Annotated in this window: 55 protein-coding genes (2 of these 55 running past the window's edge); 17 read left to right on the forward strand and 38 right to left on the reverse strand. The window is 68.0% G+C overall.

What is annotated here, in order from left to right; translation table 11 throughout:
* Both BEMPMBAN_RS28695 and BEMPMBAN_RS28700 read right to left on the reverse strand, forming a co-directional pair.
* A protein-coding gene (locus BEMPMBAN_RS28695) for an alpha-E domain-containing protein (RefSeq protein WP_159234872.1) crosses the window boundary here: on the reverse strand, positions 1-363 show its 5' portion. Its footprint begins 612 nt before the window's first position; only the first 363 of its 975 coding nucleotides appear in the window; its start codon is at positions 361-363; its stop codon lies off the left edge, out of view.
* On the reverse strand, positions 363-2,054 hold the full coding sequence (locus BEMPMBAN_RS28700; protein ID WP_159234873.1) for a circularly permuted type 2 ATP-grasp protein: 1,692 nt from the start codon (positions 2,052-2,054) through the stop codon (positions 363-365). Before BEMPMBAN_RS28700 ends, BEMPMBAN_RS28695 begins: the two co-directional genes overlap by 1 nt.
* Before the next feature lie 237 nt (positions 2,055-2,291).
* On the opposite strand from BEMPMBAN_RS28700, the gene rpsT reads away from it, so the two are divergent.
* Positions 2,292-2,552 carry a 30S ribosomal protein S20 gene (rpsT, locus tag BEMPMBAN_RS28705; RefSeq protein ID WP_159234874.1) on the forward strand — a complete coding sequence of 87 codons (261 nt, stop codon included), beginning with the start codon at positions 2,292-2,294 and terminating at the stop codon, positions 2,550-2,552.
* A 31-nt stretch (positions 2,553-2,583) separates the two neighbouring features.
* Here the strand turns inward: rpsT and holA are convergent, their stop codons facing one another.
* The 3 genes from holA to BEMPMBAN_RS28720 are packed head-to-tail and all read right to left on the reverse strand — an operon-like array spanning position 2,584 to position 5,887.
* Positions 2,584-3,558, reverse strand: coding sequence for a DNA polymerase III subunit delta (gene holA / locus BEMPMBAN_RS28710; protein WP_159234875.1), 975 nt, complete (start codon positions 3,556-3,558; stop codon positions 2,584-2,586).
* On the reverse strand, positions 3,555-5,066 hold the full coding sequence (locus BEMPMBAN_RS28715) for a ComEC/Rec2 family competence protein (protein ID WP_234897752.1): 1,512 nt from the start codon (positions 5,064-5,066) through the stop codon (positions 3,555-3,557). The genes holA and BEMPMBAN_RS28715 overlap by 4 nt, the downstream gene beginning before the upstream one ends.
* A complete protein-coding gene (locus BEMPMBAN_RS28720; protein WP_159234876.1) occupies positions 5,063-5,887 on the reverse strand; it encodes a ComEA family DNA-binding protein in 825 nt (274 codons plus the stop codon). The genes BEMPMBAN_RS28715 and BEMPMBAN_RS28720 overlap by 4 nt, the downstream gene beginning before the upstream one ends.
* Positions 5,888-5,999: 112 nt before the next feature.
* Between BEMPMBAN_RS28720 and BEMPMBAN_RS28725 the strand changes: the two genes are divergently transcribed.
* The 3 genes from BEMPMBAN_RS28725 to BEMPMBAN_RS28735 are packed head-to-tail and all read left to right on the forward strand — an operon-like array spanning position 6,000 to position 8,814.
* The gene (locus BEMPMBAN_RS28725; protein ID WP_159234988.1) at positions 6,000-6,653 is read left to right on the forward strand and encodes a hypothetical protein; all 654 of its coding nucleotides are present in this window, start codon (positions 6,000-6,002) and stop codon (positions 6,651-6,653) included.
* On the forward strand, positions 6,653-7,798 hold the full coding sequence (locus tag BEMPMBAN_RS28730) for an acyl-CoA dehydrogenase family protein (RefSeq protein WP_159234877.1): 1,146 nt from the start codon (positions 6,653-6,655) through the stop codon (positions 7,796-7,798). The genes BEMPMBAN_RS28725 and BEMPMBAN_RS28730 overlap by 1 nt, the downstream gene beginning before the upstream one ends.
* Positions 7,799-7,833: 35 nt before the next feature.
* Positions 7,834-8,814: an acyl-CoA dehydrogenase family protein gene (locus BEMPMBAN_RS28735; protein WP_159234989.1), complete on the forward strand. Its 981-nt coding sequence runs from the start codon at positions 7,834-7,836 to the stop codon at positions 8,812-8,814.
* Positions 8,815-8,816: 2 nt separating this feature from the next.
* Here BEMPMBAN_RS28735 and BEMPMBAN_RS28740 read toward each other — a convergent pair whose 3' ends face one another.
* Entirely contained in the window at positions 8,817-9,623 is an 807-nt protein-coding gene (locus BEMPMBAN_RS28740; protein ID WP_159234878.1) for an SDR family NAD(P)-dependent oxidoreductase, read from the reverse strand.
* 59 nt (positions 9,624-9,682) lie between these two features.
* On the opposite strand from BEMPMBAN_RS28740, the gene BEMPMBAN_RS28745 reads away from it, so the two are divergent.
* Positions 9,683-10,741, forward strand: a complete 1,059-nt coding sequence (locus tag BEMPMBAN_RS28745) for an NAD(P)H-dependent amine dehydrogenase family protein (protein ID WP_159234879.1) — start codon at positions 9,683-9,685, stop codon at positions 10,739-10,741.
* 224 nt (positions 10,742-10,965) lie between these two features.
* Positions 10,966-11,271, forward strand: coding sequence for a hypothetical protein (locus BEMPMBAN_RS28750; RefSeq protein ID WP_159234880.1), 306 nt, complete (start codon positions 10,966-10,968; stop codon positions 11,269-11,271).
* 73 nt (positions 11,272-11,344) lie between these two features.
* Here BEMPMBAN_RS28750 and BEMPMBAN_RS28755 read toward each other — a convergent pair whose 3' ends face one another.
* The 10 genes from BEMPMBAN_RS28755 to BEMPMBAN_RS28800 form a co-directional block, all read right to left on the reverse strand.
* Positions 11,345-12,184 carry a DegV family protein gene (locus BEMPMBAN_RS28755; RefSeq protein WP_159234881.1) on the reverse strand — a complete coding sequence of 280 codons (840 nt, stop codon included), beginning with the start codon at positions 12,182-12,184 and terminating at the stop codon, positions 11,345-11,347.
* A gap of 9 nt (positions 12,185-12,193) precedes the next feature.
* Complete coding sequence (gene octT, locus BEMPMBAN_RS28760; RefSeq protein WP_159234882.1) at positions 12,194-12,937, reverse strand: diglucosylglycerate octanoyltransferase; 744 nt, start codon at positions 12,935-12,937, stop codon at positions 12,194-12,196.
* Entirely contained in the window at positions 12,927-13,604 is a 678-nt protein-coding gene (gene gpgP / locus BEMPMBAN_RS28765; protein ID WP_159234883.1) for a glucosyl-3-phosphoglycerate phosphatase, read from the reverse strand. Before gpgP ends, octT begins: the two co-directional genes overlap by 11 nt.
* A complete protein-coding gene (gene rsfS / locus BEMPMBAN_RS28770) occupies positions 13,601-13,993 on the reverse strand; it encodes a ribosome silencing factor (protein WP_159234990.1) in 393 nt (130 codons plus the stop codon). Before rsfS ends, gpgP begins: the two co-directional genes overlap by 4 nt.
* Entirely contained in the window at positions 13,990-14,622 is a 633-nt protein-coding gene (nadD, locus tag BEMPMBAN_RS28775; RefSeq protein ID WP_272952260.1) for a nicotinate-nucleotide adenylyltransferase, read from the reverse strand. The genes rsfS and nadD overlap by 4 nt, the downstream gene beginning before the upstream one ends.
* A gap of 45 nt (positions 14,623-14,667) precedes the next feature.
* Positions 14,668-15,396: a GntR family transcriptional regulator gene (locus BEMPMBAN_RS28780; protein WP_159234885.1), complete on the reverse strand. Its 729-nt coding sequence runs from the start codon at positions 15,394-15,396 to the stop codon at positions 14,668-14,670.
* 70 nt (positions 15,397-15,466) lie between these two features.
* Positions 15,467-16,900, reverse strand: a complete 1,434-nt coding sequence (locus BEMPMBAN_RS28785) for a vWA domain-containing protein (protein ID WP_159234886.1) — start codon at positions 16,898-16,900, stop codon at positions 15,467-15,469.
* Positions 16,900-17,796 (reverse strand): AAA family ATPase, encoded by an 897-nt coding sequence (locus tag BEMPMBAN_RS28790; protein ID WP_159234887.1) that lies wholly within the window; start codon positions 17,794-17,796, stop codon positions 16,900-16,902. The genes BEMPMBAN_RS28785 and BEMPMBAN_RS28790 overlap by 1 nt, the downstream gene beginning before the upstream one ends.
* Before the next feature lie 18 nt (positions 17,797-17,814).
* Positions 17,815-19,062, reverse strand: a complete 1,248-nt coding sequence (locus BEMPMBAN_RS28795; RefSeq protein WP_159234888.1) for a glutamate-5-semialdehyde dehydrogenase — start codon at positions 19,060-19,062, stop codon at positions 17,815-17,817.
* Complete coding sequence (locus BEMPMBAN_RS28800) at positions 19,062-20,048, reverse strand: GlxA family transcriptional regulator (protein ID WP_159234889.1); 987 nt, start codon at positions 20,046-20,048, stop codon at positions 19,062-19,064. Before BEMPMBAN_RS28800 ends, BEMPMBAN_RS28795 begins: the two co-directional genes overlap by 1 nt.
* An 88-nt stretch (positions 20,049-20,136) precedes the next feature.
* On the opposite strand from BEMPMBAN_RS28800, the gene BEMPMBAN_RS28805 reads away from it, so the two are divergent.
* The 5 genes from BEMPMBAN_RS28805 to BEMPMBAN_RS28825 are packed head-to-tail and all read left to right on the forward strand — an operon-like array spanning position 20,137 to position 23,544.
* Positions 20,137-20,844: an HD domain-containing protein gene (locus BEMPMBAN_RS28805; protein WP_234897754.1), complete on the forward strand. Its 708-nt coding sequence runs from the start codon at positions 20,137-20,139 to the stop codon at positions 20,842-20,844.
* A 10-nt stretch (positions 20,845-20,854) separates the two neighbouring features.
* A complete protein-coding gene (locus BEMPMBAN_RS28810) occupies positions 20,855-21,721 on the forward strand; it encodes a PfkB family carbohydrate kinase (RefSeq protein WP_234897755.1) in 867 nt (288 codons plus the stop codon).
* Positions 21,718-22,539, forward strand: coding sequence for an enoyl-CoA hydratase/isomerase family protein (locus tag BEMPMBAN_RS28815; RefSeq protein ID WP_159234890.1), 822 nt, complete (start codon positions 21,718-21,720; stop codon positions 22,537-22,539). The genes BEMPMBAN_RS28810 and BEMPMBAN_RS28815 overlap by 4 nt, the downstream gene beginning before the upstream one ends.
* Positions 22,540-22,594: 55 nt before the next feature.
* A complete protein-coding gene (locus tag BEMPMBAN_RS28820; protein WP_159234891.1) occupies positions 22,595-22,924 on the forward strand; it encodes an ArsR/SmtB family transcription factor in 330 nt (109 codons plus the stop codon).
* Positions 22,924-23,544 (forward strand): cation efflux transmembrane domain-containing protein, encoded by a 621-nt coding sequence (locus BEMPMBAN_RS28825; RefSeq protein ID WP_159234892.1) that lies wholly within the window; start codon positions 22,924-22,926, stop codon positions 23,542-23,544. Before BEMPMBAN_RS28820 ends, BEMPMBAN_RS28825 begins: the two co-directional genes overlap by 1 nt.
* 79 nt (positions 23,545-23,623) lie before the next feature.
* Here the strand turns inward: BEMPMBAN_RS28825 and BEMPMBAN_RS28830 are convergent, their stop codons facing one another.
* Complete coding sequence (locus tag BEMPMBAN_RS28830) at positions 23,624-25,675, reverse strand: NAD(+) synthase (protein WP_159234893.1); 2,052 nt, start codon at positions 25,673-25,675, stop codon at positions 23,624-23,626.
* Positions 25,676-25,817: 142 nt separating this feature from the next.
* Between BEMPMBAN_RS28830 and BEMPMBAN_RS28835 the strand changes: the two genes are divergently transcribed.
* Positions 25,818-26,375: an Hsp20/alpha crystallin family protein gene (locus BEMPMBAN_RS28835; protein WP_159234894.1), complete on the forward strand. Its 558-nt coding sequence runs from the start codon at positions 25,818-25,820 to the stop codon at positions 26,373-26,375.
* 18 nt (positions 26,376-26,393) lie between these two features.
* Positions 26,394-27,281, forward strand: coding sequence for an NAD-dependent protein deacetylase (locus tag BEMPMBAN_RS28840; RefSeq protein ID WP_159234895.1), 888 nt, complete (start codon positions 26,394-26,396; stop codon positions 27,279-27,281).
* Here the strand turns inward: BEMPMBAN_RS28840 and proB are convergent.
* The 11 genes from proB to BEMPMBAN_RS28895 all read right to left on the reverse strand — a co-directional run bounded on the left by proB (position 27,225) and on the right by BEMPMBAN_RS28895 (position 42,326).
* Positions 27,225-28,364 (reverse strand): glutamate 5-kinase, encoded by a 1,140-nt coding sequence (proB, locus tag BEMPMBAN_RS28845; RefSeq protein ID WP_159234896.1) that lies wholly within the window; start codon positions 28,362-28,364, stop codon positions 27,225-27,227. The genes BEMPMBAN_RS28840 and proB overlap by 57 nt on opposite strands.
* Positions 28,357-29,802 (reverse strand): GTPase ObgE, encoded by a 1,446-nt coding sequence (gene obgE, locus BEMPMBAN_RS28850; RefSeq protein WP_159234897.1) that lies wholly within the window; start codon positions 29,800-29,802, stop codon positions 28,357-28,359. The genes proB and obgE overlap by 8 nt, the downstream gene beginning before the upstream one ends.
* A gap of 90 nt (positions 29,803-29,892) precedes the next feature.
* Positions 29,893-30,159, reverse strand: coding sequence for a 50S ribosomal protein L27 (gene rpmA, locus BEMPMBAN_RS28855; RefSeq protein ID WP_159234898.1), 267 nt, complete (start codon positions 30,157-30,159; stop codon positions 29,893-29,895).
* A gap of 17 nt (positions 30,160-30,176) precedes the next feature.
* Positions 30,177-30,500, reverse strand: coding sequence for a 50S ribosomal protein L21 (rplU, locus tag BEMPMBAN_RS28860; protein WP_159234899.1), 324 nt, complete (start codon positions 30,498-30,500; stop codon positions 30,177-30,179).
* Between the two features lie 189 nt (positions 30,501-30,689).
* A complete protein-coding gene (rne, locus tag BEMPMBAN_RS28865) occupies positions 30,690-33,647 on the reverse strand; it encodes a ribonuclease E (RefSeq protein WP_159234900.1) in 2,958 nt (985 codons plus the stop codon).
* A gap of 321 nt (positions 33,648-33,968) precedes the next feature.
* Positions 33,969-34,379, reverse strand: coding sequence for a nucleoside-diphosphate kinase (gene ndk / locus BEMPMBAN_RS28870; RefSeq protein WP_159234901.1), 411 nt, complete (start codon positions 34,377-34,379; stop codon positions 33,969-33,971).
* 60 nt (positions 34,380-34,439) lie between these two features.
* A complete protein-coding gene (locus BEMPMBAN_RS28875) occupies positions 34,440-34,784 on the reverse strand; it encodes a DUF4233 domain-containing protein (protein ID WP_159234993.1) in 345 nt (114 codons plus the stop codon).
* 80 nt (positions 34,785-34,864) lie between these two features.
* The gene (folC, locus tag BEMPMBAN_RS28880; RefSeq protein ID WP_159234902.1) at positions 34,865-36,295 is read right to left on the reverse strand and encodes a bifunctional tetrahydrofolate synthase/dihydrofolate synthase; all 1,431 of its coding nucleotides are present in this window, start codon (positions 36,293-36,295) and stop codon (positions 34,865-34,867) included.
* Positions 36,292-39,006 (reverse strand): valine--tRNA ligase, encoded by a 2,715-nt coding sequence (locus BEMPMBAN_RS28885; protein ID WP_234897756.1) that lies wholly within the window; start codon positions 39,004-39,006, stop codon positions 36,292-36,294. Before BEMPMBAN_RS28885 ends, folC begins: the two co-directional genes overlap by 4 nt.
* A 46-nt stretch (positions 39,007-39,052) precedes the next feature.
* On the reverse strand, positions 39,053-40,321 hold the full coding sequence (locus BEMPMBAN_RS28890; RefSeq protein WP_159234903.1) for a saccharopine dehydrogenase family protein: 1,269 nt from the start codon (positions 40,319-40,321) through the stop codon (positions 39,053-39,055).
* 10 nt (positions 40,322-40,331) lie between these two features.
* On the reverse strand, positions 40,332-42,326 hold the full coding sequence (locus BEMPMBAN_RS28895) for a S9 family peptidase (RefSeq protein ID WP_159234904.1): 1,995 nt from the start codon (positions 42,324-42,326) through the stop codon (positions 40,332-40,334).
* Between the two features lie 176 nt (positions 42,327-42,502).
* Here BEMPMBAN_RS28895 and BEMPMBAN_RS28900 point away from each other — a divergent pair, with 176 nt between their 5' ends.
* Positions 42,503-43,840 carry an ammonium transporter gene (locus BEMPMBAN_RS28900; RefSeq protein WP_159234905.1) on the forward strand — a complete coding sequence of 446 codons (1,338 nt, stop codon included), beginning with the start codon at positions 42,503-42,505 and terminating at the stop codon, positions 43,838-43,840.
* Positions 43,841-44,059 carry a hypothetical protein gene (locus BEMPMBAN_RS28905; RefSeq protein ID WP_159234906.1) on the forward strand — a complete coding sequence of 73 codons (219 nt, stop codon included), beginning with the start codon at positions 43,841-43,843 and terminating at the stop codon, positions 44,057-44,059.
* Between the two features lie 101 nt (positions 44,060-44,160).
* Here the strand turns inward: BEMPMBAN_RS28905 and BEMPMBAN_RS28910 are convergent, their stop codons facing one another.
* The 3 genes from BEMPMBAN_RS28910 to BEMPMBAN_RS28920 are packed head-to-tail and all read right to left on the reverse strand — an operon-like array spanning position 44,161 to position 46,665.
* Entirely contained in the window at positions 44,161-45,138 is a 978-nt protein-coding gene (locus BEMPMBAN_RS28910; protein WP_200846163.1) for a heme-dependent oxidative N-demethylase family protein, read from the reverse strand.
* Positions 45,139-45,166: 28 nt separating this feature from the next.
* Complete coding sequence (locus BEMPMBAN_RS28915) at positions 45,167-46,123, reverse strand: PDR/VanB family oxidoreductase (protein ID WP_159234908.1); 957 nt, start codon at positions 46,121-46,123, stop codon at positions 45,167-45,169.
* Positions 46,120-46,665 carry a dimethylamine monooxygenase subunit DmmA family protein gene (locus BEMPMBAN_RS28920; RefSeq protein ID WP_159234909.1) on the reverse strand — a complete coding sequence of 182 codons (546 nt, stop codon included), beginning with the start codon at positions 46,663-46,665 and terminating at the stop codon, positions 46,120-46,122. Before BEMPMBAN_RS28920 ends, BEMPMBAN_RS28915 begins: the two co-directional genes overlap by 4 nt.
* Before the next feature lie 139 nt (positions 46,666-46,804).
* Between BEMPMBAN_RS28920 and BEMPMBAN_RS28925 the strand changes: the two genes are divergently transcribed.
* Complete coding sequence (locus BEMPMBAN_RS28925) at positions 46,805-47,962, forward strand: FAD-dependent oxidoreductase (RefSeq protein ID WP_159234910.1); 1,158 nt, start codon at positions 46,805-46,807, stop codon at positions 47,960-47,962.
* A gap of 77 nt (positions 47,963-48,039) precedes the next feature.
* On the opposite strand, the gene BEMPMBAN_RS28930 is transcribed toward BEMPMBAN_RS28925, so the two are convergent.
* The 7 genes from BEMPMBAN_RS28930 to BEMPMBAN_RS28960 form a co-directional block, all read right to left on the reverse strand.
* Positions 48,040-48,555 carry a transglycosylase family protein gene (locus BEMPMBAN_RS28930; protein WP_159234911.1) on the reverse strand — a complete coding sequence of 172 codons (516 nt, stop codon included), beginning with the start codon at positions 48,553-48,555 and terminating at the stop codon, positions 48,040-48,042.
* A 219-nt stretch (positions 48,556-48,774) separates the two neighbouring features.
* Positions 48,775-49,098 carry a transglycosylase family protein gene (locus BEMPMBAN_RS28935; protein ID WP_159234912.1) on the reverse strand — a complete coding sequence of 108 codons (324 nt, stop codon included), beginning with the start codon at positions 49,096-49,098 and terminating at the stop codon, positions 48,775-48,777.
* A 948-nt stretch (positions 49,099-50,046) separates the two neighbouring features.
* Positions 50,047-50,649: a molybdenum cofactor guanylyltransferase gene (gene mobA, locus BEMPMBAN_RS28940; RefSeq protein ID WP_159234913.1), complete on the reverse strand. Its 603-nt coding sequence runs from the start codon at positions 50,647-50,649 to the stop codon at positions 50,047-50,049.
* A gap of 34 nt (positions 50,650-50,683) precedes the next feature.
* On the reverse strand, positions 50,684-51,766 hold the full coding sequence (locus tag BEMPMBAN_RS28945; protein WP_159234914.1) for a 2-oxoacid:ferredoxin oxidoreductase subunit beta: 1,083 nt from the start codon (positions 51,764-51,766) through the stop codon (positions 50,684-50,686).
* On the reverse strand, positions 51,763-53,745 hold the full coding sequence (locus BEMPMBAN_RS28950; RefSeq protein WP_159234915.1) for a 2-oxoacid:acceptor oxidoreductase subunit alpha: 1,983 nt from the start codon (positions 53,743-53,745) through the stop codon (positions 51,763-51,765). The genes BEMPMBAN_RS28945 and BEMPMBAN_RS28950 overlap by 4 nt, the downstream gene beginning before the upstream one ends.
* 316 nt (positions 53,746-54,061) lie before the next feature.
* The gene (locus BEMPMBAN_RS28955) at positions 54,062-54,886 is read right to left on the reverse strand and encodes a PfkB family carbohydrate kinase (protein WP_159234995.1); all 825 of its coding nucleotides are present in this window, start codon (positions 54,884-54,886) and stop codon (positions 54,062-54,064) included.
* Between the two features lie 115 nt (positions 54,887-55,001).
* A complete protein-coding gene (locus BEMPMBAN_RS28960) occupies positions 55,002-56,006 on the reverse strand; it encodes a LacI family DNA-binding transcriptional regulator (protein ID WP_159234916.1) in 1,005 nt (334 codons plus the stop codon).
* 168 nt (positions 56,007-56,174) lie between these two features.
* Between BEMPMBAN_RS28960 and BEMPMBAN_RS28965 the strand changes: the two genes are divergently transcribed.
* On the forward strand, positions 56,175-56,856 hold the 5' portion of the coding sequence (locus tag BEMPMBAN_RS28965; RefSeq protein ID WP_200846151.1) for a phytanoyl-CoA dioxygenase family protein. The gene runs 482 nt beyond the window's last position; the window shows 682 of its 1,164 coding nt (coding positions 1-682); its start codon is at positions 56,175-56,177; its stop codon lies off the right edge, out of view.

The raw sequence follows: 56,856 nt of genomic DNA on the forward strand, positions 1-56,856 counted from the left end.
GGCCCGCTCCTTCTCGGCCAGCGCGTTGTAGGTGGTGTTTAGGCACTCCCAGATCTCGGTGGACGTGACTTCGCGTGCGCCGCGGGCGTTTTCGCGGGCCGCCGAGATAGCCTCCACAATCGAGCAACCACCTTCGGTGTCCCGGCTGAACGCCACCAGATCGGTGAGCGACCACAGGTCCAGGGCGGTATCCGGCGGCTCGATGCCCAGCACCCGCAGCAGGGTCCGGGACGCGTGGTCGGGGTCGACGCTGGAATCCTCCAACAGTTGGTGCACGGTGACGTCGAGGATGCGGGCGGTGTCGTCGGCTCGCTCGACGTAGCGGCCGATCCAGTACAGCGATTCCGCATTGCGCGCCAACATCAGCGCACCACCGCCTGCTGCTTTTGCTGTTGCTGCTGCTGTTGCTGTTGCTCTTCCTGACGGTTGGCCTGCGACTGTTGCTGCTGGGTGGACGACCCGTCACCGTTCCTGTCGGCCTTTGTCCCCTTGCCCGACGCCTTCGGCAGCGACCGGACGACCTCGGCAGCGGCCAGTTCGCGGTCGGCCACCGACGCGCGCGAGGCCAACACCCAGGTGTCCTTGGAGCCGCCCCCTTGACTCGAGTTCACCACCAGCGATCCCTCCGGCAACGCCACGCGGGTCAGCCCGCCGGGCAACACCCAGACGTCGTCCCCGTCGTTGACGGCGAAAGGCCGCAGATCGACATGCCGGGGTGAGAGGGCGTCGTCGATCTGGGTCGGGACCGTGGACAGCTGCACCACCGGCTGGGCGATCCAGCCGCGCGGATCGGCGTTGATCTTCTTGGTGATCGCCGCCAGTTCCTTCTCCGAGGCGTCGGGACCGAACACGATGCCGTACCCGCCGGAGCCCTCGACTGGTTTGATCACCAACTCGTCGACGCGGTCCAGTACCTCCTCGCGCTCGGCATCGAGCCAGCACCGGAAGGTGTCGACGTTGGCGAGCAGCGGCTTCTCCCCGAGGTAATACTCGATGATCGTCGGGACGTAGGTGTAGACGAGCTTGTCGTCGCCGACGCCGTTGCCCACCGCGCTGGAGATGACGACGTTGCCGGCGCGGGCGGCGTTGAGGATTCCCGCGACACCGAGCACCGAGTCGGGCTTGAACTGCATCGGGTCCAGGAAGTCGTCATCGATGCGCCGGTAGACGACGTCGACCTGGCGTTCGCCCTCGGTGGTCCGCATGTACACCGTGTTGTCGCGGCAGAACAGGTCACGGCCCTCGACGAGTTCGACGCCCATCTGCCGTGCCAGCAGCGAATGCTCGAAGTAGGCGGAGTTGTACACGCCGGGGGTCAGCACGACGACCGTCGGATCGGCGACGTTGTTGGCCGCGGCGTTGCGCAGGGCGCGCAGCAGATGTGACGCATAGTCCCCGACGGCGCGTACCCGATGGGTGGCGAACAGGTTCGGGAACACGCGGGCCATGGTGCGACGGTTCTCCATCACGTAGGAGACACCGGACGGGGACCGCAGGTTATCCTCCAGAACCCGGAAGGTTCCCTGCCCGTCGCGGACCAGGTCGATGCCCGCGACGTGGATGCGCACCCCGTTGGGCGGCACGATCCCGACCGCCTCGCGGTGGAAGTGTTCGCAGGACGTGACCAGCCGGCGCGGTATGACACCGTCGCGCAGGATCTCTTGTTCGCCGTAGATGTCCTCGAGGTACATCTCCAGCGCCTTGACGCGCTGCCGGATCCCCCGCTCCAGTCGGGTCCACTCGGCCGCCGAGATCACCCGCGGCACGAGGTCGAGCGGGAACGGCCGTTCCTGTCCCGACAACGAGAACGTGATGCCCTGGTCGATGAACGCCCGGCCGAGGGCCTCGGCGCGCGCCTCGAGTTCGGCGACATCGGAGGGCGCGAGTTCGGCGTGAATGCCCTTGTAGGGACCCCGGACGTTGCCGTCACCGTCGAACATCTCGTCGAAGGCCTCGGAATACGCGCCGAGGTCGTTGTAGCCGCCGAAGACGCCGTCATGCCGTTTTGCCGTCTTGGAGTTGCTGCGCGAGGTCCGTACCGTCTCGGTGGCCAAGATGTCTTGTGCTCCTCACGTGGGCGGTGGTGCAGTTGGCGGTGCTGATCGGTTCCCGTGCGACGCGTTTCGCATACGCACGACTGCCATGCTGCAACATTTCCGCTGTTTCGGCAGGCCAGTGGGTCTCGCTTTGGGACATTTCTGGCCCCGCTGGTACCCTGAACACTCGCTGCCCACACCAGGGCGCCCCCATGACTCAAGCAACCCGACCAAGATTTACGAAGGAATACACGCGTGGCCAACATCAAGTCGCAGCAGAAGCGGATCCTCACCAACGAGCGCCGCAGGCTGCGCAACAAGTCGGTGAAGTCGTCGCTTCATACCGCGGTGCGTGGATTCCGTGCGGCCGTCGACGCCGGCGACAAGGAGAAGGCCGGCGAGCTGCTGGCCTCGACCACCCGTCAGCTGGACAAAGCGGCCACCAAAGGCGTGATCCACAAGAACCAGGCCGCCAACCGCAAGTCCGCGCTCGCGCAGGCCTTCAACAAGATCTGAGCTCCGCCCTTCACTGAGGCCTGAGCTCCGCTCAGTCCTCGGCGAGCTCCGCGACCCTGCGTACGGCGGTTTCCAGCGCGTAACCCGCATCCGCTGCCGCACCCTTGACGTCAGCGTTGAGCGTCGCCACCAGCCGCATCGCCTCGGCGACCGAGTCCCGCGACCACCGGCGTGACTGTTTCTGGGCTTTCTGCACGCGCCACGGCGGCATACCCAGTTCACCGGCCAGCCGGTACGGATCTCCGGACATCGGACCGACTCGGGCGATCGTGTGCACCGCCTCGGCCAGCGCATCGGCCAGGACCACGTGGGGTTCGCCGCCCATCATCGCCCAGCGCAGCGCCTCGGCCGCGCCTGCGACGTCACCGACGACGGCTTTGTCCGCGATGTCGAATCCCTTCACCTCGGCCTTGCCGGAGTGGTAGCGGCGCACCGCTGCCGCGCTGAGATCACCGCCGGTGTCGGCGACCAGCTGCGAACACGCCGAGGCCAGCTCGCGGATGTCGGAGCCGACCGCGTCGAGCACCGCGGTCACCGTGTCGTCACCCACCTTGACCCGCAGCGCCCGGAACTCCTTGCGGACGAAATCGGCCCGCTCCGATGCCTTGGTGATGCGCGCGCAGGGATGCACCTGGGCTCCCAGCTTCTTGAGCTGATCGGCGAGAGACTTGGCGCGGCCGCCGCCGGAGTGCGCCACCACGAGCATCATCCCGTCGGGCAGATCCGCCGCGGCGGTCTCGATGATCGCGGCCGCATCTTTGCCCGCTTCGGCGGCGGACTCGAGCACCACGACACGTTCGTCGGCGAACAGCGACGGGCTGAGCAACTCGACGAGCTCGCTGGTGCTGACCTCACCGGCGCGCAACCGGTCGACGGGGATGTCGGCAGGGGCGCCGCCGCTGCCGGCGGAGGCCCGCGCGTGCTTCAGCACCGCCGCGATGGCCCGTTCGACCAGCAGCTCTTCGTCACCCAGAATCAGGTGCAGGCCGGTTCTCTCTCGACTCACCGCACGATCGTGTCATGCCTCGACGACACCCGACCGCACACCCGCTGCCACGCCGCGGCGATGCCCAGCGCCGCGATCCCGATGGTCAGCACCCCGGCCGCTCCCGACGGGACCGGCACCGACGCGGCAGGAAGGCCCGCGGCCCAGTGCGCGACTCTGAGCAGCCACCACACCTCCGGACCGGTGAAGCGGATCAGCAGTTCGGCACCGGCAGGCCACAGCGGGCACAGTGCGGCGGCGGCGGTGCCGATGACGGTGATCGGCGGGATCACCGGCGCCACCACCAGGTTGGCGGCCACCGCGACCAGACTCACCGATCCCGAGATACCGGCCACCAACGGCGCGGTGACCAATTGTGCAGCCACCGCGACGCTGACGGCGTCGGCGAGCGGGCGGGGCCAGCCACGCCCGGCGAGGTGCCGCGACCACGCCGGGGCGATGAGCACCAGCGCGGCGGTGGCGGACACCGACAGCGCGAACCCGATGTCGACCGCGAGTTCCGGCACGGCGACGAGCAGTCCGATCACGCTGGCCGCCAATGCCGGCAGCGCCTGGCGGCGGCGGTGCGACAGCACTGCCAGCAGGGTGATCGCACCCATCACCGCCGCGCGCAGCACGCTGGCCGAAGGCTGCACCACCACCACGAAACCCAGCAGCGTGACCGCGGCCAGCACCACTGCCGCCCGCGGCCCGACCAGCACCGCGGTCAACAACACCGCACCGCAGACGATGGTCACGTTCGCCCCCGACACCGCGGTCAGGTGGGTCAGGCCCGAGGCGCGGAAGTCGGCGGTCGTCTGTGCCGGCACGGTGGAGGTGTCGCCGAGGACCAGCGCGGGCAGCATGGCCGCCTGGTCGGCAGGCAACGCCGCCCGCGAGGACTGTGCGAACCTGCTCCGGACCTCGTGGGCCGCACGGTGCACCGGAGCCGCCGCGCCGAGGGTGGGCGCACCCTTGGCCGCAAGCACCGCGACCGTGAGGACACGTCGCTTCGGTTCACTGATCTGAGCGCGAAACGCCACCGGCTGCCGGGCCATCACCCGCGAGTACTCGCCGCCCGAAGCGAAGACGACGACCCGGCCTGAGGATCGGGACCCGGCGAGTTCCAGCAGCGACCCGCGGAACATCGTCCGCCCGCCCGCCAGCACCCGGGGAGTCTCGGTCGGGGTGACGATGACGGTGGCGACCTCGCCGAAGTAGCCGGAGACCGCATGGTGGCGGACCTCGTCGACCCGCAACCACACCGCGACGGACATGCCGCCACCCAGCACCAACACCGCCGCCACGCCGGTCCCCAGCGCTCGGCGGTCCGCCGGTCGGCCCTCACCACGGCTGCCCCACCAGCCGACCGCGGCCGTGACCGTCACCGCCGCCGCCAGCGCGGTGAGCGAACCGGCCTGCGCCCACACGATCCCGGCGGCCGTGACCGCCCACGCGGTCAGCGCCGCGGGGACCAGCCTCAGGTCGGGGGCCGACACAGTGGGCGTTGCGGACACCACCGACGTCACACCCGGACATGATCGCGCAGTTTGTCCAACCGGGCCGGTCCGATGCCGTCGACGTCGGCGAGCTGATCCACTCTGTCGAACCGCCCATTGGCCTCGCGCCAGGCGACGATCGCCGCGGCCGTCACCGGCCCCACGCCGGGCAGCGTGTCGAGTTCTTCGACGGTTGCCGCGTTCAAGTCGACCAAGCCGGCCGTACCGGAGCCCTCGCCACCTGCTGACGGTGCCGCCGGGGACGCGGCGGGATCGGCCACCACCGAACTGCCCATCTGTACCGGTTGCCCCGGCGGTGCACCGATTCCGACGACGATCTGCTCTCCGTCGGTGACCCGCCTGGCCATGTTCAGACCCAACAGGTCGGCGCCGTCGAGGGGGCCACCCGCGGCGTCCAGGGCGTCGGCGATCCGGGCACCGGGGTCCAGCGTGACCAGACCGGGTGCGTTGACCAGACCCACGACGCTGACCACCACGGGGGGCGCCGGACCGGAGGTGGCCGCCCCGGCACTCGGAGCATCCGACGAAACCATCTCCACCGGCGGAAGTTTCGCGGAGACCACCGCGGGCGGTCGATCACCGAACAAACTCAACACCGTCACCAGCACGGCGACCGCGCCCACGACACCCAACGCGACCACCCCGGCCCGGCCCGGGTCAGCCCTGACCTTCGAGATCCAGCCGGCCGGGCCCGTCGACGTGGATTCCGGCAGCCATCGCGACAACGACGTGTCGGGCTGCTCGCCGACGTCCTCGCTGTCGGCGGCACCGATGACTTCGTCTGCGCCGAGGCGTCGACGCAGCCGCTCTGCGGGCAGTTCGGTTGACATGCGCCCGACGGTAGGCGCGCCGGCGGACGTCGGCGGGTCCCGGCGCGACGGCCGCCTCGTTCTGGGGATGAACACCGCACTGGGGATGACGGTGGCTACGATTGCTCCCGATATGAACCGTCGCGCCCCGATGATCGCAGGCCTGGCGTTCGCGGTGCTCTACGCGACGGCCCTGCTCGTGATCCCCGCGCTCGCCGGAGCCGACGAAGGCGCCGTCAGGGCGCAGGCGCTGCTCCTGGCGTTCGCCGTGCTCGCCCTGGTCGTCGTGCTGGCGTTCGCCCGGGAACGGTTGAGCGGGCCGGCGGCGCACGTCTTCACGATCGGGTCAGCCGTGCTGGTCGCCCAGTTGTGCCTCGGGATCTGGTTCACCGGTGGTCCTGCGTTGCGTCCCGGTCAGCTGGACACGGACGCGGCGCGGGTCGTCGGCGACGTCGGCGCGATGTGGCTGCCCGCTGCGACCGTCGCTCACATCCTGGTGGCCGTCCCGATCCTGTTGGCCGCCAACGAAGATCTGCTCCCGCGGTGGCTGGGCACCGGCGCTGCGGTGTTCACCGTCGAGCAGCTGGTCGAGACCATCACGATCATCGGGCCGCCCGGCAGCTTCATCTCCCCCGGCGGCCCGATGAACCACTATCTCGGCGGCACGCTCACGGCCGCGTTCTTCCTGGCGGTGGGGATCGCCCTGTCGCTGCCCGAGCGCACGGGGAACGGCACCGGCCCGACGGTGGCCGAAACCGCTCCGGCCGACGAGACCGCAGGGCAGTGATGGCTCTTTCCCGCTTGGTACCCCGGTCGGCGGCCGATCCGGCCGCCACCGAAGGGTTGCGGCATCAGGTCCGGCAATTCCTCGCCGAGCAACTCGCTGCCGGTGCGTTCACCCCGTCGGTCGACGCGTGGCTGTGCGGTTGGGACGAAGACTTCACCGCCGCGCTGGCAGCGCGCGGCTGGTTGGGCATGACGGTGCCCGTCGCCTATGGCGGACACGGGCGTTCATTCCTCGAGCGGTTCGTTGTGACCGAGGAACTCCTCGCCGCGGGCGCCCCCGTGGCCGCCCACTGGATCGCCGACCGGCAGATCGTGCCCTCCCTGCTCAAGTACGGCACCGAGGCCCAGAGGTCGGAGTTCCTTCCCAAGATCGTGCGCGGCGAGTGCTTCTTCGGCATCGGAATGAGCGAACCGGATTCGGGTTCCGATCTCGCCAGCGTGCGCACCCGAGCGGAGCGGGTGGCCGGCGGCTGGTCACTCACCGGCACCAAGGTCTGGACTTCCGGTGCTCACCTCGCCCATGCCTTCATCGCGCTCGTGCGGACCGACCCCGTCGACCCCGCTCATCGACACGCCGGCCTCAGCCAGTTCATCGTCGACCTTCGAGGACCGGGGGTCGAGGTTCGGCCCATCGTCTCGATGAACGGTGCACACCACTTCAACGAGGTGATCCTCGACGGCGCATTTGTTCCCGATTCCATGGTGTTCGGTGAGATCGGTCAGGGTTGGCAGCAGGTGACCTCGGAGCTCGCCTTCGAGCGCAGCGGACCGGAACGGTTCCTGTCCACCTTCGTGTTGCTCGACATGTGTGCGGAAATGATTGCTGGACAACAACTCCCGCGTGACAACGATATCGGCCGCCTGATCGCCCGGGTCGCTGGACTGCACCAGATGTCCTCGGCGATCGCGGGCGCCCTGGAACGCGGAGAGCCCGCCGACGTGCCCGCGGCGGTGGTCAAGGTCCTGGGCACCACGACCGAGGGTGACATCGCCGAATTCGCCCATCAGGCCGACGATCACAGAGCCGGCCAACACTTCACAGACACCGTGGCCTCGGCCATGGATCAGCGTCCGGGCTTCACCCTGCGCGGCGGAACCAACGAGGTACTGCGCGGTGTGATCGCCCGCGGTTTGGGTCTGCGGTGACGGCGCCGGAAGTCGAGCCGGCACTGGCCGACCTGATGGACACCGTCTTCGCCGACTACCGCCGATCGTCCGCATCGCCGGGCACCGGCCTCGACAGCGACTTCTGGCGTCGCCTCGACGAGCTGGGGTTGGTTCGCCTCACCGGTGCCGAACAGGCCGGTGGAAGCGGCGCCGGATGGTATGAGACGACCGAGCTGTTGACCGCGGCGGTTCGCCACGGTGTGCGAATCCCTCTGGCCGAGCATGACCTTCTGGCGTGTTGGGTGTTGGAGTCGGCGGGAGCCCAGGTCGACGAGGCGGTGCGCACGGTGTGCCTGCTCGATCAGGCCGGCGCGGCCTCCGGGGTGCCGTGGGCGTCGAGCGCCGATCGGATCGTCGTTATGTGGCAACGTGAGGGTGACTATCTCGCGGTCGACGCCGAACCCGGGAAGATCTCGATCTCGGCCGGCGCCAACATGATCGGTGAACCACGCGACACCGTCATCGCCGACCTCGGATCGTTGGCCGGCATCCCGGTCGCGGGCGACGTCGTCACCAAGCTGCGCTTGAAGTCCGCTCTGGTCCGGTCGATACAGGTGTGCGCTGCCCTGGACGAGGCGCTGGCGCTGTCGATCGATCACGTGAGCTCGCGTGAGCAGTTCGGCCGGCCGCTGTCGAAGTTCCAGGCCGTGCAGCACCTGATCGCCGACATCGCCGCCGAAGCCGCCCTCGCCCGGTCCGCCACCGAGGCCGCACTGTCCGCCGCAGTCCTCAGCGATTGGTCTGCTCCACATCTCGAATTCCTTGTCGCAGCGGCACGGTCGTGTGCCGGACACGCCGCCTCGGCTGTCGTGCGCGACGCCCACCAGCTGCATGGAGCGATCGGCACCACCCGTGAGCACCGACTGCACGAGTTCACCAGGGCCGCCCTGGCGTGGCGCTCGGAGTACGGGTCGATGCGGTACTGGGACGACCGGGTCACCGACATGGCACTGCAGGCGGGGCCCAACAAGCTGTGGAGTCTGATCAACCCGTGAGCTCAGCGCACGATCACCGAGCTAGGTTGCCGGGGGTGCCCCAACATGTCCCGATGTGAGGGCGGCCTGCGGCCTCCCTCGTCGGTGATCCCGTAGCGTTGCGCCAGTTCCGCGCCGATCACCGTGTGGCCGCTCAACTCACCCAGACCCGGATCGCGGTACAACGCATCGATGAGATGACCGGTGAATTCCGGGGTCTCGGCCTGCTCGGCGAACTCCGCCAGCGCGTCGGGATTGCTCTGGAAGGCCGAGCGCAGTTTGTCGGTCAGCAGGATGCCCATCCAGATCGACACCGTCGCCACGGCGGTACCGCGGAAGTCCACCGCCATGTCGGCGGCCATCTTGTCGACACCGGCCTTCTGCGCCCCGTAGGCAGGGCCGTGCATGTAGCAGACCGACCCCGGCGAGGAGGTGAAGACGATGAGTCCGCGGTCCGCGGCCAGCAGCAGCGGCGCGGCGTGCCACGCCGCGATGTAGGACGACCGCAGGCCGACGTCGAGCACGTCGGCCAGTTCGCGCGGTTTCTCCCAGAACGGTGCGGCGCCGATCAGATCGTCGGAAATGATTGCGGCGTTGTTCACCAAGACATCCAGCCGGCCGCACTCCTGACCCACCCGGGCGAACAGCCGCTCGACAGCGGCATCGTCGCGGTGGTCGAGCGGGACCGCGACGACGCCGTCGGGCGCGTCGCGCATGCTGCGTCCCGTCCCGTACACCCGCCATCGGTTGGCCGCCAGTGCAGTCGCGATGCCCCGCCCCGCTCCCCGGCTCGCGCCGGTCACGACGGCCACCGGCGCCGGGTCAGTCATGTGGCCAACCCTAGAGGCAGTAGCTTCATCTGTTGAACCATTCTCGACGAGGAGATGTCATGAGCAGAGCGCACCCCGACCGACCGCTTCGTGTCATCCAGTGGACTACCGGCAACATCGGGCGACGGTCGCTGCACGCCATCATCGGTCGCGACGACATGGAGCTGGTCGGCGTGTTCGCCCACGGCGCCGACAAGGTGGGGGTCGACGCAGCGGAGCTGTCCGGGTGGCCCGAACCCACCGGGGTGAAAGCGACCGATGACATCGAGGAACTGGTGGCGCTGAAGCCCGATGCCTGCTGCTACAACCCGTTGTGGCCCAGCATCGACGAGCTGGTCCGGCTGCTGGAGTCCGGCATCAACGTCTGCTCCAGTGCCGCCTGGATCACCGGCGGCAAGCAGACACCCGCGGATCTGGACCGCATCCGGAAGGCCTGCGAGACGGGCGGATCCACGATCTTCGGCAGCGGTGCGCACCCGGGGATGAGCAACCTGGTGGGAATGGTGCTCTCCGGGGCCTGCGAGCGTGTCGACGAGATCCGGATCACCGAATCGGTGGACTGCTCGACCTATGAGTCCGCCGGCACCCAGACCGCGATGGGCTTCTCCCAGGATCCGGAAACACCTGGGCTGGCGGAGAGCGTGCGCAAAGAGAGCGAGGTCTTCGCCGAGTCCGCCGCGATGATGGCCGACGCGATCGGGGCCAGGCTGGACAGGATCACGTTCGACGTGACATTCACCGCGGCCACCGGTGACAGCGACCTCGGCTTCATGCAGATCCCGAAGGGCACCGTCGCCGGCGTGCACGGCTACCACCGCGGCTGGGTCGGTGACCGCAACGTGGTCAGCGTCGGTTTCAACTGGATCATGGGTGATCAGGTCACCCCACCCAAACCGCTCGAGGACGGCCATGTCGTCCAGGTGTTCGGTCTGCCCAACATGCGCACGGTGGTGCACTGCCTGCCGCCCAGGGATTGGACCGAACCGGGCTTCATGGGGCTGGGCATGATCTACACCGCGATGCCGGTGACCAACGCCGTTCCGGCAGTCGTCGCCGCGGCGCCGGGCATCGTGACGCTGGCCGATCTGCCGCCCATCACCGGCCGCTCCGCGAAGTAACACCCGCCTACCGACACCCCGCCGGAATTGCATTCCAGCAGGGCCTCTCTCGACATCTCGCTGCTGGAATACAGTTCCGGCGGGGGGAGGCGACCGCTGTGTTTCTGCCAGCGGCCGTTCAATTACTGCCACCGGAATTAATCTCCTGACCTGCTGGTTTAAGCCATCAGAACCAACAAGATCAGCAAGATCAGCAAGATGTAGAACACATAGGGAGCAGGACAATGAAGAACCTCACCGCCGCAACCGCCGTCACCGCCATCGCCGCCGGATTCACCGCCGCCTTCGTCGGGCTGGCCGGCCCGGCCGCCGCCGCCCCCTCGGGAAGCAGCGCCACCGACACCATCGCCGCGCTGGAAGCCGACGGTAACCGCGTCATCGTCAACCGCCGGGGATCGACCGCACTCGACAACGCCGAGGTCGTCTCGGTCCGCCAGGGCCAGCCCATCCGCGAGTACGTCTGGGACGCCCAGGGCGACGACAAGGTCCTCGAAACCACCGGCAACGTGTACTTCGTCGACGTCAAGTAGTCACCCGAACCACAAAAGGGGTGCCCCTCCCCCCGGGGCACCCCTTTTGTCATTCCATCACCGCGTAGCGCGCCTACGGTGTCGCGACCTGCACGGCCACCCCGACTGCTCCTGCCCCCACGTGCACCGACAAGACCGGCCCCATGTCGGCGACGGTCAGCGACGACAGTTGCGGAAGGCGTTGCGTCAGTGCGGCGCCCAGAGCGTCGGCGGCGTCGTGGTTGTCGACGTGATGAACCACGACGTCGGCGGTGTTCTCACCCACCACCTCGGCGACCCGCTCCACCATCGCCGCGTGCGCCTTGGTGACCGTTCGGATGCGCTGGTCGAGCACCAGTCGCCCGTCGACGTCCAGACACAGCAGGGGCTTGAGCGCCAGCGCAGTGCCCAGCCACGACGCGGTCGTGCGGATCCGCCCGCTGCGCCGCAGGTTGTCCAACCGGTGCACCACGAGGAAGACATGCGTCCGGCCCAGTGGCGCCCGCGCCGCGCCCTCGACAGCATCGAGATCGGCACCCGAGGCCGCGCAACGCGCCGCAGCCATCGCCGCGAAGCCGACACCCATCGCCGCTGAGCGGGAGTTCACCACCCGCACCGACGGTCCGAATTCCCGCGCCGCGGTGACGGCCGCGCTGTAGGTGCTCGACAACGCCGCCGACAGGTGCACCGCCACCACGCCGTCGCCTCCGCTGTCGGCCAGAGCCTGGCGATAGGTCTCCACCAGCTCGGCCGGTGTGGCTCCCGCGGTCGTCACACCATTCCGGTCGTGGATGTCGTACGGGACGTCGTCCACACCGTCACGCAGATCCTTGCCGTCGACCAGCACGTGCAACGGGACCTCACGGATGTCCCAACGGCTGCGCTCGTCGAGCCGTAGGCGCGAGGACGAATCGCAGACCACCACCACGGACATGGCCGACCGCTAACCGCTCGAATCGCGCAGGTGCACACCGGCTTCGGCGAGTCCTTTGATCATCAGTTCCGCCACCGCCCGATGCGCCTCGAAATTCCAGTGGATGCCGTCCGGGTTGCCCCGACCGCTCATCACCTGCTCCCCCACCGCCGCTTTGAGATCCACCAGCGGCACCTCGTGCTCGGCTGCCCATCGGGTGATCGCCTCGACCGTCCCCGGTCTGCCGTGGTGCGCCATCCCGTAGGTGGGCGCCCTGTGCACCGACGGCAACGACGCCACCACCGGAATGCCTGGGCGGTTGAAGTCAATTGCCGCCCTGGTCATTTCGAGGTACTCCGCGGTCAGGTGAGGTGGCAACGCCGGCCGCGCCACCGGCGAGAACCGGGGCTGCGCCCAGCCGTAGCCGTCCCGCACCCAGCGGCGCAGCCATGGGGGCCGGACATACCGAATCATCTCACGCAGAGCGGTGGGCAACGGTGACGGCAGCGAATCCATCCCCGAGGTCGCGAAGATCACCGCACCGGCGCGCGGCAGCGCCGCCCACGACCGCGGGTCCTGCGTCGCCGCCCACCACACGTCGCGACTGGTCCAGCCGATCCGGCCGATCAGCTCGAGATCCCAACCTAGTTGGTCGGCAACGATCTTCGGCCAGATGCGAGGATCATCCGCCGGCAGCCCCCCGGTCGGACCGTAATAGGACAGCGAGTCGCAGAACAGCAGCAAGGTCCGGCGGGGTGACGGCTCAGAGGACATCGTTGGCGACCTGCGCCGAGGCGTTCCAGACGTCCAGACGCCACCGGATGTCGTCGAAAGAGTCACGCGCACCGTCGGAGCGGGTGTGTCCGGCCAACTGCACCCAGCTGGCGTTGCCCATGCCGCCCAGCACCGGCCAGTTGTCGACCGGCAGGCCCAGCAGCGCTCCGGTCAGGGCGGCGATCAGCCCGCCGTGCGCCACCAGCACCACCGGCCGGTCGGGTTCGTCGCCGCCCCACTCGGGCTGACCCGCCACCAGCTCCCGCATCAGCGGCATGCTGCGGGCCGCGACGTCGACGCGGCTCTCACCGCCGTGCGGAGCCCAGCGCGCATCGTCGCGCCAGGCCAGCCGGGCGCCCGGGGCCACCGCGTCGACCTCGAGGTGGGTCATCCCCTGCCAGTCACCGAGATGGGTCTCCCGCAGCCGGGTGTCGATGCTCACCGGCTGCCCGCTGCGGTCCCCGAGTGCGACGGCGGTGTCCAGCGCACGCCGCAGGTCCGACGACACGATCAGCAGCGGCTGGCGCTTGGCGAGCACCTCGGCCGCGGCGACGGCCTGTTCGCGCCCGAGTTCGCTGAGATCGGTGTCCAACTGGCCCTGCATCCGGCTGCCGGCGTTGTATTCGGTCTGCCCGTGCCGCAGCATGACCAGTCGACGGATCGTCATTCGGTCGGCTCCCCCGCCGTGTCCTCAGGACTGTCCAGGTCGACGGGCACCGTCGGGCAGTCCCGCCACAGCCGGTCCAGCGCGTAGAAGTTGCGCTCGTCCTGATGCTGGATGTGCACGACGATGTCGACGTAGTCCAGCAGAGTCCAGCGGCCTTCGCGGGTGCCCTCACGGCGGGCAGGTTTGTATCCGGCGGCGCGCATCTTCTCCTCGACCTCGTCGACGATCGCGTTCACCTGCCGCTCGTTGGACGCCGACGCGATGACGAAGCAGTCGGTGATGACGAGTTGGCCCGAGACGTCGATGACGACGACGTCGTCGGCGAGTTTGGCGGCCGCAGCCTGTGCGGCCACTACTGCCATGTCGAGGGCTTCCTGGGTGGCGGTCAGAGCCGGTCTCCTTTACCTGTGGGGCTGGCGCTCTTGTCACGTCGGTAGAGGTCTCGTTTCGCGACATACTGCACGACGCCGTCGGGCACCAGATACCAGATCGGTCTGGCCTCCTCGGCGCGGATCCGGCAGTCGGTCGAGGAGATGGCCAGCGCCGGCACCTCCACCAGGTGCAGCGCGTCGGCGGGCAACTCCGCCATCGCGGCCGCGATGTGCTTGCCGTCGAGCTCGTATCCGGGCCGGTTGACGCCGACGAACCGGGCGATCGCGAACATCTCCTCCCAGTTCTGCCACGACAGGATCGACGCGAGCGCATCCGCGCCGGTGATGAAGTACAGGTCGGCGTCGGGATTGAGCGCATACAGGTCCCGCAGCGTGTCCTTGGTGTAGGTCGGCCCGCCGCGATCGATGTCCACCCGGCTGACGGAGAACCGCGGATTGGAGGCCGTGGCGATCACCGTCATCAGGTAACGGTCCTCGGCGGCGGTGACGGTCCTGGTGCGTTTCTGCCATGGCTGACCGGTGGGGACGAACACCACCTCGTCGAGTTCGAACAGGTCGGCGACCTCGCTGGCCGCGACGAGGTGGCCGTTGTGGATGGGATCGAAAGTCCCGCCCATCACGCCCAGCCGTCTCTGCCGTTGCCCGCCTGATTGCACGAATAGCGAGCTTACTCAGACCCCCGAGAGCCGCGGCGTCTGGAGAACTTCGGTGACCTCGAACGCGGCGCGATCAGCGCGGTAGACGTCGTAGCCGTACTCCACGCACCGGCCGGTGATGTCCTCGGTGCGGCGGGTGAGCAGCGTTCCCGCCGATCCGGCGCGAACCCCGAGCTGCACGCTCGTCGGGTCGTCGAGCACGATCGACTCCAGCACCGCCGTCGAGCGCGCCAGCTCGATCCCGTACCTGGAGCGCAGAGCCGCCCACAACGACCCCTGCTCGGGCTCGTCCAGGATCCCGGGCGTGAGCTCGGCTGGCATGTACGTCGTCTCCAGCGCGAACGGGACACCGTCGACGGTGCGCACCCGGTGGAACGCGTGCACGGACGCGCCCTCGCCCAGGCCGAGGGCAGCCCGCACCACCGGGGTGGCCGGCTGGTGCACCGCCCACAGCTGGCGCGCGGCGGGCCGCCGGCCCATCCGCGCGACCTCCTCGGAGAAGCTGCCGACGTGGAACCGCACCCGGGGCTCGGCGACGAACGTGCCCCGCGGCGGGTTCCGGTAGACCAGACCTTCGCTCTCCAGCAGCGACAACGCCAACCGGGCGGTCATCCGGCTGACACCATGCACCTCGGCCAGTTCGCGCTCCGACGGCAGCAACGTGTGGGGCGCCAACTGCTCGGTGGCGATCCGGTCGCGGACGTCAGCCGCGATCGTCATGTACAGCGGCGCGCCTGAAGGCATCTATGCAGCGTAGCGGCGGTGAACACGGTCCAGGGTGCGGTTTCACACCGAACGTGTCGTTCCTCCGGGATCAGACGGGCAGCAGGGCGTCGATCACCGCGGCCAGCTGCTTGGCCGAGCGGCATTCGTGCATCGTGATCACATCCTGGTAGCGCGGCACCGCCGAGTCGCCGCTGCCCCAGAGGTGTCGGGGCTCGGGGTTCAGCCAGTGGGCGTGCCTGCTGGCGTTGACCATGTGGGCGAGCAGCCCGGTCTCGGGATTGCGGTAGTTGTTGCGGCCGTCTCCGAGAACCAGCAGTGAACTGCGCGGCGAGAGCACGTTCGGGTACTGGTCGAGGAAGGACACGAACGCGTGGCCGTAGTCGGAGTGGCCGTCGCGGGTGTAGACCCCCGCCTCCCGGGTGATGCGCTGTACCGCGACCGCCAGATCGGCGTCGGGGCCGAACAGCTGGGTCACCTCGTCGGTGGTGTCGATGAAGGCGAAGACGCGGACCCGGGAGAACTGCTGACGCAGCGCGTGCACCAGCAGCAGCGTGAAATGGCTGAAGCCGGCCACCGAACCGGACACGTCGCACAGCACCACCAGCTCGGGCCGCGCCGGGTGCGGTTTCTTGAGCACCACGTCGATCGGCACGCCACCGGTGGACATCGACTTCCGCAGAGTTTTGCGCAGGTCGATCTCGCCGGCCCGCGACCGGCGGCGCCGAGCGGCCAGCCGGGAGGCCAGGGTGCGTGCCAGCGGCTGCACCACGCGCCGCATCTGCCGCAGCTGTTCGCCGGACGCCCGGAGGAATTCGACGTTCTCCGCGAGCTGCGGGACGCCGTACATCTGCACGTGGTCGCGGCCCAGCTGCTCGGCGGTGCGCCGCTTGGTCTCGGCTTCGACCATCCTGCGCAGCTGGGCGACGCGCTGGGCAGCCAGCGCCTTGGCGATCTGCTCCTGGGTGGGCGTGGGTTCCTCGCCGTAGGGGGCCAGCAACCCGGCCAGCAACCGCCCCTCCAGGTCGTCCAGGCTCATCGCCTTGAGCGCCTGGTACGACGAGTAGGACGGGCCGCGACTGGAGTTGTAGCGTCCGTACGCCTCGACGATCTGGGCGATCATGGCGGCCAGCCGCTCGTCGAGGTTAGCCAGCTCCTCGTTGTCGCTGAGCATGTCGACCAGCGCGCTGCGCAGCGCCTCGATGTCCTCGGGCGGCAGTCCCTGCTCGTCGGTCTCGTCGTCGAGCACCGTCCTGGCGCCGAGCGCAGCCGGAAAGTACAGGTCGAACAACGCGTCGTAGGTCTCGCGATGATCCGGGCGGCGCAGCACGGCGCAGGCGATGCCCTCGCGCAGCACCTTCCGGTCGCCGAGGCCGAGCGTGGCCATCACCCGGCCGGCATCCACGGTCTCCGACGGACCCACCGAGATCCCTTGTCCGCGCAGCGCTTCCACGAACTCCACCAGATGGCCCGGAATTCCGTGGGGCGCCAGCGGCTGCGGCGGGCGGGTGCGTCGGGCAGCCATCAGTTGAGCCTCAGCTCCCCGGAGGCCTTGACCTGGTCGGACTGGTGTTTGAGCACGACGCCCAGCGTCGCCGCGATCAGCTCGTCGTCGATGGTGTCGAAGCCCAGCGCCAGCACGGTGCGGCCCCAGTCGATGGTCTCGGCCACCGACGGCACCTTCTTGAGTTGCATGCCGCGCAGCACACCGATGATGCGGACCAACTCCTCGGCCAGGTGTGCCGGCAGTTCGGGAACCCGCGAGAGCAGGATGCGCCGTTCGAGGTCGGGGTCGGGGAAGTCGATGTGCAGGAACAGGCAACGCCGCTTGAGCGCCTCGGACAGCTCGCGGGTGGCGTTGGATGTCAGCACCACCAGCGGTTTGCGGGTTGCGGTGATGGTGCCGAGTTCGGGCACCGTCACGGCGAAGTCGCTGAGCACCTCCAGCAGCAAGCCCTCGATCTCGATGTCGGCCTTGTCGGTCTCGTCGATCAGCAGCACCGTCGGCTCCGTGTGCCGGATAGCGGTCAGCAGCGGACGCGACAGCAGGAACTCCTCAGAGAAGACGTCGTCCTTGGTCTTGTCCCAGTCGCCACCATCACCCCCCGCACCCGCGTTTCCGGCCTGGATGCGCAGGATCTGCTTGGCGTGGTTCCACTCGTAGAGCGCCCGGGCCTCGTCCACGCCCTCGTAGCACTGCAGCCGCACCAGCTCGGAGTCGGTGGCCTGGGCGACGGCGCGGGCGAGCTCGGTTTTGCCGACCCCCGCGGGACCCTCGACCAGCAACGGCTTGCCCAGCCGGTCGGCCAGGAAAACCGCGGTGGCGGTGGCGGTGTCGGGAAGATAGCCGGTCTCGGACAGCCTTCGCGCGACATCGTCGATGTCGGCGAACATCGGCACCGTGCGTGCGGGGACGCTCACTGTGATAACTCTCCTGACTCAGGCTGGACGGGTGTGGCCAGAGCCCCACACGATCCACTTGGTGGATGTCAACTCTGGTAGGCCCATCGGACCTCTGGCATGCAGCTTCTGGGTGGAGATCCCGATCTCTGCGCCGAAACCGAACTGCTCCCCGTCGGTGAACGAGGTCGATGCGTTCACCATCACCGCTGCCGCATCCACCCGTTCGGTGAACCGTTGAGCCGCAGCGAGATCGGTGGTGACGATGGCTTCGGTATGACCGGTGCCGTACTCGTTGACGTGTGCGATCGCCGCGTCGACTCCATCCACAATGGCCAATGCGATGTCCATCGAGAGGAACTCCGCGCGCAGTTCCTCCTCGGACGGCTCGGCATGCACCGTCACACCGGAATCCTGCAGCGCCGCCGTCAGCCTCGGCACGGCGACGTCGGCGATGGCCGCGTCGACCAGTAGCGTCTCCGCGGCATTACACACACTGGGCCTGCGCGTCTTGGCGTTGAGCAGAATACGTTCGGCCATCTCGAGGTCGGCCGATTCGTGTACGTAGACGTGGCAGTTGCCGACGCCGGTCTCGATGGTCGGCACCTGGGCGTCGCGCACCACGGCGTCGATGAGTCCCGCGCCGCCACGCGGGATCACGACATCGACCAGGCCGCGGGCCTGGATCAGGTGGGTGACGCTGGCCCGGTCGTCACTGGGCAGCAACTGCACGGCGTCACTGTTCAGGTTCTCGGTCTCCAGCGCGACGCGCAGGGCGTCGACCAACGCGGCGTTGGACTTCGCCGCCGACGAACTCCCGCGCAGCAGAACGGCATTGCCCGCCTTCAGCGTCAACCCGAAAGCGTCGACCGTCACGTTGGGGCGACCCTCGTAGACGATCCCGATCACGCCGAGCGGAACACGCTGCTGGCGCAACTGAAGTCCGTTGACCAGCGTGCGACCCCGCAGCACCTCGCCGATCGGGTCCGGCAGACCGGCGACCTGGCGCAGTCCGTCGGCGATCCCCTCGATGCGGGTCGGGGTCAAGGCCAGCCGGTCGAGCATCGCCTCCGGGGTTCCGGCGGCGCGGGCGGCGTCCAGGTCGGACTGGTTGGCCTCCATGATGGCGCGGGTGTTCATCAGCACATGGTCGGCGGCCGTGCGCAGGACGCGGTTCTTGGCATCGGCGCCCAGCGTCGCCAGCGCGCGGGCCGCGACCCGCGCCCGGCGGGCGGCGGCGTGTACCTGCTCGCGCAGGTCAGGTGCCGATGGGGCGTGCACACTCATCAGGCCAGAGTATCCGGTGGGCGTGGGTGATAGCTCGACCGGTACTTCTGCGGAGGCACACCCACCGTGCGCCGGAAATGGTGGCGCAGCGACGCCTCCGAGCCGAAACCCGCCTGTTCGGCCACCCGGTCCACCGGCAGATCGGTGGATTCGAGCAGTCGGCGGGCCCGGTCCACCCGCATCCGGGTCAGCAACTCGAGCGGCGTCGTGCCGACGTATTCGCGGAAGTGACGGCTCAGGCTGCGGACACTCATCGCCGCGTGGTCGGCGATGGTCGCGAGGTCGAGCGTGGTGGCGGCATTCCGCGCCATCCAGTCGATAGTCTCCTGCAGCGGATGACCCGCAGAAGTGACGTCTCGGTGCTCGATGAACTGTGCCTGCCCGCCTGCGCGCCACGCCGGCATCACCAGTCGCCGCGCGGTCGCCGCCGCCAGTTCGGCGCCGTGGTCGCTGCGGATCAGGTGCAGGCACAGATCGAGTCCGGCGCCGACGCCGGCCGAGGTGAGGGTGTTGCCGTTGTCGACGAACAGCACAGAAGGGTCGACCTCGACGGCAGGGTGGCGCCGCGCCAGTTCGTCGGTCCACTGCCAGTGCGTGGTGGCCCGCGCGCCGTCGAGCAGTCCGGCGGCGGCGACGGTGAATGCGCCGACGCAGATCGCGGCGATCCTGCTGCCACCCACCGCAGCAGCGCGTAACGCGTCCAGAACGGCGGCATCCGGTGGCTGCAGGAAGTCTCTTCTGCCGGGAACGACCACGACGTCGGCCCCGGCGATGTCGTCCAGTCCGTGCCGGGTGCGCAACTGCGTCGCACCCCACTCCTCGACGGTGCTGACCGTGCGCCCAGGGCAGCACACCCGGATCTGGTAACCCGCTTCCCCGAGCGCTGTTTGGGCCGCGGCTTGGTTCGCCAGCCCGAATACCTGGCCCGGTGTCATCACCTCGAACCCGATGGTGCCCTCCTGCGCGAGTACCGCCACCGTCCGCATGGCTAGATCTTAAAGGAACTTGTCCTTTCAGCCACTGGTCTGACCCATCCCGCCTAGACAGGCTCGAAGCACCGACGAAAGGACGCCCGTGACCTTCACCGACCCGACCGTGACATCGTTGGACCTACCCGACACCGACGTCGCCACCGCGGCCCGGCGCCTGGTGGAGACGGTGTCACCGGACTTCGTCTACAACCACAGCGTGCGCAGCTACGTCTTCGCCCGCGAACTGGCTTCAGACGCCGGACTGCGCGCCGGCGCCGACTACGACGACGAACTGCTGTTCCTGGCCTGCGTCCTGCACGACCTCGGTGTCACCGACCATGCCAACGGAAGCCAACGTTTTGAGGTCGACGGCGCCGACGCCGCGGCTGCGTTTCTGCGGGAACAGGGCGTCGACGCCGCCCGCACCGCGACGGTGTGGAATGCGATCGCACTGCACACCAGCCCCGGATTGGCCCACCGCTTCGGCGCCATCGAGGGATTGGCCCAGCAGGGAATCGCCGTCGACATCGTCGGCCAGGGCCGCGAACGACTCCGACCCGGCTTCGCCGCCCGCGTGCACGCCACCTGGCCGCGTCACGACCTGGGATACGCCCTCGCCAGGGAGATCGCGCGCCAGGTTCACGACAACCCCGCCAAGGGCGCCCCGCTGACGTTCCCGGCGCACCTGCATCAGCTCTTCTATCCCGACAGTGGCGGGCTGGCCTGGTTCGACCTGGTCGAGGCGGCCGGTTGGAACGACCGGCCGACCGGACCGGCCGTCGAGGTTGTCAAAGCACGACGCGCTCCCTAACGTCCCCGGTGTGGCGCGAGTCTGCGTGGTCGGAAGTGTCAATGCCGATCTCACGTTCACGGTGGCCGAACTCCCCCGGGCCGGCCAGACCGTGCTCGCGTCGGCGCTGGCGACGTCCCCGGGAGGCAAGGGCGGCAATCAGGCCGTCGCCGCCGCGCGGGCCGGTGCCGACGTGGTGCTCGTCGCGGCCCTGGGAGACGATCCGGCGGCCGAACGGCTGCGTACTCATTTGGACGTCAACGGCGTCGGGCCGGCCGGGGTGGTCAGCGTGCCCGGTCCCAGCGGATCCGCGGCGATCATCGTCGACGCCGAAGCCGAGAACTGCATCGTGGTGGCGCCGGGCGCCAATGCTCATCTGAGCATGAACTCGGCCGCGACCCGGTCCGTGGTCGCCGACAGCGACGTGATGCTGGTGCAGCTGGAGATACCCGTCGACACCGCCACCGCCGCGGCCCGGGTCGCCCGCGCCGCCGGCGCGGTGGTCATCGTCAACGCCTCGCCCACCCCCGACCGCGAAGCCATCGCGTCGCTGGCCGAAGTCGCTGACGTGGTCGTGGTCAACGAGGAGGAATCCGGCGCCTGGCTGACCGCGGACGGCTCGCCGGTGGCGCATCTCGTCATCACCCGCGGATCACGCGGCGCCAGCCACATCGTCGGCGGGCGACGGGTCGACGTCACGGCCCCCGCCGTCGAGGCAGTGGACACCACCGGTGCGGGCGACGTGTTCGCGGGTGTGCTCGCCGCGTCGTGGCTGCGCGGCGCCGAGGACGCACTGCGGCGCGCCTGCGCGGCCGGGGCGCTGGCGACGCTGATCCACGGAGCCGGCGACTGTGCCCCTTACAGTGAGGCCATCGAGGACATCTTGGAGGCTTCATGACCGCGACGAACCCACCCCGGCCGCCCGAGGGTGACTGGCTCGGGACGCCCTACCTGCGCTTCACCCGGGAAGGTGCGTTCGGGGTGTGCACGCTGGACCGGCCCGAGGCGCGCAATGCGATGACGCCGGCGATGTATTTCGGCATCAAGTACGCGGTCAAACACGTCGACGGTGACCCGGACCTGGCCGGGTTGCTGCTCACCGGCACCGGCGACGTGTTCGCGCCCGGCGGCGACATGGGCGGTGGCGGAGCGGACAACTGGCTGACGTTCGGCTCCGCGCTCGGCATGGACGCCTTGCCGTTCGACACTCTGCGGCAGTCCCACAAGCCCGTCGTGGCCGCGGTGAACGGTCTGTGTCAGGGCGGCGGACTGCAGATCGCGCTATGCGCCGACATGGCGGTGGTCAGCGACCGAGCGACGTTCCGGGTGCCCGAGCTCTACCGTGGGATCGCCGACACCTACTACAGCCACATGCTGGCCCGGCTGATCGGGCCGGTGCGCACCCGCGACCTGATGTTCACCGGCCGCACGTTGTCGGCGGCCGAAGCACTCGACTGGGGCATGGTGGCACGGATGGTGCCGCACGCGGACTTGCACGACGCCGCCCGCGACGTCCTCGCGCAGTGCTGCCGCACGGCGCCGGGGGCTCGGTCGGTCATCAAGTCGAGCCTGGACAACTACATCGGCCTGTACGACCGCATCGGCATGCAATCCAGCTTGGGCGCACCGGAATCCATCGAGGGGTTCATGGCGTTCAAGGAGCGCCGCTGTCCGGAGTGGGTGCATCCCGAGCTGCGCATCGAGGGCCGGCTCTAGCCCACCGACTATTCAGCCTTTGCTGAATACAGATTCTGATGTACTGTTGTGGTCCATGGAAGCGGCCGTCGGCAGTCAAGCGCTTTCCCGGTTCGGTTGTGCGCTGTCGGATCCGACACGCACCGAGATCCTGCTGATCCTGCGCGACGGCCCCGGTTACCCGTCCGACCTCGCCGAGCACATCGGGGTGTCCCGCCAGATCCTGTCCAACCACCTGGCCTGCCTGCGGGGTTGCGGTCTGGTGGTGGCCTGCCCCGAGGGGCGGCGCAGCCGCTACGAACTGGCAGACCCGCGCATCGCCCACGCCCTCGACGACCTCGTCGGCCTCGTGCTGGCCGTCGATCCGGCCTGCCACCCGGCCGACGACGACAGGGTGCGCCGCTGATGACGACGCCGATGGGGATATCCGCGCAGCGTCGCGCCGTTCTCACCCGGCGGGTTCGGCTTCTGGTTGCCGCGACGATCACCTACAACGTCGTCGAAGCAGTGATCGCGCTGGCCGAGGGCGTCCGGGTGTCCTCAGCCGCGCTGGTCGGATTCGGCCTGGACTCCGTCGTGGAGGTCGCCTCGGCGGCCGCGGTGGCGTGGCAGTTCTCGGCCCCCGACCCTGAGCAACGCGAAAAGACGGCGCTCCGCTTCATCGCCTTCTCCTTCTTCGGGCTGGCCTGCTACGTCGCCGTCGACTCGGTGCTGGCGCTGGCAGGAGTGCGTGAACCCCAACCGTCACCGATCGGCATCGGATTGGCGGTGGCCAGCCTGGTGATCATGCCCGTGCTCTCGCTGACGCAACGCCACGCCGGCCGCGAACTCGGCTCGACATCGGCGGTGGCCGACTCCAAACAGACCCTGCTGTGCACCTATCTGTCCGCGGTGCTGTTGATCGGGCTGCTGCTCAACGGACTTCTCGGCTGGACGTGGGCCGATCCGCTGGCCGCGCTGGGCATCGCCGCGCTTGCGGTGCGTGAAGGGCTCGAAGCGTGGCGGGGTGATCCGTGCTGCCGCTAAGACCCCAACCCTCCCGTTGAGACTGCGGTGACGGCGGCGACACGCCGGGCAGGCGCGCCGCCAGCGCAGTCTCAATGGCTCAGTCGGTGGGGATGGCTGCCTCGATCTCGTCGAGCCAGGCGCGCGCCGACATGTCCGACGGTGCCCGCCAGTCGCCGCGCGGGGACAGCGAGCCCCCGGCAGAGACCTTGGGGCCGTTCGGCAGCGCCGAGCGTTTGAACTGGCTGAACGAATAGAAGCGTTCGGCGAACACCTGCAGCCAGTGGCGAATCTCCTTGAGCGAGTAGGCCGGCCGGTCGCTTTCCGGAAGACCGGGGGGCCAGCTGCCACGCTCCGGGTCGCTCCAGGCGTGCCAGGCCAGGAAGGCCACCTTCGACGGCCGGAACCCGTAGCGCAACACCTGGAACAGCGAGAAGTCCTGCAGCACATACGGGCCGATCTTGCCCTCGGTGCTCTGGATCTCCTCGTCCTCACCCGCCGGCACCAGTTCCGGACTGATCTCGGTGTCCACCACCGACTGCAACGCCGCGTTGATCTCGTCATCGGCGCTGCCGAACTGCTCCGAGGAGATCACCCACCGGATCAGATGCTGGATCAACGTCTTCGGTACCCCGCCGTTGACGTTGTAGTGCGACATCTGGTCGCCCACCCCGTAGGTCGACCAGCCCAACGCCAGCTCCGACAGATCCCCGGTGCCCAACACGATGCCGCCGCGCTGATTGGCCAGCCGGAACAGGTAATCGGTGCGGAGTCCGGCCTGCACGTTCTCGAAGGTGACGTCGTAGACCTTCTCGCCGCGGGAAAACGGGTGATCCATCTCGCGCAGCATCAACTCGGCCGACGATCGGATGTCGATGGTCTCGAAGGTGACGCCGAGGGCGGCGGCCAGCCGGGTGGCGTTGTTCTTCGTGCGCTCGCCGGTGGCGAAACCGGGCAGCGTGAACGCCAGGATGTCGCTGCGCGGGCGCCCTTCGCGGTCCATCGCCTTGGCGGCGACGATCAACGCGTGGGTGGAGTCCAGCCCCCCGGACAGCCCCAGCACGACCTTCGGGTAGCCCAGCACCCGTAGTCGTTGTTCGAGTCCGGACACCTGGATGTTGTAGGCCTCGTAGCAGTCCTGCTCGAGCCGCTCCGGATCGGCAGGAACGAACGGCAGCCGCTCCACCTCACGCAGCAAGCCGATGTCGCCGTCGGGGGGGTCGAGGCGGAACTCGATGCGCCGGAAGGAGTCCTCGTCGATCATGTGGTGGCGCCGGTTGTCGTCGAAGCTGCCCATTCGCACCCGCTCATTGCGCAACAGCTCCAGGTCGACGTCGGCGGTGGAGCGGCGCTCCCCCTTCGGGAAGCGTTCGGACTGCGCCAGACAGACACCGTTCTCCCAGATCATGGTCTGGCCATCCCAGGCGAGGTCCGTCGTGGACTCGCCTTCACCGGCGGCGGCGTACACGTAGGCAGCCAGGCACCGGGACGACGCCGACCTGGCCAGCAGGCAACGATCGTCGGCGCGGCCGATCGTGATGGGGCTGCCGGACAGATTGGCGAGCACCGTGGCGCCGGCCAGTGCGGCGTCTGCGCTCGGCGGCACCGGGACGAACATGTCCTCACAGATCTCCACGTGCAGCACGAAACCGGGCAGGTCGGCAGCGGCGAACAACAGGTCCGGACCGAACGGCACGTCGGCCTCGCCCACCCGGATCTCACCGTGCTCGTCGGCGCCCGCAGCGAACTGCCGCTTCTCGTAGAACTCGCGATAGTTCGGCAGATAGGACTTCGGCACCACGCCGAGCACCCGACCGCGGTGGATGACGACGGCGGTGTTGTAGATCCGGTTCCGGTACCGCAGCGGCGCTCCGACCACGAGGACGGGCAGCAGTTCCGCCGAGCCCGCGATCACCTCGAGCAGCGCGTGCTCGACGCCTTCGAGCAGCACGTCCTGCATCACGATGTCCTCGATCGAGTACCCGGACAGCGTCAACTCCGGGAACACCGCCAGTGCCACGTTGTCGTCGTGGCACTCCCGCGACATCCGCAGGACCGACTCGGCGTTGGCGGCGGGGTCGGCGAGCGTCGTGTGGTGGGTGCATGCGGCGACGCGCACGAAGCCGTGCCGGTAGGCCGAGTAGAAATCCATGCCTCATTGTCGCCCGAAACCCTCGGCGAATAATCAGGCCCCGACAGATGCGGCGCCTCAGCGCGCACCTGTTGGCCTGTCGTTCGCCCGCCGGAACCGCGCCCGACCCGGGAACTTTTCTTGCGGAGTGCATGCTGGATGCGTGAATAAGGTTGCCACTCAACGCCAGTCGCGTCCATTGCTCACCGATCTGGCCGGCCTGCTCGACAGTCTCCCGACGTTTGCGGCACTGCGTCCGCTCTTCGACACCCGTGCGATCCGCATCGAGGACGAGTTCTACGACGATGCTTACGAGGTCCGCGCCGAACTGCCTGGCGTGGACCCCGACGAGGACATCGAGGTGACGCTGCGCGACGGCCGGCTGACGATCACCGCCGAGCGGGCGCACCCGGGTGAGAACTGCGGTCGTGCCGAACTCACCTACGGCACGTTGACCAGGACCCTCGTGCTGCCCGACGGTGCGGACCTGGACGACGTCAACGCCACCTACGACCGCGGCATCCTCACCGTTTCGGTGCCGCTGGTGGACCAGCACCGGCTGCAGAAGCACGTCGAGGTGGTGGAGATCGTCGCTCTGGAAGACTCCGCCATCGAGGACATCGACGAAGACGGCGACGACGACGACATCGAGGTCGGCGACGACCACAGTGACGATCGTGATGACGCCTCTGACCAGCTTGTATCCGCCGAGCAGAGCTGATCACTTACATTCGAATACGTGGAAGCACCCGAACTGGTCGCCCTGCTGCGGGGCAGGCGTCTGGCCGTATTGACCGGCGCCGGGCTGTCGACCGATTCGGGCATTCCGGATTACCGCGGGCCGGACTCACCGCCCAGCAATCCGATGACGATTCGCCAGTTCACCTCCGACCCGGTGTTCCGGCGGCGCTACTGGGCTCGTAACCACGTCGGGTGGCGGGACATGGACCAGCGCATGCCCAACGCCGGGCACCGGGCGCTGGCCACGCTCGAACGTGCCGGCGTGGTGTCCGGGCTGATCACCCAGAACGTCGACCTGTTGCACACCAAGGCCGGCAGCCGTGCGGTGGTGGATCTACACGGCACCTATGTCCGGGTGATATGTCTGGACTGCGGCCACACCATGTCCCGGGCCGTGCTGGCCGGATTGCTCGAGGCCGCCAACCCGGGTTTCCTGGAGCGCGTGCGTGCGGTCGGCAGCATCGGTGTCGCTCCCGACGCCGACGCCGAGGTGGGTGACACCACCGACTTCCGCATCGTCGACTGCCCGGCCTGTGGCGGCATGCTCAAGCCCGACATCGTCTACTTCGGCGAGAGCGTGCCCAAACATATTGTCGACCACGCGTATTCGATGGTCGACGAAGCGGATGCCCTGCTGGTGGCGGGTTCTTCGCTGACGGTGTACTCCGGCTACCGGTTCGTCCGCCACGCGGTCGCCCGCGGCATACCCGTGGCGATCGTCAACCGCGGACGCACCCGGGGCGACGTTTTGGCGACGGTCAAGATCGACAACGGCTGCTCGCCGATGCTGGCGCTGCTGGCCGACGAACTGCCGGCGAACCCGCGCCGTTCAGACTGCGACGAGGTCGTCGGCGTGCACGGCGGGTCTGCGCAACTCGGCCGGTAGGTCCGCGGTGGACCGGCCCAGCATCGTGGCCAGTTCGGTGGCGTCGTAGGCGACGACGCCGCGGGCGACCAACGTCGAGTCCTGGGCGCGCAGCTCCACCACGTCACCGCCGTAGAACCGGCCGGAGAGCGCCGTGATGCCCGCGACGAGCAGGGAACGTCGTTGGCGTACCACGGCGTTGACCGCGCCGTCGTCCAGCGTCAACGTCCCCGCCACCTCCGCTGCGTGGCGCACCCAGAACCGCCGCGCCGACATCCGCTCGGCGCGCGGAGCGAAGACGGTGCCCACCGAGGCGTCGGCCAGCGCCGCGGCCGCGTCCGTCGCGGCGGCCAGCAGCACCGGCACACCTGCGTCGGCGGCCAACAGCGCCGAAGACAACTTCGAGACCATCCCACCGGTGCCGAGGTGGCTGCCCCGGCCGGCGGTGACGCCTTCCAGATCACCGGGTCCGTCGACCTCGGGGATGAAGCGCGCCGGGCGCTCCTCGGACGCCTTGCGCGGGTCACCGTCGTAGAGACCGTCGATGTCGCTCAACAGGATCAGTGCGTCCGCTCTGACCAGGTGCGCGACCAGAGCCGACAGCCGGTCGTTGTCACCGAATCTGATCTCGTTGGTGGCGACGGTGTCGTTCTCGTTGACGATCCCCACCGCGTGCAGCGCGCGCAACCGGTCCAGAGTGCGTGCGGCGTTGGTGTGCTGAACCCGCATCGAGATGTCGTGAGCGGTCAGCAACACCTGCCCCACCGTGCGGCCGTAGTGCCCGAACGCCGCACTCCACGAGTTGACCAGGGCCACCTGCCCGACGCTGGCCGCCGCCTGCTTGGTGGCCAGATCCGTTGGGCGTCTGGTCAACCCGAGTGGCTCGATGCCTGCGGCGATCGCACCGGAAGACACGATCACCACATCGGACCCGGCCCGCATCCGCATTTCGATCGCGTCGGCGAGGCACTGCAACCGACTCGTGTCGAAGACACCCGTCGGGGTGGTCAGCGCAGTGGTGCCGATCTTGACGACGACCGAACGCGCAGCGCGGACCGCCTCCCGGTGAACGGAGTTCGCCCAGTCGGCGCGGTCCTCACTCACCGCTGCCCTCTGCTCGGCGCGCCTTGCGGGCCGCCTTACGCTCATCGGCCGAGACGCGGTCGGTCTGCTCGAGGCGGACATCGGTGCCACGGCCCGACATCTGCATGTCCACCCCGGCTGGGGTCTGCGGCTCCCAGTCGAACGTCATGTCGCCGATGGTGACAGCACATCCGGGCCGGGCTCCGAGTTTGAGCAACTCGTCCTCGACACCCAGGCGCGCGAGTCGGTCACCGAGATAGCCGACCGCTTCGTCGTTGTCGAAGTTGGTCTGCGCCACCCACCGCTGCGGCCGGGTGCCGCGCACGATGAAACCTCCGGTGCCGTCGGCTTCGACGGTGAAACCACTGTCGTCGACGGCGACCGGCCGGATCACCGGACGGCGCGGCACCACCTCGGGTTGGGCGGCGCGGTAGGCGGCGACCATCTCCCACAGAGCGAACGTCAACGACCGCAGGCCATCTCGGGCGACCGCCGACACCTCGAACACCGGCCAGCCGAACCTGCTGGCGACTTCCTCACGGACGAAGTCGGCGAGTTCACGCGCGTCGGGGACATCGATCTTGTTGAGCACCACCGCCCGCGGCCGCTCGGCGAGATCCCCGAGCGTCGAATCCCCTTGCAGTGTCGGGGTGTAGGCGGCGAGTTCGGCTTCCAGCGCCTCGATGTCGGAGACCGGGTCGCGGCCGGGTTCCATCGTCGCGCAATCGACGACGTGCACCAACACCGCGCACCGTTCGAGATGGCGCAGGAAGTCCAGCCCCAAGCCACGTCCCTCGGAGGCGCCGGGAATCAGCCCGGGGACATCCGCGACGGTGAAGGTGTGCTCACCGGCCGACACCACGCCCAGGTTGGGCGCCAGCGTCGTGAACGGATAGTCGGCGATCTTCGGCTTGGCGGCAGAAATGGCCGACACCAGTGACGACTTGCCTGCCGACGGGAACCCGACGAGTCCGACGTCGGCGACCGTCTTGAGCTCCAGAGTGAGATCGCGGACCTCGCCCTTCTCGCCCAGCAGCGCGAAGCCGGGGGCCTTACGCGCCCGCGAGGCCAGCGCGGCGTTGCCCAGCCCGCCCCGCCCCCCGGCGGCGGCGTCGAATCGGGTGCCCGCGCCCACCAGGTCGGCCAACATCCGGCCGCTCTCGTCGAGGACGACGGTCCCGTCCGGGACCTTCACCTCGAGGTCGGCACCGGCCGCGCCGTCGCGATTGCTGCCGGCGCCCTGCTTGCCCGAAGGGGCAACGACATGGGGATGAAAGTGGAAGTCCAGGAGGGTGTGCACCTGGGGATCGACGACGAACACCACGCTGCCGCCGCGTCCACCGTTTCCGCCATCGGGGCCACCCAGCGGCTTGAACTTCTCGCGGTGTACCGAGGCGCAGCCGTTTCCGCCGTTGCCTGCCCGCGCGTGGACGACGACGCGGTCGATGAACCGGGTCATCGGACTTCCTTTCCGTCACGAAATCTACGTTTTACAGACGAAGCGCAAGTGCCCCTCTGAAAACGCAGATCTCGGCGGTGGAAGAGGGAACTACGCGTCGGCGCGCGCGGCGCGGACGACGTTGACGAACTTGCGACCGCGCTTCTTGCCGAACTCGACGGCGCCGGGCGCCGTGGCGAACAGCGTGTCGTCGCCGCCGCGGCCGACGTTGTCACCGGGGTGGAAGTGGGTACCGCGCTGCCGGACCAGGATCTCGCCGGCCTTGACGACCTGCCCGCCGAACCGCTTCACGCCCAGTCGCTGAGCATTGGAGTCGCGACCGTTGCGTGAGCTCGAAGCGCCCTTTTTGTGTGCCATGTCTGTCGCCTCCGTCGTTACTTGATGCCGGTGACCTTGAGCACCGTCAACGGCTGACGGTGACCCTGGCGCTTGTGGTAGCCGGTCTTGTTCTTGAACTTGTGGATGCGGATCTTCGGGCCCTTGATGTGCTCGAGGACCTCACCGGTGACCGCGACCTTCTCCAGCGCCTTGGCGTCGGTGGTCACCTCGGAACCGTTGACGACCAGCGCGACCGGCAGCGACACCGTGGCGCCGGGCTCGACCTCGAGCTTCTCCACCTTGACCACGTCACCGGCCGCGACCTTGTACTGCTTGCCACCGGTCTTCACAATCGCGTACGTGGCTGATTCGGCTGCCATCGATGGTCTTCCTCTGCTTCGCGTGCGGGCGCGCAACACCCGGGGGTGCGCGTGCGGGTCTGGGGTGCGGGGGCCCGGGACGTGCGCTAACGCAGCCTCGAGACTTCCCACTGTCTCCCTCTGGCCGTGGGCAGGCCCTGGAGACAACTGCTCAAGGGTACGTGACCAGCGGGTAGAGGGTCAAACCGCTCAGTCGGCCGACGGCGGGCCCGCGGGCCTGGCCGCCGCTCGTCTGCGGCTGCGGCCACCTGAGGCGGTGGCGACAGCACGTCGCGGCTCGTCGGAGTCGTCGTCCGAGTCGTCATCGGAATCGTCCAGGACGTCGATCTCGTCGTCGTCCTCGTCCTCGTCCTCGTCGTCATCGTCGAGGTCGATCTCGTCCTCATCCTCGTCGGAGTCGTCCGAGTCGTCGTCGTCAGAGTCGTCGTCGTCAGAGTCGTCGTCGTCAGAGTCGTCGTCGTCCGAGTCATCGTCGTCCGAGTCATCGTCGTCCGAGTCATCGTCGTCCGAGTCATCGTCGTCCGAGTCGTCGTCGTCCTCGTCGGAGTCGTGGCTGACCGCTTCGCGGATGGCGTCGGGCTCGATCTCGGCGACTTCTTCGGCAGCTTCTGTGGCCTCGTTCGCCTCGTCATCACCGTCGTCGTCATCGTCATGCTTGCCGTTCGCGGCCGCCATCGCCTTGAACATCGGGTGCTCACCCGGCAGATGCGCGGGCACTTTGGCGACCGGCACATCCTGTTGCTCCCGTGCGCCGCGCTTGCCCCGCTTACTGCGCCGTCCGCCGCCGGATTCGGTCTTGCGCCCCGCCGACGAGGTGGAGTCGACGGGGTCTCCGTGCAGCATGATGCCCCGACCACCGCAGTGCGTGCAGGAGGTCGAGAACGCCTCGATCAGGCCGGTCCCCAGGCGTTTCCTGGTCAGCTGCACCAACCCCAGGGACGTGACCTCCGAGACCTGATGCCGGGTGCGGTCCCGGGCCAGCGCCTCGGTCAACCGGCGTAACACCAGGTCACGGTTGTTCTCCAGCACCATGTCGATGAAGTCGATGACGACGATGCCGCCGATGTCACGCAGCCGCAGCTGCCGCACGATCTCCTCGGCGGCTTCCAGGTTGTTGCGGGTGACGGTCTGTTCGAGGTTGCCGCCCGATCCGGTGAACTTGCCGGTGTTGACGTCGACCACTGTCATTGCCTCGGTGCGGTCGATGACCAGCGTGCCGCCGGAGGGCAGCCATACCTTGCGGTCCATTGCCTTGGCGAGTTGTTCATCGATCCGGTGCACCGCGAACACGTCGGGGCCCGAGCCGGATTCCGAGGACACTCCGGGTTCGTACTTGGTCATCCGCGGGACCAGTTCCGGTGCCACGTTGTTGACGTAGTCGTTGATCGTCTTCCAGGCATCGTCGCCCGACACGATCAGCCCGGTGAAGTCTTCGTTGAACAGGTCACGGATGACTTTGACCAGCACGTCGGGCTCTTCGTAGAGCGCCACCGCCGCGCCGGCGGCCTTCTTCTTGGTCTCGGCGGCCTTGGCGTCGATCTGGTTCCACCGCTCTTGGAGGCGGTCGACGTCGCTGCGGATGTCTTCTTCTTTGACGCCTTCTGAGGCGGTGCGGATGATCACACCCGCATCCGAGGGGACCACCTCGCGCAGGATCTCCTTGAGCCGCTGGCGTTCGGTGTCGGGCAGTTTGCGGCTGATCCCGGTGGACGACGCGCCGGGCACGTAGACCAGGTAGCGGCCGGCCAGCGAGACCTGCGTCGTCAGCCGTGCGCCTTTGTGACCGACCGGGTCCTTGCTGACCTGGACGACGACGTAGTCCCCGGGTTTGAGGGCTTGTTCGATCTTGCGCTGGGCACCACCGAGCCCGGCGGCCTCCCAGTTCACCTCGCCGGCGTAGAGCACACCGTTGCGGCCGCGACCGATGTCGACGAACGCCGCTTCCATCGACGGCAGCACGTTCTGCACGATGCCGAGGTAGATGTTGCCGACCAGTGACGTCTGGGCCGCGGAGGTGACGAAGTGCTCGACCACCACACCGTCCTCGAGCACGGCGATCTGCGTGTAGCGGGCACCTTCGTGCGGCGGTTCGCTACGGACCTTGTCGCGTACCACCATCACCCGCTCGACGGCTTCGCGACGTGCCAGGAACTCGGCCTCGCTCAGGATCGGGGGCCGACGACGGCCGGCGTCGCGACCATCCCGGCGGCGTTGCCGTTTGGCTTCCAACCGCGTCGAGCCGCTGATTCCCTGGATTTCGTTGTTCGACGAGTCACCGTCGCCGCCGCCCTTGGCGCGCCTCGGGGGACGCTCGTGCACGACGGTGTTGGGCGGATCGTCGGGAGAGGTGCTGCCGTTGGTGTCGTCGCTGGCGCCGGACTTGCGCCGACGGCGGCGGCGCCTGCGGGTCTTGGCGCCGGACCCGTCGTCGTCTCCGCTGTCGTTGTCGTCGTCGGAGTCGTCGCCGGACTCGGACTGGTCCCCGTCGCCGTGGTCGTCGCCGTCGGCGTCGGAAGCCGAGTCATCGCCGTTCTGCTCGCCGCGCCCGCGCCCCCGGCCCCTGCGTCCCCGGCGGCGGCGCTTGGCGTTCGGACGCTCGGCCTGGTCCTCGTCGGAGTCCGAGCTGTCGTCATCGTCATCGTCGTCGCCATCGTCGTCGTCAGCGGCGGTGCTGTCCTGACCGGAACGCACCGGCTGCGGTGCGACGAACAGTGGCAGGTAGTCGGCGGTTTCTGCCGGGGGTGAGTCAGGAGTCTCCAGGATCAGCCGCGACTCCGGCTCCTCCTCGACCACGGACTGCACGCTCGGCTCGACGTCGGTGACGGGCTCTGGCACTGCTTCGGGCTCCGGATCAGCGACGGGGGCCGGAACGGCCGCCTCGGCGGTCACGGGTTCGGCGAGGGCCTCACGCACCTGGTCTGCCTCGTCGCGGCCCACCGTGGAGTGCGCGCTACGTGTCCGGCCGTCCATCTCGACCAGGGCGTCGATGATGCGCTTGCTGGTGGTGCCCAGGACTCTGGCCAGCGAATGAACCCTCAGCCGTTCAGGCGGCGGTGCGTCTTTCGCTTCACCCGACGGGACCGCGCTGTGCTCGGCCTCTGCGGGGAGATTGTCGGTCGGGCTCTGAAAGTTCTCATTGTCGGCCACGTATTCTCCTCAAGCCCCCGGGCGCGTCGGGTTCTGACGCGGCCACGCGAGGGCTTCGTTTTTGTGTCCGGGCTGACTACTCCCGGACTTGTTATGGTCTCGCCCCGAGCGATCCCCATGGGAACCATCTCGGTGCCGGTCTGAATGATGGCTGGACTGTCTGCGCCGCACAGCAGGTAGCGGTGGTCGCGCTCGTCGAAGTCTTCATCCGGGTGGCCGACCATGGGTTGTTAAGCCGGTCACCCGTAGCCAGTATCCCACATCCCGACAGCGGCTCCGAGGAGGCTGACTCCATCGGTGGTCGAGCCGTGGCGCGCGGACCTACCGGCCGGGGAACCAGAGGTCGATCTCGCGGACGGCCGAATCCGGCGAATCCGAGCCGTGGACCAGGTTGTACTGGGTCTCCAGCCCGAGGTCACCGCGGATGGTGCCGGGCGTCGCCTTCTCGACGGGATCGGTCCCGCCGGCCAGTTGCCGGAAGGCCGCGACCGCGCGCGGCCCCTCGAGGATCGCAGCCACCACCGGCCCCGAGGTGATGAACTCCAGCAGCGAGGGGAAGAACGGCTTCCCCTCGTGCTCGGCGTAGTGCGCACGAGCCAGCTCGTCGCTCACGTTCTTCAGCTCCAGGGCTGCGATGGTGAGGCCTTTGCCTTCGATCCGGCTGAGGATCTCTCCGATGAGGCGGCGCTCAACACCGTCGGGCTTGATTAATACGAGGGTCCGCTCAGTCACGGCCGACAGCCTAGCGCGGCGAGGAACGAGTCTGCGATGACGCGATGAGGAGCCCCGCCCTCAGATCGGGCCGGCAGGCGGCTGTTGCCCCGGGAGCAGACCGCGCTTTTGTCGGCGGAGCACCTCGGCCCGCAGATAGGCGAGAAGAAGCCAGACCACCGCGAACAGCAGCCCGATGAAGCCCACCCCCGGGTAGATCAGCCACCCCGCGATCAGCAGCGGCTGCACGCCGAGGTTGGCCCAGATCGCCCACGAACGACCCTGGATTCCCGCCATCAGCACCAGCAGCACCGCGAAACCGATGATGTAGACCATCGAGCCGGTCGACAACCCGCCCCCGACGGCGCTCACCACGGGCAATGCCAGCAGCACCACGATCGCTTCGAGAATCAGGACCCCGGCCATGATCCCGCGGAAGCTCTTCCACGGGTCCGGGGCCCCCTGGCCGGCAGCAGCGGAGTCCGCCGGCGGTGGTGGTTGAGCACTCACGCCGGGTCCTTGCCGAACAGAGTGCGCGCCGCACCGGCGGTCACCACCGACCCGGTGATGACGACGCCGACTCCCCCCATACCGCCGACCCCGTCACCTTCGTTGCCGGACTCCTCGACCAGTGCGGTGGCCGTCTCGATGGCATCCGGCAGCGTGTTCGCGGAGATGACGCGCTCGGGACCGAACCGCTCCTCGGCCTTGAGCGCCAGCGCGTCGACCTCCAGCGCCCGCGGCGAACCGTTGTGGGTGACCACGATCTGGTCCAACACCGGCTCGAGCGCGGCAAGGATGCCGTCGGCATCCTTGTCGGCCATCACGGAGACCACGCCCACCAGGAACCGGAAGTCGAATTCCTCGGTCAATGCCCGAGCCAGCGCGTTCGCGCCGGCCGGGTTGTGTGCTGCATCGACGAAAACCGTGGGGGCGCTGCGCATCCGCTCCAGCCGGCCGGGCGAGGTCACTGCTGCGAATCCGGCTCGCACGGCGTCGATGTCGAGTTGCCGCTGCGCCCCGGCGCCGAAGAAGGCCTCAACCGCAGCGAGGGCGAGAACGGCGTTGTGCGCCTGGTGCTCGCCGTGCAACGGAAGGAAGATCTCGGAGTAGAGCCCGCCGAGGCCCTGCAGCTCGAGTAGCTGCCCTCCGACGGCCACCTGCCTGCCGAGCACCGCGAACTCCGAGTCCTCGCGGGCCACCGCGGCGTCGGCGCGCACCGCCTGCGCCAGCAGCACATCCATCGCTTCCTGAGGCTGACGGGCGATCACCGCGACCGTGTCGGTCGGTATCAGGTCGTCTGCTTGCTTGGTGATGATGCCGGCTTTCTCGCCGGCGATCTCGGCGACGGTCTCGCCGAGGTAGTCGACGTGGTCGATCCCGACGGGCGTGATGACCACGACGGGAGCATTGACGACGTTGGTGGCGTCCCAGCGGCCGCCGAGTCCCACTTCGACGACCGCGACGTCGATCGGCGCGTCGGCGAACGCGGCGAAGGCCATCGCGGTGAGTACCTCGAACTTGCTCAGCCGAGGGCCGTCCCCGGTTGCCTGGGACTGCGTGTCCACCAGTTCCACGAACGGCTCGATCTCGCGGTAGGTGTCCACGTAGGTCGCCGGGCTGATCGGTTTGCCGTCGATGGCGATGCGCTCCACCGCCGACTGCAGGTGCGGACTGGTGGTACGCCCGGTGCGCCGGTGCAGCGCGGTCAGTAGTGCGTCGACCATCCTGGCCACCGACGTCTTGCCGTTGGTCCCCCCGATGTGGATCGACGGATAACCACGTTGCGGGGATCCGAGCAGCTCCAGCAGCGCCGAGATCCGGGCCGTGCTCGGCTCGATCCTGGTTTCCGGCCAGCGCTGGTCGAGCAGGTGCTCGACCTGCAGCAGCGACGCGATCTCGTCGGGGGTGGGCTCGGGTTCGGGCTCGACACTCATTGCGGCAGCGACTCGAGCCTGGAGGTGATGCGCTCCACTTCCTCGCGGGCGACCTGCTGGCGGGCGCGGATCTTGTCGACGACCTCGGCGGGAGCCTTGGCCAGGAACCCGTCGTTGCCGAGCTTGCCGGTGGTGCCTGCCAGCTCCTTCTGCGCGGCGGCCAGATCCTTTTCCAGCCTGCGCCGTTCAGCAGCGACGTCCACGGTTCCGGACGTGTCGAGCTCGACGACCACGGTGGCGGTCGACAACCGCACCTCGACCGAGGCCGACGGGGTGAAACCCTCGGCCGGCGGGGTCAGCCAGGCCAGCGCTGTGACCGCCGGAACGTGCGCGTCGAGCCCGGCAGCGGTGACGTCGGACAGCCGGGCCGGCACCTTCTGCCTGTCGCCCAGACCCTGATCGCTGCGGAACCTGCGCACCTCGGTGATCAACTTCTGCATGTCGGCGACACGTTGTGACGCCACCTGATCCGGGGCGAAACCTGACGGCCGGGGCCACTCGGCGATGACCAGCGACTCGCCGCCGGTCAACGCCTTCCACAACACCTCGGTGACGAACGGCATCACCGGATGGAGCAACTTGAGCAGGGTGTCCAGCACCGCGGCGAGAACCGCGGTGGTATGTGAGATGCCTTCGCCCATCTGAACTTTGGCCAACTCGACATACCAGTCGCAGAACTCGTCCCATGCGAAGTGGTACAGCGACTCACACGCCCTGCTGAACTCGTAGTCGTCGAGCGCTGAATCCACCTCGGCGCGAACCTCTTCCAACCGCCCGAGAATCCAGCGGTCGGCGTCGGTGAGCTGGTCGGACAACAGGACACCGGACTGCGCTTGTTGCTCTTCGGCCAAGGGGCTCATCGCGGCCCCGTTGAGCAACGCGAACCGGGTGGCGTTGAACAGCTTGGTGGCGAAGTTTCGCGACGCTCGGGCATGGTCTTCGCCGATGGACAGGTCACCGCCCGGGCTGGCCCCACGGGCCAGGGTGAACCGAAGCGCGTCGGCGCCGAACTGCTCGACCCAGTCCAGCGGGTCGATACCGTTGCCTTTCGACTTGCTCATCTTGCGGCCGAACTCGTCGCGGATCAGACCGTGCAGGAACACATTCTCAAAGGGAACCTGGGGATCGCGCGCACCGTCACCGGTGATCGCGGCGTCGTCGGCGACGAAAGTGCCGAACATCATCATCCGCGCCACCCAGAAGAACAGGATGTCGTAACCGGTGACCAGCACCGTGGTCGGATAGAACTTCGCCAACTCCGGCGTGCGCTCCGGCCAGCCCATCGTGGAGAACGGCCACAGCGCCGAGCTGAACCACGTGTCGAGCACGTCGGGGTCCTGTTCCCAACCCTGCGGCGGTGTCTCGTCCGGGCCCACACACACGGTTTCGCCGTCAGGTCCGTGCCAGATCGGGATGCGGTGCCCCCACCACAGCTGACGCGAGATGCACCAGTCGTGCATGTTGTCGACCCAGCCGAACCAGCGGGGCTCCAGGCTGGTCGGATGAATCACGGTGTCGCCGTTGCGGACCGCGTCACCAGCGGCCTTGGCCAGCGATTCCACCTTGACCCACCACTGCAGGCTCAGACGCGGCTCGATCGGTTCGCCGCTGCGTTCGGAGTGGCCGACGCTGTGCAGATAGGGCCGCTTCTCGGCGACGATCCGACCCTGTTCGGCCAGCGCCTCGCGAATCGCCACACGGGCCTCGAAGCGGTCCATGCCGTCGAATTGTGTTCCGGTGTCGACGATCCGGCCCCTGGTGTCGAGCATCGACGGCATCGGCAGCTGGTGCCGCAGGCCGATCTCGAAGTCGTTCGGGTCATGGGCGGGTGTGACTTTCACCGCGCCCGTGCCGAATTCAGGGTCGACGTGGTCGTCGGCGACGATCACGATGTCGCGGGTCAGAAACGGGTGTGGCAGCGTCTTGCCCACCAGGTGGCGGTAGCGCTGATCGTCGGGGTGCACGGCGATCGCCGTGTCGCCGAGCATCGTCTCCATCCGGGTGGTCGCCACCACGATGTGCGGCTCGTCGTCGTTCATCGAGCCGTAGCGGAACGACACCAGTTCGCCTTCGACGTCGGAGTATTTGACCTCGAGATCGGAGATCGCGGTCTCGAGCACGGGCGACCAGTTGACGAGCCGCTCGGCCTGATAGATCAGCCCGGCGTCGAAGAGCCGTTTGAAGATCGTGCGGACCGCCCGCGACAGACCCTCGTCCATGGTGAACCGGTCGCGGCTCCAGTCGACGCCGTCGCCCAGCGCGCGCATCTGCCATCCGATGGTCCCGCCGGACTCCCGCTTCCAGTCCCACACCTTCTGGATGAACTGCTCGCGACCGAAGTCCTCTTTGGTCTTGCCGTCGACCGCGAGCTGCTTCTCCACCACCGACTGGGTGGCGATCCCTGCATGGTCCATTCCCGGAAGCCAGAGAACCTCGTAACCCTGCATGCGTTTGCGCCGTGTCAGGGCATCCATCAGGGTGTGGTCGAGCGCGTGCCCCATGTGCAGGTTGCCGGTGACGTTGGGCGGCGGCAGCACAATCGAATACGCGGGTTTGTCGCTGGTGGGGTCGGCGCTGAAGTAACCGGCGTCGACCCAGCCCTGATAGAGGCCACTCTCCACGGCCCCTGGGTCCCAGGTTTTGGGCAGGGCGTCGCTTGCCGGACCCCCTTCGAGGCCGCTGCTGGCGATGGGCTGGGAACTGGCGGTCACCGAGCCATTCTAGGAAGACGCCGCAAGCGGGTCACCGCCCCACCGGTCAGTCCAGCCGTGACGTCTCCAGCGACACCCCGGCCGCCGGGAACCGAGCCAGCAACGCGTCACCCATAGCGGCCGCCGGTGTCAGCACCCCCCGCAGGTCAGAGAGTCGATCACGGTCCAGCGCCAGCGCCAGTCCGCTCTCGCCCAGCAACACCGACGTCGCCTTGTAACCCGGGTCACCCCGCTGCGACATCCGCGCCAGATAGCGGGCACCCGTGGAGGTGGTCGTGTACGTCTCGACGGTGTAGTGCCCCTGTTCCCGGGTCCGTTCGCTGGGCCCGGTGCCCACCTTGGGCAGCACTCGCTCGAGCAGGCCGCGGGGCACCCGGTCGAGGAATCGACTGCCCAGGCCCATGGTCGCGACGTTGCCGCCGGTCGCCATCGCCGCGGCCAACGGGGCCACCACGGAACGTCCGACGCTCATCTGTTCGGCGTACTCGAACCGCCTGCCGTAGGCGTAGTCCAGCAGCGCATTGCTTCGCCGGACGATACGGGTGTTCGGGATGGCCATCGCGAACGCGCCGACCCAGTACCCGTCGAGTTCGGGGGCGATATCGCGCCCGCGCCGCCACCGGGCGTCGGGCTGGGCGCCGAGTTCCGGCTCCGCTGAGCGGTCCGGTGTCAGCGTGTACGGATCGTTGAGCAGCCGCCGCGCCTCGGGGTCGGCGGAGGCCTCCCGGGCCAGCTCGGTCATCGACGCCACCGTGCCGCCGGACACACCGCCCGCGAAACGGCGCACCACGAAGTTGGTGTCACCGAGCTGCCCGGTGCCGTCGCGCTCGGCCTGACGGTACAACGCGAACACCGTCAGATCCGAAGGGATGGAGTCGAACCCGCATGAATGGACGATCCGGGCGCCGGTGTCGGCTGCCTGCTTGTGGTACAGGTCGATGCCTTTGCGGATGAACAACGGCTCGCCGGTGAGATCGGCGTAGTCGGTGCCCGCGGCCGCGCATGCCGCCACCAGAGGAAGGCCGTACCGCAGGTACGGCCCGACGGTGGTGATCACCACCCGGGTGCGGGCCGCCATCGCATTCAGCGTGGCCGGCTGCGAGGCGTCGGCGGTGATCAGCGGCCAGGATTGCGCCGCTTCCCCCAGCGCGTCGCGCGTTGCGAGCAGCCGGTCTGCCGAACGGCCCGCCAGGGCGATGCGGGCGCTGCCGCCGGCGGCGGCCAGGTACTCGGCGGTCAGCTTGCCGACGAATCCGGTGGCGCCGTAGACGACGACATCGAACTCGCGATCGGCTTCGTTCTCCGGAGAGGTCATGACGCCGACGCTACCCGAGCATCTCGGGCAACTCGACGTCCTCGCCGAGCACATGTGTGGACAGGAAGGCGGTCACCACCTGGTACCAGATCTTGGCGTGCTGCGGGTTGAGCACCCAGTGGTTCTCGGAGGGGAAGTACAGGAACCTGTGGGCGGTCGATCCGTCGTCGCCGGCGGGCAGCGCCGATCGGCTCAGCAACTCGTACCACAGTCGAAGCGCCTCGCCGATCGGCACCCGGTAGTCCTTGTCGCCGTGGATCACCAGCATCGGCGTGGCGATCTCGGAGACGAACAGGTGTGGTGAGTTCGCCGCCGCCATCTCAGGTGTCATCTCCCTGGCCCACCAGTACGCGCCGTCGGTGGTCGAGCCGAACTGGTCGAGAGCCCACAGGCTCGCGTGGGTGACGATCGCCGAGAACCGGTCGGTGTGCCCGGCGATCCAGTTGGCCATGTATCCGCCGAACGAGCCGCCCATCGCCGCGGTGCGGGCCGGGTCGACGCCGGGGTGCGCGCAGGCCGCGTCGGTCGCCGCGAGCAGATCTGTGTACGGTGCCGAACCCCACGCGCCCCAACCCCGTTGGATGAAGTCCTGGCCGTAGCCGGTCGACAGAGCCGGGTCGGGTAGCAGTACCGCGTAGCCGCGGGCCACCATGATCCACGGGTTCCACCGCCAATGCCAGGCGTTCCAGCTCGCCAGCGGGCCGCCGTGGATCCACAACAGCAGAGGGGCCGGCGCATCGTCGTCGCAGCCGTGCGGCAGCGCCAGCCAGGACCGGACGGACTGCCCGTCACCGGCGACTGCCGTCACCTCGGTCAACGTGCCAGGCAGTTCAGGCATCGGCAGGCACGGCAGCTCGGTCACCGTCCCGTCCGCGTCGATCCTCACCGGATGCGGCGGTGTCGTGTAGGAGCTACGGAGTGCGAACAGCACCCCGCCGGGAGCGGGGCGTACGTCGGAGTAGGTGAAGTCGTCCGCCACGATCGGGCGCACCGCGCCGGAGGCCGGATCGACGGCGAAGAGCGGACCGCGCCCGTTGTCGTCTGCGGTCACGATCAACGACGAACCGTCCACCGACCACGCCACCGACGTCGGCCACCGGTCCCACTGTGCCGTCAACTCGACCGGCTCGCCGTCGAAATCCATGAGGCACAGCGTCGTTCGTGGCGCCTGGTGCGGAGTGGAGATCGTCTCCCGGGTGAACGCGACCGACCGCCCGTCGGGTGAGATCGCCGGTAGTCCCAGATCCGCGTCGGCGTCGTCGACGATGACCGAGCGCTGCGCGGTCGCCACGTCGATGCGGACCAGAGTGCTCCGCACCGCCGCTCCCGGCGCCGGCCGCTGCCACGCGGTCACCACGAACGCACCGTCGCCGCTGATGTCGAAATCCGCGTGGCGCAGGGCATCACCGGGGTCGGGGGTCAGGTCACGTCCGTCGGCGCTGAACAGGTGGGCGCGCTCGGGGCCGAGGTCGTGGTCCCAGTGCCTGACCGGATAACCGGCGTGCAGCACCGCGGAGACCTTGTGGTCTTTGCGCGCTTTCCGCAGCTGCTTGTCGTGGTCGGTGTCGGTGGCCGACGGCAACACCGCCGACGAGACCACGATCTCGACTCCGGATCTCGCCGGCGCCACCGCGTCGACGCCACCGGGCAGTGCGGCCGCCTCGACCGCTTCGCCACCGGCCGCGGGTAGTCGCCACAGCGATTTGGGTGGTGTGTCGTCGTCGGGGGTGGGCCGGGCGGCGACGAACAGCATGTCGCCGTCTGCAGTGAACGACGGTGACGACTCCCCTTTCTCCCCGTGCGTGATCCGCCGGGCCGGCTGCTGTCCACGCGGGTCGAGTTCCCACAGCGAACTGACGAACTCGGTGCCCTTGGAGTTGAGGGTGGCGACGGTCGTGACGACCCGGGAACCGTCAGCAGACACCGCAAGGCCGGACACCCGCGGGAGAGCCAAGAAATCGTCGAGGTCGCCGAAAGGTGTCGCGGATCCCGCGGTCGAGGCCATCTGCACTTCGTAACACACGCCCCCGCACGACTTCACGCGGAATTAACACCCCTTGACAGGTGGGACACATTCCCACCGTTAGCGTCAAGCCTCGTACACCGTCAGTACCTCGAGAACACTCCCGATAAACGCAATGGCCCAACCAGCCATCCCCAAACCACACGGTGGAGGTCCCCTTGACACCCGAAGTCGAGGACGCGATTGCGTCCATGGCGGCAGTCAACAACGAGTTCTTCTATTGGATGTCCATCGCGTTGATGATGCTCATCCACGCAGGCTTCCTGGCCTACGAAATCGGTGCGTCGCGTTCGAAGAACGTCCTGGCGACGGCGATGAAGAACCTGTTGGCCTTCGCCACCATCATCGCGTCGTTCTTTTTTGTCGGCTGGTTCCTGTACAACGCGATGCCCACCGGATTCATCGAGTTCAACGACGCCGCCAAGGCAGCCCTGCCGTGGAGCGACAACATGGGCCCGAACACCGACGATCCCGCGAGCGGCATCTTCTGGGGCGCGTTCGCTCTGTTCGCCGCCACCACCGGTTCGATCATGTCCGGGGCGGTGCTCGAACGCATCCGGACCAGCGGCTTTCTGGTGCTGACCGTCTTCGTCGGCTCCGTGGTGTGGATCATCGGCGCGTCATGGGGGTGGCACGGCGCCGGCTGGATGCTGACCGAACTCGGTTTCCACGATGTCGGTGCGGCCGGTTGTGTGCACATGATCGCGGGCTTCGCCGCGCTGGGTATCCTGATCAACCTGGGGCCACGGATCGGCCGCTTCCTGCCTGACGGCACGCCGGTGACAATCCGTCCGCACAACCTGCCGTTGACCATGCTCGGGCTGTTCCTGATCTTCACCGGCTTCTTCGGCTTCCTGATGGGCTGTGTCATCTACGGACCCGGCGGCTACGCCACCATCTACGGAAGCCCGACGACGTTGAGCGCCTTCGCCTTCAACACGCTCATGGGCCTGGCCGGCGGCATCATCGGCGCCTACCTGACCTCCCGCGGTGAACCGTTCTGGACGATCTCGGGTGGGCTGGCCGGCGTCATCGCCGTCGCCGCCGGACTGGACCTGTACCACCCCGCGCTGACCTTCGTCATCGCGCTGGTCGGCGGCGGACTGATCCCGTTCATCGGCAAGCTGCTGGACAAGATGAAGATCGACGATGTGGTGGGCGCTGTCGCGGTGCACGGCGGCATGGGGTTCTACTCGCTGATCATGGCCGGCATCTTCCTCGCCGGTTACCCCAACACCGACGGCAACCCGTCGATCTCCTTCTGGGGTCAGCTGATCGGCGCCCTGACGTTCGCCGCACTCGGGTTCTTCCCCGCCTATCTGCTGTCGCTGGGCCTGAAGAAGGCCGGCCTGCTGCGGATTCCGCCGGAGGTCGAGTTGCAGGGCCTTGACCTCTCCGAGGTTCCGGCCACGCCCTACCCCGAGGGCATCCCGGTCACCGAGATGCGTTCCAGCAGCGGCACCGCGGTGCTCGTCCTCGGTGAGGAGGTGAAATAAATGTTCAGTCCGATCGACAGCTATGACGTGCCCGGTGTGGTGTTCACCTTCGGCGGCAACAGCTTCGGCACTTGGTTGTTCTTCATCCTCGCAGTGGTGCTGTTCGTCGGGTTCTTCGTCCGGATGATCCAGCACGAGAACCATGCCTACAAGGCGATCATCGAACACACGCCGGTCGAGAAGGGACCTGCGGCCGAGGGTGAGCCCCCGGTGTACTGACAGTTCGCGCGAGCGGGTGTAGCTCCCACTCGCGAGCAGACACAAAGTCGCACGGATCCACTCGGATTCGTGCGACTTTGTGTCTGCTCAAGACCGCCGGGTCAGTCTGCGTTGTGCAACCACCGGACGGCATGGTCACGGAACGCGATGATGCCCTTGTAGTCGGCCATGTCCCCGGGCAACTCGGCGAGCACCGTCGCTGCGCGCTGACGCCACGGTTCCACCGCCGCGACATCGGCGAGCGGCAGCATGTAGGTGCGGATCAGAAAGCAGATCGATCCCGATTCGGGAAGCCGGATGAGGTGCTGCACCTCGACCCGCAGGTGCACCAGCCGCCCGAAAACCTCGTCGGGGACCGTCTGGATCATCGTCCGGTCCGGGCCCCACTCGTGGTAGCGCTCGGTGGAGACATCGAGGCGTCTGCCGATGGTCAGCGTCCAGTTGGTACGCCGGTAGGTCTCGCCGGGCTGCAGTCGCATCAGGAACTCGCGGGCACGGGTGATGACGCCGGACTCCCTGAGCCGAGGCACTGGACCGTGGATCTCGAGGAACGTCATGCCCACGTCGAAACCGAAGGACCAGTCCGCGGCGAAGGTCACCACACCGGCATCACCGAAGAGGTCACCGTCGCGCTGGTCGAGCAGCACGATGTCCTCCTGTACCTGGCTCGCGATGTAGGCCAACGGTTCGGCGGGAAGCGTGGTCTCGTCCCCGACGACAAAATCCTGGCTGAGTCCCAGCCGGTCGTTACGCCAGTGCCACCCGGAGCCGCGGCGCTCCAACGACATGATCTCGGGGTATGCGGTGGCCATCTCGTGCATCAGCGTCAACATGGTGTCCCAGCAGGCCGGGCGCATGTGCGGCAGCACGGCGTAACGAGTCGGATCGGCGGCGAGAACCGCTGCCCGCTCGGCGAGTTCGTGCTCGTACTCGCTGTCGATGTCGACGATCCGCTCCCCCCAGCGGCCCGCGGGGGTGTGCACCACCGAGCCTGCCGGTTCCACGTTGGTGCTGTACCGGTAGCTGTCCGCAGCGAACGGGAACGGAAACGTCTCGATCAGGTCCGGCGCCGACAACAAGCCTTCAGCGTTCATGTGCTCACTCCGATCACAGGGTCAACTCCAAGGTGTCGCCGCTCCCCCGGGACACGCAGGCCATCATCGAGTCCCCCGAACACTTCTCCTCGTCGCTGAGATAGAGGTCGCGGTGGGTGATGGCGCCACCAGAGACCGGGACCCGGCACTCGCCGCAGACTCCGCGGCGGCACAGGCTGGCCACGTCGTAACCCCGGCTCTCGAGCGCCTCCAGCAGCGACACCCCGGGGTCGACGGTGAACCCTTCGCCGGTGGAGGCGACCCGCACGGCGAACGGCTCGCCGGGGTCCAGGGCGTCAGAGCCGAAGTGCTCCATGTGGATTCGGCTGCCCGGCCATCCCAACTCACCCGCGAGGGTGGTGACCGAGTCGATGAACGAGGCTGGACCACAGAGGTAGAGGTGGGTGCCGATGGGCTGGTCGGCGAGGCTGATGACGAGCTCGCTGACGAACTCGTCGCGGCGGGTGTGGATCGAGGCGTGGTCGGTGAGGGACAAGACGGTGTCCACATAGGCCGGCCGCTCTGCGCGATGGAGGTAGAGCAGCCGGGCGTCGCGGCCCCACAGCCGCGCGCTGCGCAGGTGCGACACCATCGGCGTGATTCCGATGCCCGCGGCCACCAACAGGTGCCTTCGGGCGCGCAGCACCGGGGCGAATGCGCTGCGAGGCGGGCGGGTGACCACGGTGTCACCCGCCGCCAGCTCGTCGTGGATCCACCGCGATCCGCTGGATCCGTCCGTCGCTGCGTCGCCGCACCGCAGCACCGAGATCACATAGGTCTCCGGCGAGATCCCCTCACCCGTCAGCGAATACGCATTGGCCGGCCGCCCCGGACCGCCGCACTCCACGACGATGTGACTCCCGGCAGGGAAGGACGGCAGCGGCGCACCGTCAGGATGGGCGAGCGTCAATGTGCGGATCCCGGCGATGGTGTCGTCGATGCCGGCGACGACCAGCTTCAGCGTGCTCACCGGGCGGCCTGCTCCTCTGCGTCGACCATGAACCCCAGGTGCGCACCCTGCCTGCGTGAGACGTGGTAGTACACCAGTAGGTTGCGCCCGCATCCGCGGCACGGCAGCACGTCTTCGAGTTCCACGGTCGCGGAGGTGACGGTCCGGCAGTGCACGCACTGCACCGAACGCGACGCCACATCGGTCGAGGCCACCGTCATCTCGTCGTCGGCGATCCCCATCTCCATCGCCAGCGCACGCACCCTCAGGCAGGCGTGTGCCGGGCCTGCGACCATCAGACGCCATCCGACTCGGGCGTCGGCGAGGTCGGCGAGCAGAGCTGTGCGCGCCGCCCCGTCGTCGCCGTGCAGGGCGACCTGGTGGATCCGCACTGTGGATTCCGATCCGGTCACCGCGATCTGCTCGGACCACCCACCCGCGACCTCGGCACCGGCGGGGCCGAAGGCGATCACGGTCCATTGGCGACCGGACAGGTCGGCGTCCGGCCGCGTGACGACGGTGCTCCAGGCGGGCACGCTGGTCAGCTCGAGGGCGGGTCCCATGAAACCTCCGGTGTACACCTGTAGTTGACCTGGTTGCCCTTCAGGAAACCAGGCTTGCGTTTCGCGGATGTGACCTGACTGTCTCGTCTGCTTGACGTGTGTGCCCGAACCGGCCACTGCCGCCGGATAAAGTCGGCGGATGCCTGCCCACATCACGGTGATCGGTGCCGGTATCGCCGGGTTGGCCACTGCCGTCGCGCTGCGCCGTGCCGGACACGACGTGACGGTGATCGAGCAACGCGCCGACGCGACGACCGGGGCAGGCATCAGCATCTGGCCCAACGCGCTGGCCGCGCTCGACGACATCGGCCTGGGTGACGCGGTGCGTGGCGCGGGGGGCAGGGTGACAGGCGGGGCTATCCGCTGGCGAGACGGCACCTGGCTGCGCCGCCCGTCGCCGCAGCGCATCGAGGACGCGCTCGGCGAACCACTGGTGGTGGTGCGGCGCCGCGCGCTGACCGACATCCTGCGGGCGGCGTTGCCCGCCGATGCGGTACAGACCGGACTCAGCGCGACCGGACTGATCATCGCTGCAGACTCAGTGCGACTGACACTGTCGGATTCCCGGGTTCGAGAGGTTGACGCGGTGGTCGGCGCCGATGGTGTCAACTCGATGGTGGCGCGCACCCTCAACGGACCGCTGTCCAGCCGCTACGTCGGATACACCGCGTGGCGTGGCGTGGCCGCGCATCGGCTGGATCCGGCGCTGGCCGGCAAGACGATGGGAGCCGGGACCGAGGTGGGGCATGTGCCGCTGGGACCCGACCACACCTACTGGTTCGCCACCGAGAGGCTGCCCCAGGGTTTCGCCGCCCCCGGCGGGGACCACGCCTATCTGACGGAGAAACTGGCCTCGTGGGCTGACCCGATACCGCGGTTGATCGCGTCGACGGATGCCGCGGATCTGCTGCGCAACGATCTGTTCGACCGGGCCCAGCCTGAGCACTGGTCGCGAGGCCCCGTGGTGCTCGTCGGGGACGCCGCCCATCCGATGCGTCCCCACCTCGGGCAGGGCGGGTGTCAGGCACTCGAGGACGCAGCGATCCTGGCCCGTTTCGTCGACCTGGCCGACGACCTCGCCACTGCCTTCGAGCGCTTCGGCCGCTTCCGCAGGCGGCGGGTCCGTCCACTGGTGCGGGAATCGGCGACGATCGGCAGGATCGTGAACCTACGTCCGTCGTTTCTCAGCGCCGCCGCCAGTCGGGCCACCGCGCTGATCCCCGAGAAAGCAGTGACGTCGCACCTGGCGTCGATCGCGGCCCGCTCCGCTTTTGTCCCGCCGTCCGTGGCCGACTGAGCTTGTCGTCAGCGCGCGGAGCGCGGTGCCCTCAGCGCGCGGAGCGCGGTGCCCTCAGCGCGCGGAGCGCGGTGCCCTCAGCGCGCGGAGCGCGGTGNCNTCAGCGCGCGGNGCNCGNTGCCCTCNGCGCGNGGANCGAGCAGGCCGCCGAAGACCGAGGTCGGCATGCCGGCGCACCCGGTCGCCTTCGCGGGAACCGTGGCCGGGGCCGGAGAAGCAGGGGCGGTGGGCGCGTTGCCCCACACCTGGGCGGCCATCCCCTTGGCGCCGCACTTGGGCCAGGCCTTGATGCCCTGGGTCCGCAGGACGTTCTCGGCGACCCGGATCTGCTCAGAACGGGACGCCGTCGCCGGGTTGCCCACGCCGCCGTTGGACGACCAGGTCGCCGGCTTGAACTGCAGACCGCCGTAGTGGCCGTTGCCGGTGTTGATCGACCAGTTCCCGCCGGATTCGCACTGCGCGATCGCGTCCCAGTTGACCGAGTCGGCGTGCGCGGTGGCGGTGGAGCCGTCGAGTGTCATCGGGATGACGGCGAGCGCTCCGGAGATCGCGGTGGCCATCAGGCCTTTGGTGACAACCTTACGAATGTTCATCTCTGCGGTCCTTCCCCGACCGTTGTGACTCAAGGCCCGCAAGTGAAGTGGTGGCGCGCTCTCACGCTGCGGTTATCCGGTCTGTCGGGTGACGAGGATCACCTGTTACGCAGGAGGTGAAAGTTTTAGTAGTTGCTTATCTGACGTAAGAGACCCCTGAGAAGAAAGGGGCGGCGCCGGCGTCTGCCGGCACCGCCCCTTTTCAGGTGAGTACGGGGGTCAGCCGCGTCCACCGCAGGTCGGCCATGCGCCGATGCCCTGCGTCTGCAGCACGTTCTCGGCCACCCGGATCTGCTCTTCGCGGCTGGCATGGTGGGGCGAACCCGAGCCGCCGTTGGACTTCCAGGTGCCCATCGCGAACTGCAGGCCGCCGTAGTAGCCGTTACCGGTGTTGATCGACCAGTTGCCGCCCGACTCGCATGCCGCCACGGCATCCCAGTTGACGCTGTCCGCATTGGCGGTACCGATCGACACAGCCATCGGCGCAACGGTCAGCGCTCCCGCGATGGTGGCCAGACCAAACGTCTTGCGGATGTTCTTCAACTTCGATCCTTTCGCCAAGCGCGCGCCATCAGCGCCCGCACATGGGCGGGCACGGTGCCTGGAGTCAGGCAGGTTGATTGGGTCGCGCCGTCTCGGTCGGGCACGACAGGGGGGCGGATGTCACCTCGCCGGAGTCTCGGACCCGACGACCGGCGGGAGGCTGATCGCCTCCCGCAGGCCCCACGCACGCAGGTTCGTGGTTTTGAATTATTTGCTCCGTAGAGGCTGTTTGGGACCGTACAAAGCACTTCGCGCAAAGTCATATCGCCTCACGTCGTGTCGCACGCAAATAACGGAATGATCACAGCCGCATTCTTCGGTCGTTCGCGCAGGTCAGCTGGCGGTTTGTCGCCGGCGTAGAAACCTGCCCACCCCGGCACACACGTGAGTCAGATCACCGGTGATTTGTGAGCTGGAACACCGTCTAGGAGGTGCGGAAGGGGTATGGCAGACACGTTGACGCAGATCGGCATCACCAAACGGACGGCCGTGGCGTGTCAGACACCACGCGTGGCACGACATCGCCTCAACACCGGTCGACGATGTTGTGCCACAGGGAATTCGCTGGACAGAGAAGTGGCGCCGAGCACCGTCGACCCCCCGTCGCACAGGCCCGTCTATTGACGTTTTCTGGTTGTCCGGCAACGCCTTTCGGGTGCATTCGGGGCTAGGAACCACCCCGCTGCGGGCAGCCCATGCTCGTCCGACGGCCCCGACCGCACATTCAAGCCATCTGGACAGCGGATTCGCGTACCTCCGCGACGTTTTCACCCAATTCGACGATCAACACCGTTGCGGGACAAGCCCTTCTGGCCGGTCACGCGCAGCGAGACGCCGCAGCCAATTCTTCTGTGGTGTTCGCTTATCACGAAAATAATACGCACTAATTCGGTGGCATGAATAGGAGAATTGAGTGTGAGAATTCAGTGCTGATCACAAATGAATTTGCTAGACCAATCGCGGGGGGATCACGGCGTCCAGATCGGCCATCGTGTTCACGTTCGTCAGGGCGGGCTGCTCGGGCATCACGATCCGCTGGGTGTCGACGGCCACCGTGAGGGACCGCATGCTTCGCTCTCCGGACGCGACGAGCGCCTCGATGGTGGTGAACAGGGCGGTGCGGTAGATGCCGGCCAGGTAGTGGTCGCGGCCATCCCACGGCAGCACGACATCGGCGCCCAGGCGTTCGGCCGGCCCGGCCAAAGTGTCGATCAGCTCGGTGGTCAACTCGGGCATGTCCACAGCACAGACGAAGGCGTGCTCAAATCCGGCCTCCGCCGCCGCGCGCAGTCCCCGACCGGCGGCGAGCAGCGGACCCACTCCGCGTACATCGTCGCGGAGCACGAGTGCGGGGAGTTCGGGCAGCCTCTGGCCGGGCGCGGCGATCACGTAGACCGGGGCACATCGCATCGCCACGATCGAGACCACCCGCTCGACCAGCGTGGTCGGGCCGGCAGCGCTTTCGAAGGGCAACGTGGCCTTGTCCCGGCCCATCCGCCGGGAGGCGCCGCCCGCAAGTACTACGGCGGCCAACGGCAGGGACGACGTCACATCGGTGACGTTAGCGCACTGTGTCGACCGTCAGTCAGTCAACGGTCCAGGTGTCTTTGCCCCGGAGAAGCGACTGCAGTGCCGCCGTGTCGTGGGCTTTGGCATCACGCGCCGCGGAGAGCTGCTGACGGGCTGCGTCGTCGTAGGTCGGCTTGCTCACCTGACGGAAGATGCCCATCACCATGTGATCGAGGTTCTGCTCGGACAGCCGCGACAATGCGAACGCATATGCCGGGTCCTCGAGCTGTGCGTCATGGATCACGATCTCGGCGGCGGGCACATCGGCGGTCTTGGCGACCTCGAGACCGTAGCCCGATTTCACCACGCAGTATTCACCGTCGGCGCCGAAGGTGATGGGCTCACCGTGGCTGAGGTTGATCAGCCGCTCTTCGGCGCCTTCCTTGCGCAGCGCGTCGAATGAGCCGTCGTTGAAGATCGGGCAGTCCTGCATGATCTCGACCAGTGCCGCGCCCCGGTGGGCGGCCGCACCGCGCAGCACCTCGGACAGGCCCTTGCGGTCGGAGTCCATGGCGCGGCCGACGAACGTGGCCTCGGCGCCCAGAGCCAGCGACACCGGGTTGAACGGGTAGTCGAGCGACCCCATCGGGGTGGACTTGGTGACCTTGCCGACCTCGGAGGTGGGCGAGTACTGGCCTTTGGTGAGCCCGTAGATCCTGTTGTTGAACAGCAGGATCGTGATGTTGATGTTGCGTCGCAACGCGTGGATGAGGTGGTTGCCGCCGATCGAGAGCGCATCACCGTCACCGGTGACCACCCACACCGACAGATCTTCGCGGGCCAGCGCGAGTCCGGTGGCGATCGTCGGCGCCCGGCCGTGGATCGAGTGGAATCCGTAGGTCTCCAGGTAGTACGGGAACCGGCTCGAGCAACCGATACCGCTGACGAACGCGATGTTCTCGCGACGCAGCCCCAACTCGGGCAGGAAGTTGCGGATGGTGTTGAGGATGACGTAGTCACCGCAACCCGGGCACCAGCGGACCTCCTGGTCACTGGTGAAGTCCTTGGACTTCTGCGGTTGGTCCGTCGTCGGCACCAGGCTGGTCTTGGTCAGACCGCCGGGGGTCAGCCCCAGATCGCTTCCTACCAGGTCAGTCATGCGTTCGCTCCCACACCAGTTGCGTCGTCGGCCACTGCGGCCGGATCCTCGATGGTGGCCGCCGCCAGCCTGGCGAATTTCGCCTTCTCGAGTTCTTTCTCGCCGAGTGTTCCGTCGAGCGCGGCGTCGATGATGCCCTCGACCTCGTCGGCGAGGAACGCCATGCCCTCGACCTTGGTCACCGACTGGATGTCCACGAGGTACTTTCCGCGCAGCAGCAACGCCAGCTGCCCGAGGTTCATCTCCGGCAGCACCACCGTGGAGTACTTCGCCAGCACCTCACCGACATTGGCCGGGAACGGATTCAGGTTGCGCAGATGCGCCTGGGCGACCTTGATCCCTTTGCGCCGGGCGCGCCGGCAAGCCTCGCCGATGGGGCCGTAACTGCTGCCCCAGCCGAGCATCAGCAACTCGGCCTCACCGCTGGGATCGTCGACCTCGAGGTCGGGGACCTTGATGCCGGCCACCTTCTCCTGCCGCAGCCGAACCATCAGGTCGTGGTTCTTGGGCTCGTAGGAGATGTTGCCCGAGCCGTTGGCCGCCTCGAGGCCACCGATTCGATGTTCCAGACCGGGGGTGCCGGGTATCGCGAACTGCCGGGCCAGGGTCTCCGGGTCGCGGGCGTAGGGCGCGAACGGCTCGCCGGTCTTGGCGAAGGTGTGCCTGATCGGCTCGTAGCTGGTCACGTCGGGGATCCGCCACGGTTCGGAACCGTTGGCGATGGCGCCGTCGGACAGAATCATCACCGGCGTGTGATAGTGCACCGCGATGCGGGCGGCTTCCATGGCGATGTCGAAGCAATCCGACGGCGACCGCGGCGCCAGCACGGCCACCGGTGATTCACCGTTGCGCCCGAACAGCGCCTGGAGCAGGTCGGCCTGCTCGGTCTTGGTGGGCAGCCCCGTCGACGGTCCGCCGCGCTGCACGTCGATGACGATCAGGGGCAGCTCGGTCATCACGGCCAGTCCGATCGCCTCGGATTTCAGCGAGATGCCCGGTCCCGAGGTGCTGGTGACACCCAGCGCACCGCCATAGGACGCGCCGATGGCCGCACCGATACCGGCGATCTCGTCCTCGGCCTGAAAGGTCAGGACGTTGAAGTTCTTGTGCTTGGACAGCTCGTGGAGGATGTCGGAGGCGGGCGTGATCGGGTAGGTGCCCAGCACCACCTGGATGTCGCTGAGGTGGCCTGCGGACACCAACCCGTAGGCCAGCGCGGTGTTGCCCGAGATCTGCCGGTACTCGCCGGTCTTGAGCTTGGCCGGCGAGACCTCGTAGGTGGTCGCGAAGGCTTCTGTCGTCTCACCGAAGTACCAGCCGGCCTTCAGCGCCAGCACATTGGCCTCGGCGATGTCGGGCTTGCGGGAGAACTTCTCGCGAATGAACGACTCGCTGTGTTCGAGTTCGCGCCCGTACATCCACGACAACAGGCCGAGCGCGAACATGTTCTTGGCTCGCTGGCCGTCCTTCTTGGTGGCGCCGATGGACTCCACGGCGCCCAGTGTCAGCGTGGTCATGGGCACGGCCTGCACCACGTAGTCGGACAGCTCGTCGGTCTCCAACGGGTTGGCGCTGTAACCGACCTTGGCCAGGTTGCGTTTGGTGAACTCGTCGGAGTTGGCGATGATCAGACCGCCGTGGGGCAAGTCGGAGACATTGGCCTTCAGCGCGGCCGGGTTCATCGCGACGAGAACGTCGGGACGGTCCCCGGCGGTCAGGATGTCGTAATCGGCGATCTGGATCTGGAACGAGGAGACACCGGGAAGAGTGCCCTGGGGCGCGCGGATCTCGGCCGGGTAATTCGGTTGCGTGGCAAGGTCGTTGCCGAACAATGCAGCTTCGGAGGTGAAGCGGTCACCGGTGAGCTGCATACCGTCGCCGGAATCGCCGGCGAAGCGGATGACGACCTTTTCGAGCTTCTGCCGCGGGGCGGGATTTGTCGCGGCGCCGTCGCCGTTGGCTGTGCCGTTCTGACCCACGACCCTGCCTTTCGAAATCTAGTCAGGCTGCGCCGGTCCGGGTCGCAGATAGGGCTGCGAGCGCACGGCGCACCGTCGAACAAGTTGTACCCAATTGTTTCTGTCACCGGGAGTACCGATTATTGCACTTCTCTTAGGCTGCCCTGAAAGCGGCACACCCGTTACCGGCACGTAAAGAAGGATCGAAGTACCAGTTCAGGTGCGTGAAGCCGGGTGACGTGCGACAAATTTGTGGTTTTCGTCACGTTTTCGAGAACGACGTTCTCTAAGATTGCGGTTACTCGTCAGTAGCCGCCTGCGAGCAGCGTCGGGGGCCTCAGCCGAGTTGAACCGACCGGACCTGACGCCGCTTCTCGAGTTCGCCGGCGACGAGGTCGCTCGCCAGTTCGGCAGCCCGTCGCGGATCCGCTCCCGCGGCGCGGTTGGCCACGTAGCACGCGGTGAACATGTCGCCGGCACCCGTGGTCTGCACATCCAGCACCCGCCACGCAGCGGGAACGCGGGTGATCTCCCCGTCGGTGTAGATGTGGCACCCCTCGGAGCCGTAGGTCACCACGATCTCGGGCACCCCGAGCCGCTTGGCCACCTCCGCATCGAAGGGGCCGTCGGCGACGACGATGGCTTCGTCCTCCGCGAGCTTGAGGACGTCGAGGTGGTCCAGCAGGCCCGCGGGAAAGTGGCGATCCTCCACCAGCGGGCCCAGCCGATCGGCGCGCACCAGCCCCTGGCCGTCGTAGGCCACCCGGTGGCCGCGGTCGGAGAGCAGCTTCAGCGTTTCGGCCGGGAAGTCGGTGCGCAGCAGCGGGGCGAGGTGCACCCAGGTGGTATCGGGATCGGCGGCCTCGACTTCGGCCTGACCCCAGACGGGACCGATCGCGTCGACCGACATGTGGCGATGGTCGACGTCGTCGTAGTCCAGTCGAAAGGCGCTCGTCCGGTCCGACGGCAGGACCCGGATCAGGTCACCGAAACGTTCGAGCAGCGCATCGAACAGCGAATGATCCTGCTCAGCACCCATCGCGACGATCCGACCGGGCACGCCCGAGGCCTCCAGCGCCACCCCGGCGAAGGACGCGCAGCCACCGGGACTCCGGGGCGCACCGTCGATGACATCGATGGCCAGGTTGCCCAGCACGGTCACACCGTTGATGAACTCTTGCGGCACCGATCGTTTCCCTGATCTAGGTCGTCGGCGCGTTTTCGACACCGTGGGGCGAGATGTTATCGGGGAAAGGCCGGTTTCGACGATTTTGCGGTCACGCCGGCAGGTTGTGGGGAGTGATGACCTGAATCGGGACCGGCCGTGCCGGCTCCGTCGGCAGAGCGCCTCGCTCCTGCAGGATCAACCGCAACGCCAGCCTCGCATCGGCACGCAGGTCGTTGTGCAACACCGCGGAGATGTGCCCCTCCCGCAGCAGTCTCCGGTTGTCGGCGTCGAGGTCGTGGGCGACAAAAACCCGGCATGCCCGCCCGAGTTTCTCGAACGCCGCGACGGTCGCGAGGTTGCCGCCGCCGACGGAGTAGACGGCCTCCACCGCAGGGTGGCTCTCGAGCGCCTCGAGGACCAGTCGTTCGTTGGTCGCGTCGATGCCATCGCTGTCGCTGACCTCGACGATTCCCCGGCCGGTACCGCGCAGCCCGGACCGGAACCCGACCTCGCGCTCCCCCTCGCCGCGGAACACCGTCTGGCTCAGCGTGATGAGGACATCGGCGGTCGCGGGTCCCAGCCACTGGTCCACCAGGTACGCGGCGGTCAGCCCGGCACCGTGGTTGTCGATGCCGACGTAGCCGCAGCGCGAGCTCGCGGGCACGTCGGTCGCATAGGTCACCACCGGCACCCCGGCGTCGACCAGGCGGTCGATCGCCTCGGCCACCTCGGGCTGATCCTGGGCCTTGAGCACTACCCCGTGACTGCCGCGCAACCGCCGCAGCGCCTCGACCATCTGTGCTGTCGAACCCGACTCCCACAGGTGGAACCGGGCCCGCAGCATCGCCGGTGCGAACGCTGGCAGTTCTGCTTCGACCGCCGCCCGGAACGCGTCGGAGAAGCGCCGCGGGGTCTGCATGACGATGTCGACGAGGTACCGGCGTCCGTTGAGGCGTAGCTGTGCCCGCTGCTTGTCCAGGTCGGCGATCGCCTGGTGGACCTCAGCGACGGTGTTCTGGCGGACCCCGGGGCGGTGGTGCAGCACCCGGTCGACGGTCGCCTCACTCAGACCGGCTTGCTGGGCGATCTCGCGGACCTTGTAGCGGTGCGACACTTCACCTCCCCTCCTGCGCCTGTGCCGCTTCTCCCGCGAGCAGACGCAAAGTCGTCCACTTTGACCTCATATCGCACGAGTTTGCGTCTGCTCGCGGTCACTGAATGAGGTGTTTTTGATGGATTCATGCCGTTGATTGCGGTGCCGATCACAGCAAGACTAGCTGCCATGGGAGCACCAGTGCGCGCGACTCCGGCACCGTGGCTGGACGAGTCCGACTTCGACCTGGACGCGTTTCGCGCCGAGGTGGAACGCGACACCGACCTCGGCGACTATCCGCTCGCCGACGACGTCCGCAGCAACGTCCTCGTCTACACCCCAGACTCCATGGCCCGCGGGGACCGGCGGGCGCTGCAGTCCGAACTCATCCGGGCCCTCGGGGACGGCCCAGGGGTGGTCGTGTTCACCGGGGCATTCGATGCCGAGGTCGTCGATCGCGCCAACGACGCGTTCTTCGCGCTCATCGAGGCGCAACGGGCGAACGGGGTGGCGGCCGGCGATCACTTCGGCAAGCCGGGCGCCAACGACCGGATCTGGAACGCGGCCCAGAAGTTGGCGCTGCACAGCCCCGCGGTGTTCGCCGACTACTACGCCAACGACGTACTGGCCGTGATCTGCCAGGCGTGGCTGGGGCCCCGCTATCAGGTGACCTCTCAGGTCAACGTCGTCAATCCCGGCGGTGCGGCACAGGTTCCGCACCGCGATTACCACCTCGGCTTCGTTCCCCCGGAACACCTCGCCGGCTACCCCGCGCATGTGCACCGCACATCGCCGGTGCTGACGCTGCAGGGAGCGGTTGCCCACTGCGACATGCCCGTTGACAGTGGGCCGACGATGCTGCTGCCGCACT

Origin of the sequence: Mycolicibacterium austroafricanum, assembly GCF_902705885.1 — a bacterium.
Taxonomy (GTDB): domain Bacteria; phylum Actinomycetota; class Actinomycetes; order Mycobacteriales; family Mycobacteriaceae; genus Mycobacterium; species Mycobacterium vanbaalenii_A.

Excerpts from the sequence above, each read along its gene's own strand:
- BEMPMBAN_RS28785 (WP_159234886.1), bottom strand. The coding sequence starts at position 16,900 with ATGGCTGCCCGACGCACCCGCCCGCCGCAGCCGCTGGCGCCCCACGGA.
- BEMPMBAN_RS28825 (WP_159234892.1), top strand. The coding sequence starts at position 22,924 with ATGACGACGCCGATGGGGATATCCGCGCAGCGTCGCGCCGTTCTCACC.
- BEMPMBAN_RS28815 (WP_159234890.1), top strand. The coding sequence starts at position 21,718 with ATGACCGCGACGAACCCACCCCGGCCGCCCGAGGGTGACTGGCTCGGG.
- BEMPMBAN_RS28730 (WP_159234877.1), top strand. The coding sequence starts at position 6,653 with ATGGCTCTTTCCCGCTTGGTACCCCGGTCGGCGGCCGATCCGGCCGCC.
- BEMPMBAN_RS28735 (WP_159234989.1), top strand. The coding sequence starts at position 7,834 with ATGGACACCGTCTTCGCCGACTACCGCCGATCGTCCGCATCGCCGGGC.
- octT (WP_159234882.1), bottom strand. The coding sequence starts at position 12,937 with ATGTCCTCTGAGCCGTCACCCCGCCGGACCTTGCTGCTGTTCTGCGAC.
- BEMPMBAN_RS28740 (WP_159234878.1), bottom strand. The coding sequence starts at position 9,623 with ATGACTGACCCGGCGCCGGTGGCCGTCGTGACCGGCGCGAGCCGGGGA.
- gpgP (WP_159234883.1), bottom strand. The coding sequence starts at position 13,604 with ATGACGATCCGTCGACTGGTCATGCTGCGGCACGGGCAGACCGAATAC.
- BEMPMBAN_RS28830 (WP_159234893.1), bottom strand. The coding sequence starts at position 25,675 with ATGGATTTCTACTCGGCCTACCGGCACGGCTTCGTGCGCGTCGCCGCA.
- obgE (WP_159234897.1), bottom strand. The coding sequence starts at position 29,802 with ATGACCCGGTTCATCGACCGCGTCGTCGTCCACGCGCGGGCAGGCAAC.
- BEMPMBAN_RS28875 (WP_159234993.1), bottom strand. The coding sequence starts at position 34,784 with ATGGCCGGGGTCCTGATTCTCGAAGCGATCGTGGTGCTGCTGGCATTG.
- BEMPMBAN_RS28725 (WP_159234988.1), top strand. The coding sequence starts at position 6,000 with ATGAACCGTCGCGCCCCGATGATCGCAGGCCTGGCGTTCGCGGTGCTC.
- rpmA (WP_159234898.1), bottom strand. The coding sequence starts at position 30,159 with ATGGCACACAAAAAGGGCGCTTCGAGCTCACGCAACGGTCGCGACTCC.
- BEMPMBAN_RS28925 (WP_159234910.1), top strand. The coding sequence starts at position 46,805 with ATGCCTGCCCACATCACGGTGATCGGTGCCGGTATCGCCGGGTTGGCC.
- BEMPMBAN_RS28800 (WP_159234889.1), bottom strand. The coding sequence starts at position 20,048 with ATGCGGACGGTGGCGGTACTCGCGCAGGAGGGCACCATCGGGTTCGAG.
- BEMPMBAN_RS28720 (WP_159234876.1), bottom strand. The coding sequence starts at position 5,887 with ATGTCAACCGAACTGCCCGCAGAGCGGCTGCGTCGACGCCTCGGCGCA.
- BEMPMBAN_RS28745 (WP_159234879.1), top strand. The coding sequence starts at position 9,683 with ATGAGCAGAGCGCACCCCGACCGACCGCTTCGTGTCATCCAGTGGACT.
- BEMPMBAN_RS28780 (WP_159234885.1), bottom strand. The coding sequence starts at position 15,396 with ATGCCTTCAGGCGCGCCGCTGTACATGACGATCGCGGCTGACGTCCGC.
- BEMPMBAN_RS28820 (WP_159234891.1), top strand. The coding sequence starts at position 22,595 with ATGGAAGCGGCCGTCGGCAGTCAAGCGCTTTCCCGGTTCGGTTGTGCG.
- folC (WP_159234902.1), bottom strand. The coding sequence starts at position 36,295 with ATGAGTGTCGAGCCCGAACCCGAGCCCACCCCCGACGAGATCGCGTCG.
- BEMPMBAN_RS28755 (WP_159234881.1), bottom strand. The coding sequence starts at position 12,184 with ATGTCCGTGGTGGTGGTCTGCGATTCGTCCTCGCGCCTACGGCTCGAC.
- rplU (WP_159234899.1), bottom strand. The coding sequence starts at position 30,500 with ATGGCAGCCGAATCAGCCACGTACGCGATTGTGAAGACCGGTGGCAAG.
- BEMPMBAN_RS28920 (WP_159234909.1), bottom strand. The coding sequence starts at position 46,665 with ATGGGACCCGCCCTCGAGCTGACCAGCGTGCCCGCCTGGAGCACCGTC.
- BEMPMBAN_RS28905 (WP_159234906.1), top strand. The coding sequence starts at position 43,841 with ATGTTCAGTCCGATCGACAGCTATGACGTGCCCGGTGTGGTGTTCACC.
- BEMPMBAN_RS28795 (WP_159234888.1), bottom strand. The coding sequence starts at position 19,062 with ATGAGTGTGCACGCCCCATCGGCACCTGACCTGCGCGAGCAGGTACAC.
- BEMPMBAN_RS28945 (WP_159234914.1), bottom strand. The coding sequence starts at position 51,766 with ATGACTGACCTGGTAGGAAGCGATCTGGGGCTGACCCCCGGCGGTCTG.
- BEMPMBAN_RS28890 (WP_159234903.1), bottom strand. The coding sequence starts at position 40,321 with ATGACCTCTCCGGAGAACGAAGCCGATCGCGAGTTCGATGTCGTCGTC.
- BEMPMBAN_RS28750 (WP_159234880.1), top strand. The coding sequence starts at position 10,966 with ATGAAGAACCTCACCGCCGCAACCGCCGTCACCGCCATCGCCGCCGGA.
- BEMPMBAN_RS28895 (WP_159234904.1), bottom strand. The coding sequence starts at position 42,326 with ATGGCCTCGACCGCGGGATCCGCGACACCTTTCGGCGACCTCGACGAT.